The sequence below is a fragment of the Xanthomonas prunicola genome (assembly GCF_002846205.1).
In the GTDB taxonomy this organism is placed as follows: domain Bacteria; phylum Pseudomonadota; class Gammaproteobacteria; order Xanthomonadales; family Xanthomonadaceae; genus Xanthomonas; species Xanthomonas prunicola.
Genome location: NZ_PHKV01000002.1, coordinates 569,347 through 625,084, shown reverse-complemented (window position 1 = coordinate 625,084; position 55,738 = coordinate 569,347). Strand labels below are relative to the sequence as shown.

Here is a 55,738-nt window from a genome sequence, read left to right as displayed (position 1 = left end):
ATTGCCGCTGCAGACCGCATCCGGCCACGCCATCGAGACCTGGTTAGTGCTGGGCGAAGTCGTCGGCGTGCATCTGGCCAAGTCTGCGCTGCACGAGGGCATCTACGACCCGGCCGCGGTGCAGACGATTCTGCGCGCGGGCGGGCCGGCCGATTACTACGAAGTGCAACCCCAGGCGCGTTTTCGCATGCGGCGTCCAGGCCAATGATCATCGTAGTTGCTTCGCCGAGTACCTCGCTTGGCGCCTGCGATGTCCCACACTGACCAAGCGCGCCGCAATCCGCCTGCGAATCTCTCCATTACGTTCTGCCACGGTTGTTTCCATGCCTATCACTCCGCAAGAAGCTCTCCAACGCACCATTGAGCACCGCGAAATCTTCCACGACGAAATGGTCGAGTTGATGCGGCAGATCATGCGCGGCGAGGTCTCCGATATGATGGTCGCGGCCATCCTCACGGGGTTGCGGGTCAAGAAAGAAACCATTGGCGAAATCGCCGGCGCCGCCACGGTGATGCGCGAGTTCTCGCGCCGCGTGGACGTGAGCAATCGCCAGCACATGGTCGACATCGTCGGCACCGGCGGCGATGGCTCGCACACTTTCAACATTTCCACCTGCGCGATGTTCGTGGCTGCAGCTGGCGGCGCCAAGGTGGCCAAGCACGGCAATCGCAGTGTCTCATCTAAATCCGGCAGCGCCGACGCACTGGAAGCATTGGGCGCGGTGATCGAGTTGCAGCCAGAGCAGGTTGCCAATGCATTGGCGCAGACCGGCATCGGCTTCATGTACGCGCCCGTGCATCATCCGGCCATGAAGGTGGTGGCGCCGGTGCGTCGCGAAATGGGCGTGCGCACCATCTTCAACATCCTCGGCCCGCTCACCAACCCGGCCGGCTCGCCGAATATTTTGATGGGCGTGTTTCACCCCGATCTGGTCGGCATCCAGGCCCGCGTACTGCAGGAGCTGGGCGCCGAACGTGCGTTGGTGGTATGGGGGCGCGACGGCATGGACGAACTCTCGCTTGGTGCCGGCACGCTGGTCGGCGAATTGCGCGACGGACAGGTGCGCGAATACGAAGTGCATCCGGAAGATTTCGGTATCGCCATGTCGGCCAGCCGTAACCTCAAGGTGGCCGATGCTGCGCAGTCGCGCGCGATGCTATTGCAGGTCTTGGACAACGTGCCTGGCCCCGCGCTGGACATCGTGGCGCTTAACGCCGGTGCCGCGCTGTACGTGGCCGGCGTGGCCGAGAGCATTGCCGCCGGCGTGCAGCACGCACGCGGGGTCCTCGCCGACGGCTCGGCGCGCGCCAGACTTGATGCGTATGTCGCATGTACGCGAGAGTTGGCGGGTCTGCATGGCGCCGAGCGCGGTTCCGCCTGAATCGGCCAGCGTGGGGTGACCGGCGCGCGTGGCGAGGCCGTCGACTGCGTGGCGCCGCACGGTGCGTCGGGTCAACACGGACACCGTGATACGACGCTCCGCCGCTCGCGTGCCCACTGCCGCCTCTGCGCATGGCCGGCGCATGGAGAGAAAACTAAGCTGCGGTCCACGGCATCTGCCACACACGATGACAAGGAGTTTGCGTGGCCAACCGATCCTATCTCTATAGCCTGAGCAACCGGCCAACCTCGTACGATGATCGACCGGAAATGATCTGCGGTCTGTCGGAGTGGCCGTACGAGGTGCCGTTCGTGTACCGGCTCCTGATGTCGGCCGACCCCCAGCTGTGCGCATCGCTGGTCTCCGATGGCCTGGATGATGACGACGAAGCGCCGGGCGACGCCGATGTGCACGGCGATGGCCCGCATGCGCAGCGTGTTCGGAAAGCGCGTCTTTATGCAATCAGCGGCACGTTCGACCCTGGCATGGAACGGTTCCGTCGCTTTGCCGAGATTGTAAAAATTCTTGTCGCAACCGCTCCACCTGCACTCCCCGTCCCCACTGCCGCCCCCGCATCTGTGTCTTTCATCTGGCGGCGGCTCAAGAGCATCTTCTCGACTGCTTCGTCCCCTGCCGAAGATCCTGCGCAAGCGTCCGGCCCGGCGCCCGCGTCGGCCGAGCACCTGCCTGTCTGGCTCGACGAATCGCTGAGCTTTTTGGAAGAGCGCTGCGATGATTTCTTATTGCTGGAGACCGTCGAGCTTGACCTCATGTCGGAGGGCGGAGAGCAGGGTCTACGCAACTGCGTGCAGGCAGAGATCGACAGATGCCGCGCCGTTGGTGCCGCGTTCGATGCCTTGCCGGCCGACATGCACGACGCTGCGCAGCTCCTGCGTCGCACGGCGGCGCACATGCATGCACCGCCACTTGATGCGTTCTACGGCTTGCGCTTCGATAACGACTGCGACAGTACCCGGACCGGCGCCACCGAGCATCCGCTGGGACTGATGAACTGGTCCGAAGACCTGTACGTCGACCTAATGGACCGCGAGGAATTCGAGAAACGTAGAGCGAACGGTTGAGGTCAGATGCGGTGGCATCGATGCGTGGCCGCAACGCCGCCGCAGGGGTCCCGCAGACGCTGCCTAACGGCTGAATCCATTGCTCAGTGAGTCGACGGCCGACGCGATCGATGCGCATCGGCCGTCATTCATTGCGACACGGCAAGCGGTGGCGTTGGTACATATCTGTAGAGGTGAGTGCGCGCCGTTGTAGGGGACGTGGTCTTTCCCGGCGACAACCGGCTGTTACCGAGTGCGCGAGACCGTGGGCCGTTACCCCGGTCGTCATCGTCTTAGTCGATAATGTCCGATCATCAGGACACAAACCGCATGAGCGACATCCTCAATACCATTCTTGCCCGCAAGGCCGACGAAGTCGCCGAGCGCAGTGCGCGCGTGCCGCTGGCCGAGTTGATCGCGCGCAGCGCTGACCTGCCGCTCACGCGCGGTTTCGCGGCCGCCATGCAGGCCAGCATCGCCGCCGGCGACCCGGCCGTGATTGCCGAAGTGAAGAAGGCCAGCCCGTCCAAGGGCGTGATTCGGCCCGACTTCCACCCGGCCGATATCGCGGTCAGCTATGAATTCGGCGGCGCGACGTGCCTGTCGGTGCTCACCGATGTGGATTTCTTTCAGGGATCCGATGCCTATTTGCGCCAGGCGCGCGATGCCTGCACGCTGCCGGTGCTGCGCAAGGATTTCACCGTCGACCCGTATCAGGTGTACGAAGCGCGCGTGCTCGGTGCCGACTGCATCCTGTTGATCGTCTCCGCATTGGAAGACGCCCAACTGGCCGACCTGTCTGGTTTGGCCATGCAACTGGGCCTGGATGTGCTGGTAGAAGTGCATGATATCGACGAGCTCGAGCGTGCGGTGCAGGTGCCGGTGCCGTTGATCGGCATCAACAACCGCAACCTGCGCACTTTCGAGGTCACGCTGCAGACGACGTTGGACATGCGCGCCGCGGTGCCGCGCGACCGTGTGCTGGTTACCGAGAGCGGCATCGTCACCCAGGCCGATGTGCAACTGATGCGCAGTCACGATGTGAACGCGTTTCTGGTCGGCGAGACCTTCATGCGCGCGGCCGAACCCGGCGAGTCACTGCGTCAGCTATTCTTCGCGCATGACTGAGGCGTATCCCGCACCGCGCGAAGACGCACCGCTGGTGGTGTTCGACTTCGACCACACCTTGTACGCCGGCGATTCCGGTAGCCATCTGTTCGCCTGGCTGATCAAGCGCAATCCGTTGCGCTTGCTGGTCGCACTGTTGGCCTCGCCAATTCTCGGCCCGATGGTGGCGATGCTGCCAACCCGGCGACGCGGCGTGTCCGGCTATGTGTGGATCGCCACCTTCGGCCTGCATCGCGCCCGCGAGTTCAACCGCTTCATCGACGCATACGTGCTCAAGCATGAAGCGCAGATCCGCCAGCGCCTGCTCCCGCATGCGCTCAAGGTCTTTACCGAACACCGCGCTGCCGGCGACCGTGTTGTGGTCGCTACCGGGGCACCGCCGGAGCTGGCACGCGCCATTCTCGGCTTTGTCGCGCATCAGGATGTGCCGGTGATCGGCAGCCTGGTCGGCCCGCGCCTGGGCGCGGTCACCGCACGGCGTCACTGCCATAACGAAGAAAAGATGCGCATGTTGCGCGAGCGCGGCTACGCCGATATCGCCATCGCCTATTCGGACAGCACCGCAGATCTGCCGCTGTTGAAGGCCGCGCGCGCGCCGGTGGTTGTCAATCCCAAGGCCAATCGCGAAGCGTTGTTCCGTCAAGTGCTGCCGGCGGGTACCCCCATCCTCAACTGGGGTTGCCGCGACCGCGGCGGCAAGGCGCTGTAGGCAAGCGCACGCGTCTGGGCAGCAGGTCGTTCGAGCGGCCCGCAGGACCCCATTGATCAGGCACACCGACCTGGGCAAGCCTAGGCGGCTTGATAACGACGAATCGTCGAGACTGTGACGTAGTCGCGGTGCGAACCGTGTGGTTCGACCGTCCGAAGACGCTCTTATAAGAGGTATCGCGCAAACACGTCGCTGCAGGCGCTATGCAAGTGCCAATATCGGCAGCATCGCAGGCGAGTACATCGTTGCCGAACTTGGCACGCAGCCAGTGCGCAAGGCACTGGCTGCGTCGTGCCGTGTCAGCGCGTGCCGTACAGCACGACGGTCTTGCCGCGTGCATGTAGCAGGCCGTCGGCCTGCAGCTTCTTGAGCACGCGTCCTGCCATTTCGCGCGAGCACCCGACCAGGCGTGCCAGCTCCTGGCGCGAGACGCGCAGCTGGGTGCCTTGCGGATGGCTCATCGCTTCCGGTTCCTTGGACAGATCGTGAAGCGTGCGCACGATGCGATCGGTCACGTCCAGGAAGGCCAGGCGGCTGGCTTTCCTTGTGGTATCGAGCAGCCGTTTTGAAAGCTGAACGCCGATCGCGTAGAGAATCTTCGGCGCATCCGGCGACAGGCTGGTCTGGAACAGTTGCTGCAGCCGCTCGTAGCTGATCTCTGCCAACTCGCACTGGGTGCGGGTGCGCAGGATCACTTCGCGCGTATCGGATTCGATGAACAACCCCATCTCGCCGACGAACTCGCCGCTACCGAAGTAGCCCAGCACCAACTCACGATCGTCATCTTCCTCGGCAATGATGCTCACCGAGCCGCTGATCACGTAGTAGAGGGTGCCGGCCGGGTCTCCTGGCCGGAACACGTCGGTCCGGGTCGGATAGCGCCTGCGGTGGCTGTGCGCCAGAAAACGCTCGATGGTGCCCGCGTCCAGCGCCAGGGAAGGGGTAGCGTTACGTACCGTCGTAGTCACAACCGTCGTGTTTCCTGGGCTCATGGTAGTTCCGCGTGTAATTCCTGAAGCTTAACGGCATGAGTCATGCAAGGTAAACCATTCTCAACATCGGCATTTCGTTGCTGGGATCTTTGGCTCATAATTGACTCCTTTCCCGCTTTCCATAAGGACAGACCGACGTGGTCAAGCCGTTGCCTCGTCTGAGGCTACAGGGGTTCAACAACCTCACCAAGGCGTTGAGCTTCAACATCTACGACGTCTGTTACGCGCGTACCGAAGAGGAGCGTCAGCGCTACATCGAGTATATCGATGAGCAGTACGACGCCGATCGTCTGACGCAGATCCTGACCGATGTGGCCGAGATCATTGGCGCCAACATCCTCAATATCGCACGTCAGGACTACGATCCGCAGGGTGCATCGGTGACGATCCTGATCTCCGAAGAGCCGGTGATCGACAAGAAGCAGGCCGGCAAGGAGCTGATCTCCGACGCTGTAGTTGCTCATATGGACAAGAGCCATATCACTGTCCATACATATCCGGAGACGCATCCGCAGGAAGGCATCGCCACCTTCCGCGCCGACATCGACGTCGCGACCTGTGGCGTGATTTCACCGTTGAAGGCGCTCAACTACCTGATCGAGAGTCTGGAATCAGACATCGTGATCATGGATTACCGCGTGCGCGGCTTCACGCGCGATGTGAAGGGCAAGAAGCATTACATCGATCACAAGATCAACTCGATCCAGCACTTCCTCGCCAAGAACGTGAAGTCGCGCTACGAGATGTTCGACGTCAACGTCTATCAGGAAAATATCTTCCACACGAAGATGCATTTGAAGGACTTCGACCTGGATCAGTACCTGTTCGAAGAGCGTGCCAAGAACCTCTCGTTCAAGGAGCGCATGAAGATCGAGACGCTGCTCAAGCGTGAGATCGAAGAGCTGTTTCACGGGCGCAACCTGAGCGAATAAGCGCAGGAACACCCTGTTGCGTGCGTGCGTGCGTGCTCGCAAGCGCGCCAACACGACAAGGCGGGACGGCCCGCCACGCGATGACCTCGCGTTCCACAGCCGACGGCGGCCCAGTGTGCAAACACTGGGTCGCTTTTTTTTTGTCCGTTTTTTTGTGAGGAGTACTGCAATGCCCTGGATCTATCTGCTATTTGCCGGCCTGTTCGAGATCGGCTTTGCCATGGGACTGAAATACAGCGACGGCTTCACCCGCCTGTGGCCGACCGTGCTGACCATCGGCCTGGCCGGCACTAGCCTCTGGTTTCTGACGCAGGCGCTGAAAACCATCCCGGTCGGCACTGGTTACGCGATCTGGACCGGCATCGGCGCCCTGGGCGTGACCATCGCCGGCATCGCGCTGTTCGGCGACAGCGCGTCGTGGTCGCGACTTGCGTGCATTGGTTTGATCGTGGCCGGTGTGATCGGGTTGAAGCTGGTCGGGTAGTCAGTCCCGCTTAGCGGGACTGCCCCCAAAGCTTGCTGCGCAAACCTTGGGCCCCGACGCAGTCGTTCCCTATCCGCGCGCCTTCGACGCGCCCCCTGACAAAGGAGGCGCCGCTCCAGATGGGGTGTTGCGAGGTGTGACGTCGGTTGTGCCGTGGGACAGGCCTGCCGGCAGGGCGGGCGGGGAGTCGCATAGGTTGCACACGACTGTGGGCTGGCCTTGGGTCGCCAGTCGCCGATTCCCGACTAGAGCCGGTAGGCCACCGTCTTCATCAGCTTGGAGGCAAGGGCCATTGCGCTGGGGATCGGGGCGGGGAGCTGGCGGGCGCCGGCTTGTTCGGCTTGGTCTGCGTGGCGGGCCTCATCGATCTTCATCACGCGCAGGATGGCGCGGCTGCGCTGGTCGATCTGGGGCAGGGTTTCCAGGTGCTCATCCAGGTGGGCTTCGACCTGGCGTTCGGTTTCGACCACGAACCCCAGGCTCCAGTCGTCGCCACGCAGCCCGGCCAGTGCACCGAGCGCGTAGCTGCCGGCGTACCAGAGCGGGTTGAACAGGCTGGGGCGGCTGTCCAGCTCGTGCAGGCGGTCGGCGCACCAGGCGAGGTGGTCGGTCTCTTCCTGCGCAGCTTCCAGCAGGTGGTGCTGGGTGTGGGCGTCGCGGGCAACTGCGGCCTGACCGAAATACAAGCCTTGCGCGCATACCTCGCCGACATGGTTGATGCGCATCAGACCGGCGGCGTGGCGACGTTGCTTAGGGTCCAATGCAGCGTCGGGTGTGTCGGCAGCGGGGTTGGGGCGTTCGGCCGGCGGATTGCCGAATACCGTGTCCAGCGCGCGCTGGGCTTCGACCAGCAGCCGGTCGAGCGGGCTATGCAGTCGGGAAGGGGAGGTCTGGGTCATGCGTCGATTTTGGCCCCGCTCCGCCGCGCTGCCAACCGCCCCAGCCCTGCGTTCGCTGCAACTTGCGCTGCCGTCGAGCGTCCCGTACAATCCCGCCTCTTCTGTTTCGCCTTCACAACGCGTGGCAAAGTTCCAGTGGTCATCGGCCGCTGCAATCCGCCCGACCACTCAAGAGTTTTCTCATGACTACGTTCACTGCCAAGTCCGAGACCGTCCAGCGCGACTGGTATCTCGTTGACGCCGCCGGCAAGACGCTCGGCCGTCTGTCCACCGAACTGGCCCGCCGCCTGCGCGGCAAGCACAAGCCGGTTTACACCCCTCACGTCGATACCGGCGATTACCTTGTGGTGATCAACGCCGAAAAGATCGTGGTCACGGGTAACAAGCTGAAAGACAAGAAGTATCACCGCTTCACCGGCTACATCGGTAACCTCAAGACCGAGAGCCTGGAGCAGGCGCTGCAGCGCCACCCGGAGCGCGTGATCGAAATCGCCGTCAAGGGCATGCTGCCGAAGGGCCCCCTGGGCCGCACCATGTACCGCAAGCTCAAGGTGTATTCGGGTGCCGAGCATCCGCACGCCGCCCAGCAGCCGCAAGTTCTGGATATCTAATCATGGCTATCACGCAAAACTACGGCACTGGCCGCCGCAAGTCCTCCACCGCTCGCGTGTTCCTGCGCAAGGGCACTGGCAAGATCACCGTCAACGACCGTCCGCTGGACGAGTTCTTCGGCCGTGAGACGGCGCGCATGATCGTGCGCCAGCCGCTCGAGCTGACCAAGAACACCGAAAGCTTCGACATCCTGGTCACCGCCTCCGGCGGCGGCACCACCGGTCAGGCCGGTGCGATCCGTCTGGGCATCGCCCGTGCGCTGGTCGAGTACGACGAAACCCTGAAGTCCGAGCTGCGCAAGGCTGGCTTCATGACCCGCGACGCCCGCGAAGTCGAGCGTAAGAAGGTCGGTCTGCACAAGGCCCGTCGCGCGACCCAGTTCTCCAAGCGCTGATCCATCGCGTTTGCTGCGTCCCGGCTTGCCGGGGCGCCTGCTTCAAAAGCCCGGCCAGCCGGGCTTTTGTCGTTTCGGGGTTGGTGTTGGCAGGGCGCGGCGACCATCGTCCCGGAGCGCTGAGCGCAATGCGTGCGGCACAGACGCGCGAGGCGTCGTTGGTCATGCGTTCGGCAACAAAAAAGGCCCGATCTTTCGATCGAACCTTTTGTGTTTGGCTGCCCCGGATGGATTCGAACCACCGAATGCCTGAGTCAGAGTCAGGTGCCTTACCGCTTGGCGACGGGGCAATAAAACGTGTTTGGTCCAAGATTATTGCATGCCGGTGAGGGCGTGAATACCTTGGTGGCTATGGGTGGACTCGAACCACCGACCCCAGCATTATGAGTGCTGTGCTCTAACCGGCTGAGCTACATAGCCTAGGGAGCCGGCAATTCTCACCATGCGCTGCACTGTTGTCAAGTATTTCGTTTTCAGCTTGTGAGCCGGGCGTCGCCGTGGCAGAGTCGGTGACAGTAGATTTTCAGGAGTCCGCATCGTGATCGATCCGGACGGTTTCCGGCCAAACGTTGGCATCGTGCTGATGCGGCAGGACGGTCAGGTGTTCTGGGCACGACGTGTGCGCAGGGACGGCTGGCAGTTCCCGCAAGGTGGCATGAACACCGACGAGACACCCGTTGAAGCCATGTACCGCGAGTTGCGCGAAGAAACCGGGTTGTTGCCCGAGCATGTGGAATTGCTCGGCGCCACGCCTGGGTGGCTACGCTATCGCCTGCCCAGCCGTGCGGTGCGCCGCAATGAGCGGCAGGTCTGTATCGGGCAGAAGCAGGTGTGGTTCCTGCTGCGTTTCACCGGCGACGAATCCCACCTCAAGCTCGACCACACCGATACGCCGGAGTTCGACCATTGGCGCTGGGTGGATTTCTGGTATCCGGTCGAGCATGTCGTGATGTTCAAGCGTGGCGTCTATGCCCGCGCGTTACGTCATCTGGCGCCGATCGCGCAGAATTTGGCCGGCCCGGCGGCGGTCGGTGCGATGCCCGAACGTGCGCTGGAGGCTTGGTTGCCGGGCAGTAGCGCGGCTGGGCACGACAGCCCACGCAAGCGGCCGCGCAAGCGTGGCGGGGCGCGGCCGATGCGGGTTAAGAATGATTAACGTATGGAATTGACACCTATTCTCGTTTGCGGTGCAATCAGTCCCGGTCCTTTCCGGATCGCCAACACCTGACCGATACCGTGTACGTCTGCATCTGCAATGGGGTCACCGACCACCAGATCCGCGAAGCGGCCGAGAACGGCTGCGCCAGCCTTGCCGAACTGACCATGCGCACCGGCTGTGGGTCCAATTGCGGCTCGTGTCTTGAGATGGCGGGCGATTTGTTGAACCAGGTACACGCCACCCGCGCGCTGCCGTTGCCACTGTTGGGGCTGGCCAGCGCCGCCTGATGTAGATCGTCCGGGTACGCCGCAGGGCCTGATGGTGGCTTTCGTGCGGTTCTCCAGCGATGCCTGACGTGATGCCCATCTGCCATGCGTGAAGTGCCAGTGGCGTCCCTGCGTCGTTGCGCAGCCACGCATTTGCGAGGCTTTTCGCGGACGACCGGCAATACCGCTCACGTTGGCGCCACAGGTGGCGCTTGCCGGCACGATGACGGCCGTTTCCTCGTCCGATCCGTGGACTGAATCTGGCAGCCTTAAATCATCGGGCGTCCCCGTCTCCGGCGCCAGACGCGTTCCGCAACTGATCACGATTCGCGTTCCTTCATGCCCTGCGCCAACGCGTTAGAGTGCGGCCGGCTCACTGTCCCGGAGACATCGCATGAAGGGCGATACCAAAGTCATCGAGTACCTCAACAAGGTGCTCTACAACGAACTCACTGCGATCAATCAGTACTTCCTGCACGCCAAGATGCTGAAGAACTGGGGCCTGAAAGAACTGGCCGAGCATGAGTACAAGGAATCCATCGACGAAATGAAGCATGCGGACAAGCTGTCTGACCGCATCCTGTTTCTCGAAGGGCTGCCCAATTTTCAGGCACTGGGCAAGCTGCGCATCGGCGAGAATCCGACCGAAATGTTCCGCTGCGATCTGACCCTGGAGCGCGAGGCCGTTGTCGTGCTGCGCGAGGCAGTGGCCTATGCGGAGACCGTCAAGGACTACGTGAGCCGCCAGTTGTTGGTGGACATCCTGGAGTCGGAAGAAGAGCACATCGACTGGCTGGAAACCCAGCTGGATCTGGTGGCGCGCATCGGCGAGCCGAATTACCTGCTGACCAAGCTGGACGACTAAGCGCGTCTGGCGAGGGTCGTCTTTTGGCCGTGAATTTACCGGTGCAAGGTGGTCTGCTGGTTAGCGTTTTCAGCGATTGTTTGCTGACGATGTGCCTTTCCAGCTTTGGCTGCTAGTGAGCGCGCGTGGCTTCGCCGCTACCCTTACCCAACCCCTCTCCCGCAGGAGAGGGGCTCTGGCGTGCTGCCGGCAGTAGAGAGGCTTGAGCGTCCTTCCGCGTGAGGGAGCGTTGAGCATCAGAGCGATTTGGAGCATCGCGTTGACGACTTGCAGATGCTCGGTACATCGCTGTCGGCGCCTGCCGGATGATCTTGCTCGATGACGCTCCAATCATGTGGCGGCCCGCAGGCGCACCACTTGGCGTGGCAGGGCGACAGCGCGCGCCCTATGCGGCGATGATCCTGGGCGCGCTCACCGAGCGGCCAAGGCCGCCATGACCGCGTAGCGTGCGTGGTCATGGCGGCGCTGCCCGAGTGGGTTCGCGGTTCGGATGGCGTCCGCGAGGCGGTTCGATGCAGGTGATGGCGCCAGCTTCTGCCGCTGCGTCGACAGCACTGCTTCGATTACTGATTTGGCGTGCTGGCGGCGGCTTGCAGGCGTGCGACTTGGCCTAACAGCGCCAGGCGAGCGCGGGCGTATTCGGCGATCACCAGGGCAACCATGACCGAGGGGCGTTCGATGGTGCCGGTGCGGGCGGCCAGTTCGATGCGCCGTGCCGCGTTGGACACTGCCTGCGCGCCGACGTTGGCGCTGGAGGATTTGAGGGTGTGGGCGAGGTCGCGCAGCTGCATGCTGTCGCGATTGGCAGCGGCCGCTTCCAGTTGTTCGATGATGAGCGGGGCGTCTTCCAGGAACAACTGCAGGATGGTGACTGTGTCCGCGCCAGCCACGTCGTACAGTTCGTCGATGACGCTGTTGTCCAGGATCGGCAATGCGCGTGCCTGCGTACCGGCGCTGGCGCTTTCGGGATCGTGTGTGGCCTGGCCGGTCGTGCTTGGGCCGGGTAGCAGCGCCTGACGTGGCAGCCAGCGCTGCAGGCAGGCGTCGAGCTGTTCGCGTGCGACCGGCTTGGAGAGATAGTCGTCCATGCCGGCGGCCAGACAGCGTTCGCGGTCACCGGCCATGGCGTTGGCGGTCATCGCCACGATCGGAATCGGGCGGCCGCCGCTTTCGGTTTCCATGGCGCGCCAGCGGCGGGTGGCGGCGTAGCCGTCCAGCACCGGCATCTGGCAATCCATGAACACCATGTCGTAGCGGGTGGATTCCATGCTGGTCAGTGCGGCTTCGCCGTCGGTGGCGGTGTCGGCCTCGAAGCCAAGCACCGCCAGCAGCTTCTGCGCGACCAGCAGGTTCACCGGGTTGTCTTCCACCAGCAGGATGCGCACTTCGCGCGCGTTGGCTATTGGCGGCGGCAACGGCTCGGGAATCATCGCCGAGGCCAGCGTGGCGGTGTGGACGGGCTTGGGATCGGGCGGCAACACCAGGGCGCGCAGGGTTTCGTCCGGGCTCTGGCGCGGCACCAGGGTGGCGTGATCCTGCAGTTCGGTCGGCACCGGCTCTTCGCCGTACAGCCAGATTAGCCGTGCGCCATTGGCATCTTCCGGACGGGCGAGTGCGCGATGCACGGCGCGCGCGCTGTAGCGCAGCGTGTCGTGGTCGGCGATGACGCAGCGGAAGCCTTCTCCATCGCTATGGCGGCGCACGCGTTCCAGCGCTTCCTGGGTCGTTTCCATCAGCACATGCGACACGCCCCAGCTGTCGAGCAGGCGCTTGAGGCGTTGCGACAGGCGCGCATCGGAGCTGATCACCATCACGCGCGCCGCCTCGGCGCCGGTGGCCTGCTGCAGGTCGCCGATGACCTTGAGCAAGGGAATTTCGAACCAGAACGTGGCGCCGCGCCCGGGTTCGGATTCCACGCCGATGCGGCCGCCCATCAGGTCGATGATGCGTTTGCAGATCGCCAGCCCCAGCCCGGTGCCGCCGTACAGTCGCGTGGTGGAGGCGTCTGCTTGTGCAAAGGAGCGGAACAGACGCGCCTGCTGGTCCGGGGCGATGCCGATGCCGGTGTCGCGCACCTGGAAGCGCAGCAGATGCTGGGCGCGGGTTTCGCCCAGGCGACGCAGCTGGATGTCGACGCTCCCGCGTTCGGTGAACTTGATGGCGTTGCCGATCAGGTTACTCAGCACCTGGCGCAGGCGGATCGGGTCGCCGCGCACCAGCAGGCGCACCGATGGTTCGATGTCCAGGCTCAGACGCAGTTGGCGGCCTTCGGCGGTGCGCTGCAGCAGCTGCACGACGCCGTCGAGCAATTCGCGCAGGTTGAAGGTGGTGATTTCCAGTTCGAGCTTGTTGGCCTCGAGCTTGGAGTAATCGAGGATGTCGTCAACGATGCGCAGCAGCTGCAACGAGCTGCCGGTGGCGGTCTGCAGCATATCGCGCTGATCCAGGCTGAGCTGGCCGCTGGAGATCAGTTCCAGCATCGGAATGATGCCGTTGAGCGGGGTCCGGATCTCGTGGCTCATGGTGGCCAGGAATTCGCCCTTGGCCAGCGTGGCGGCTTCGGCCGCCTGTTTGGCGCGCAACAGTTCCTGTTCGAGTTCGCCGTGGCGCTGCAGTTCCTGCTGCAAGCGTTCGCGGGCCAGCTCTGCCTCCTCCAGGCGCTGTGCCAAGGCTTGCTGCGCACGTGCGGCCCGGTAGGCGGCAGCTGCGGCGCAAATGCCGCACACCACTGCCATCACTGCCGCCACCGCGGTGATCGCGCGCCAGGGGCCTTGCAGCGCAGACCACTGCAGGCCTGCACCTAGCGCTGCCGCGAGCGCCGCCAGCGTTGCCGCGATGCTCCAGGCGGGGGTGCCTCCTACCTGCGCTGTCACTCAGAGCACCGCGCTCGTGAAATCGAAGTCCAGTTCCTTGCCGACCGTCTGCACCAGGTTGCCCTGGATGAAATCCACGCCGCTCATCCACATCGCAGCGGCCGCCTGCGGGTCTTCGATGCGCTGGCCGATGATCAACAGGCCGCGCTGATGGGCGATGTCGATGACACCACGCAGTTCGTCGCGCACTGCGGCATTGCCATGCGCATCGGCGAAGCGATTGGCCATGCGCACGAAGCTCAGCGGCAACTGGGTCAGCAGTGCGTTGGCTTCGTCGCCGGGTTCGAACTGGCTGAGGCAGAACTGCACGCCGGCCGGCATCAACTTGGCGCAGAACTGCTGCACGGTGACGGCATGGATCAGCGCATCGTCCAGGCGCAGATCCACGATCAGCGATTGCCCGGCAACGCCGCGTTCGACCAGTGCCTTGAGCAGCCAGTCGGCAAAGGCGTCGCGGGCCAGCGTGCGCGGTGATTGCGACACGAACAGGCGCAGCGGCGGGCTGGCGTGCTGGTACAGATGCAGCAAGCCCAATGCGTGGTCCATGACCTGCTGGTCCAGATCGGCGATGCGCCCGGCCGCTTCGGCGGCAGGGATCACCTGACCAGCTGACAGCAGGGTGCCATCGGCCTGGCGCAGCCGCAGCAGCACCTGGTATTGCGCGGTGTCGCCGCCGGCCACGGCCACGATCGGCTGGTAGGCCAATTCGAGCTGGCCGTCGACCAGGCGCAGTTGTTCCTGTTGCTCGGCCTGGCTGGGTGCCAGATAGGTCTGTACGCCGTCGCTGCGCAGGCGCGCCTGCAGCGCAGTGCGCTCGACCGCTTCCAGCGCGCTGCCGGTGTCGTCGAAGCCCAGGCCCAGCGGTGCCACGCCGATGGCGCAGCGCACGTGCACGGATTCTTCTTCGCGCACCGGGAAGGCGTTGGCGGACAGTCGCTGACGGATCTCCAGCGCCTGCTGTTCCAGGCTGGCTTCGGGCATGTCCACGGCCAGCAACAGGAAGCTGTTGTCGTTCAAGCGCGCCAGCGGGTAAGGCTGGGCGGCATTGGCCAGGCGGTGCCCGGCCTGAGTCATCAGCCGCTCGTAGGCGGCGTAGCCATAGCGTTCGCGCAGGCCGAGCGCACTGGCGATCTCGATGAAGAACAGGCCGCCGGACTGCTTGCGCTCCAGTGCGTCGGTGAGCAGGTCCATCACGTGGCCGCGCGTGGGTAGACCGGTTTCCGGATTGCTGCGCACGCTGATCTGTTCGCCGGCTTGCTGCAGCGCTTGTTGGCGTGCGCGACGGATGCGGTTGGACACCGCGGCAATCAGATGGCGCGGGCGGATCGGTTTGGTGAGAAAGTCGTCGGCACCGCTGTCGAGCACTTCGAACTGGCGCTCCGGGTCCGGGTCGCCGGTGAGGAACACGATCGGCAGCAACTGCTGACCGGGCTGCTGACGGATCAGCGTGGTCAGGCGGATGCCGTCCAACTCGGGCATGTGCAGGTCCATCAGGATCAGATCCGGGTGATAGTCCTGGATCGCCTGCGGCACGCTGGCGGCAGCCATTTCGACCTGCGCGTGCATGCCGGCGCCGTGCAGCACGCTCTGCGCGAACAAGGCCTGCGAGCGATCGTCTTCGACGATGAGCACGCGATATGGTGCATCGGCTGCAACGTTGTCGTCGCCTTCGCGCGATGCGGCTGCGGACGTCGGCGGCGCGGTGGGCGCCGATGCCGATGCGGCACGTGCGCTGCCGACGGCGGCCGCCGGGCGCGGCGCCGCCACGGGGGCCGCCGAACTTGGCGCAGCTGCAACGGCAGGCGCAGGAATGATCGTCGCGCTTACCGGCGCAGCGTCGTCAGACGTCGCGGCAGCCTCATCGGCCCAGCGACGCCAGTGGTCGGCCGGCGGGGTCTCGGCGCGCAGTGGACGATTACGCGTGGCGGTGTCGTCACGTGTGGTGGAAACAACCGGATCTCGGGCGGCCATCGATACTCCCTACAGTCGCTGTGATTATGCGATGAACTTCACGATAGCGGGGAGCTACGTGCAGCCGGCGTGGCGGTGGGGCGCACCGGCGCGACCAGTCGACGCATGCCCCGCCACAACAATCGCCAGACCCACCACACCACCAGCGCAGCCAGCAGGCTGGAACCCACCGCAACACTCAGTGCCAGCCATGGGTGCGCCAGCGCCAGTGCCAACGCCGTGGTGGCGATGGTGTCTTCGGCCAGCGACGCGACCCAGTTGCTGGCCGGTTCGGGTGAGGTGTTGAGCAATGCGCGGGTTCCGGCCTTGAGCGTGTGACTGGTGAGCGCCACGCCGGCACCGGCCGCCAGGGCGCCCGCGCCCAAATTGCCGTCTGGCGAGAGCGTCGCCGCGGCCAGGAAGGCGCCAGCCGGCACGCGTGCCAGGGTCTGCAGCAGGTCCCAGCCCGAATCCACGCCCGGGATCTTGTCGGCGAAGAATTCGGCCACTGCCAGCGCGCCGGAGGTGCCCAGCACCCACCACGACTGCGCCGGATGCAGCGCCGGCGGCAAGTCGATCCAGCCCAGCAGGCCGGCCAGGCCGACGCCGAACACGGTGAGATAGACCCGGATGCCGGCCAGCCAGGCCAGCAGAATGCCGATCACGAACAGATGCGCTTCGCTCATGGCGTGGTTCCCTGCAAACAATTGCAGAACTATCGGATAACCGCCGGTCCAGCGCCAGCGCGACGATTGTCGGGGCTCTGGCACACTACGCCGCCCATGATTGCGCCGGCCCGTCCGGATCCAATGCCCATGAGACCAGCCGCACGCGTGCAGATCGTCCAACGTGACTCCGGCGGTGGCCGTTTCAGTGGCCGCTGGCTGTGGCTGGTGGTCGCCGTCGTATGGCTGGCCTCGCTGGGCGCGGTGTGGTGGATGGCCACGCGCACCGCCGTCCCGCGCCTGGTAGAAGCCGAGGCAGCGCTGCAGCAGGCGCAACGCAGCCAGTCCCAGCAGCGTCGGCAGATCGAGCAGTTGCAGCAGCGTCAAGTCAATCTGGCGATGTCGGACAAGATCAGCCGCGCGGCCAATACCGAAGTGCAGGCCTCGCTGGCCGAGCGCGACGAGCAGATCGCCGCGCTGCGCGCCGACGTGGCCTTCTACGAGCGTTTGGTGGGCTCCACAGCGCAGCGCAAGGGGCTCAATGCGCACTCGGTGCAGTTCACTGCCGAGGCCGGCGGCACCTGGAATTACAGCGTGGTGCTCACCCAGAACCTCAACCGTGGCGCGATCAGCCAGGGCCAGCTGCGGTTTGCGGTGGAGGGCGTGCGCGCTGGCAAGCTGGTGACGGTGAGCTGGAACGAACTTCACCAGAAGCCCGATGCTGCCGGGCAGCCGTATTCCTTCCGCTATTTCCAGCAGTTGGACGGTAGCGTGATCCTGCCGAAGGATTTCACCCCGCAACGTGTCAAAATCTCCCTGAGCGGCGATGGGGCGCCGGTCAATCAGACATTCGATTGGAAAGTCGCCGGCAATGGCGCGGGGGAGTAGCTCATGTTCGGAAACAAGTCCAACCGTGGTGCGCAGACTGTGGTCGATACCTTGATCGGGCCGCAGGTGGTCATCCGCGGCGACCTGATGTTCAGCGGCGGGCTGTATGTGGAAGGCCGCATCCTGGGCAAGGTGATTGCCGAAGAAGGCACCAGCGCCACCTTGACGGTGGCCGAGCAGGGCAGCATCGAAGGTGAAGTACGCGCGCCGGTGGTGATCATCAACGGCCAGCTGACCGGCGATGTGCACGCGGCCGAGCGGGTCGAACTGGCCGCCAATGCGCGCGTGCAGGGCAATGTGCATTACCAGGTGGTGGAAATGAGCGCCGGTGCGCAGCTCACCGGGCGGCTGATCCATGTCGCCACTGCAGGCGCAACCGCGGCGCTGCCGGCGCCAGAAGTCAGCCAAGCCGAGCCGGTGAAGGCGCTGCAGGCCGAAACCGCCGACGCCTGAGTGCAGCGTGCGCGGTGAACGCCACCGCAGCCGTGGGTTGAAGTGGGGCCGTCTGGGCCCCATGCTGACGACATGAGCACGCTCGTTTCGCTTCCTACCGCCGCCCCGGCACCGGACTACCAGTCCATCGACCGGCCACTGAACTTTTCCGTGGCCGCCGCCGCCAAGGTGCGCGAGCTAATCCAGGAAGAAGGCAATGCCGACCTGGCATTGCGTGTGTATATCCAGGGCGGCGGGTGCTCTGGCTTCCAGTACGGTTTCGAGTTCGACGAGAACCGTGCCGAGGACGATCTGGCCGTGGCCACCGATGGCGTGACGTTGCTGGTCGATCCCCTGAGCCTGCAATACCTGATGGGCGCCGAAGTGGATTACACCGAAAGTCTGACCGGCGCGCAGTTCGTGATCCGCAATCCCAATGCGAAGACCACCTGCGGGTGCGGGAGCAGCTTCAGCGTCTGAGGACGCGTGGATGCGTGCTAATTGCCGGCGTGTAGCGCGTCTTTCGGTACGGTGCCTGTTGCGATGGCAGCTTGATTCTTGCGCGTGAGATCGAGCGCGGCAGATATGCGCGCTGCGCCGGTGGGCATCGAAAGCCTGGCAATGCGTTAGGGCTCGCTGCAGGTGACGTGACTGGTCTGCGTTGTGTTCTCATCTCGCTGCGCGAGCGGTGATGATCGCGGTGCATGGCTCCCTTCGCCGCTGCAGCTCGGCGGACGACTGCAGACGACCTTCACGGTGCGGCCACCGATGCGGCCTGCGCATCGCGCGAATGGCCACTACTGCTCAGACATGCGTTTGAGTACTTCAACTGCCGAGCATTTCCGCCGCTATCCTTCACTGCGATAACAGCGATGTGCGCCACGTAACAGCGCGCAAGCAGCGTCCATGCGCGCAGTCGTGCGCTACGCGCAGCGCTCTAGCCATGTTCTGCATGATGGTAGGAACGCAGCGTGTCGCGGCCTATCGATTGCCTGATACGCAGCCGATTGCTTGAATTTCGCGCGCAACGCGCGACCGGCGCGTGCCTTAACGCGCCACTAATATCTGGGCGTTGCAGCTTTCGCCGCGCGCGCGCCGGCTTCGTGCGTGGGCGATGGTGCGTAGATCGAGATGTCCATACTGCGTGCGCGATCACCGCTGGCGTCACGATATGCGCGTTCTATCCAGGCATTGCCGCTTGTCCATGCTGATGCATCTCGGTCGACCGCGCATGCCATGCCTTGGGTCCATTCCAATCGGTGGCGCAGCAACCGCTCCTACTTCTCCCGCACGTCGATCGGGCTGCCGATGTCGCGTTGCGTGAGTATTCCTGCCTATTCCGTCCATTCACCAGAGAGCATCACTCCATGTTGCAGATCAACTCCCGATCGGCGTTTGGCCTGGCGGCCATGTTGGGCATCGCCAGTATAGTGCTCGCACCCAGCGCGCAGGCTGCGCCCGCACGCGGCACCGTGCTCACCAGCAATGTCCTGACCAGCTATACCCGTGATGCGATCGGCGCAATGCTTGCCTCTGGCTCGCAGCCCGAGCAGCCCAAATGCAACGTCCGCGTTGCCGAATTCACCTATGCAACCATCGGTGTCGAGGGCGAACCGGCCACCGCATCTGGCGTGTTGCTGATCCCGGGTGGCGAGCGTTGTAACGGCCCATATCCGTTGCTCGGCTGGGGGCGTCCGACCGAAACGGTTCGCGCTGAGGAGCAGGCCAAGGACATCCGCGATGCCAAGGGCAACGACCCGCTGGTCACGCGGCTTGCCAGCCAGGGATATGTCGTCGTCAGCAGCGATTATCTGGGGCTCGGTAAATCCAATTACGGGTTTCACCCGTACCTGCACAGTGCGTCCGAGGCGAGTGCGACCATCGATGCGATGCGCGCGGCGCGCACTGTATTGCAGCGTTTGAACACGCCGCTTTCGGGCAAGGTCATGCTGTCGGGTTATTCGCAGGGCGGCCACACTGCGATGGCCACCCAGCGTGAGATAGAGGCGCATCTGTCCAAGGAATTCCATCTGGTGGCCAGCGCCCCGATCTCCGGGCCTTATGCGCTGCAGCAGACATTTTTGGACAGCTGGAGCGGCAGCAACGCGGTGGGCGAAAGCAGCTTCGGCATCATTCTGGGCAGCTATGCCATCGTCGCGATGCAGCACACCTACAAGAACATCTATCTGGAACCCGGACAGGTGTTTCAGGAGCCGTGGGCTGCCAAAGTGGAGCCCTTGTTCCCGGGCAAGCAAAGCCTGACCGATCTGTTTCTCGGCGACACCTTGCCAGGCATCGATCAACTCAAAGCGTATTTCCAGCCTGGCTTCTACCGCGACTTTGCCAGCAACCCCGCCAACCCGTTCCGCCAGGATCTGGCACGCAACGATGTGCTGGCGTGGGCGCCGCAAACGCCGACCTTGCTGTGCGGTTCGTCCAACGATGCCACCATTCCGCTCAAGAACGCGCAGACCGCCATCGCCAGCTTCAAGCGGCGTGGCAGCAACCAGGTGGCGTTGGTGGATATCGGCACCGGCAACTCCAGCGACAACTCGGCCTTCGCCCATCTATTGACGAACGAACCGTGCATCGTAGCGGTGCGGCATCAGCTGTTGGACAAGCAGCGCTGATACAGCGGTCCTTGCTTGACCCCGCCGAAGGGTTTGCAGGTGCGGGCGTATCCCGAGCCCGCACCTGCATGGTTCTTCGCTGCAACTGGTGCAGTGCACTGCCATGACTACTGGCTAACGTGCGCGTGCTGACATGGCCGCACCTGCGCGCGGTCCGTGATGGGGGCCGCGCGACCTTGCGTGAACCCTGTTCCAAGCCGGTGGCCAGCGCGGGCGGCGCCCGCGTCTGAACACGCACCGCAAGCGCGCTCGGTAGAGTGCGTACGATGGTTGCAGGCGCTGCCGATAATCGGCAGGCTTGCGCCGATGTCAGCGTCTCTTTTTTCAACTTCCGGTTTTGCCTTCACCCACGCGCCGCTCGATCGCGGCGATGTGCTGCGTGACGATCCCGACGCCCTGGCGCGTCTGTGGCCGCAGGGCCGTGTGCTGTTGCTCGATGCCAAGGGCGCGGCGCTCGCCGACGCCGAGGGCCAGCCGCTGTTGCTGGATGGCGCGGCACTGGCCGACGGGCCGGAGGCGGCGATCTTCCTGGGCCTGCGCGATGCGGTGGGCTGGTTTTGTGTGCCGGCCGACATTGTCGCGGTGCAGGCGCCGCAGCGGATCGATCTGCGCCAGGCGGCGGCCGACTGGCCAGCCGACATTGCCACCGCCTTTGCCTATGCACGGGCGATGCTGCACTGGCAATCGCGCACGCGCTTTTGCGGCGTCTGCGGCGGGGCGATCGCGTTCCGGCGCGCCGGCTTCATCGCGCACTGCACGCAGTGCCAGACCGAGCATTACCCGCGCGTGGATCCGGCCATTATCGTGGCGGTGAGCGATGGCACGCGCTTGCTGCTCGGTCGCCAGGCCAGTTGGGCGCCGGGCCGTTATTCGGTGATTGCCGGGTTTGTCGAACCGGGCGAGTCGCTGGAGCAGACCGTGGCGCGAGAAGTGTTCGAAGAAACCCGCGTGCATGTGCAGGACTGCCGCTACCTGGGCGCCCAGCCGTGGCCGTTCCCGGGCGCGCTGATGCTGGGCTTCACTGCGCGTGCCGCGCAGACCGAGGTGCCGCAGGTCACCGGCGAGCTGGAAGACGCGCGCTGGGTCAGCCATGCGCAGGTCGGTGCCGCGTTGGCCGGCGAGGGTGACATCGGGTTGCCGCCGCGCATCTCGATTGCGCGTGCGTTGATCGAGCACTGGCACCGTACGCATGGTTGAGCCTGGCCAGCGCCGGGGCATTGCAGCGGCGCTTGCGTCCGCTCGGCTAGACTCGGCTGAGGAGGCCCACCCATGTTCACCACCCTGGTAGCCGTTGTCGTCGCACTCACGCTGGGCCATCTGGTGCCGGCGCAGGCGGCCAGACTGCGCAATTTCGCCTGGTTCGGCCAATGGTTGCGCCGGCTGGACAGTGACGCGGCCGGGCGCGGTGCGTGGCAGGGCCGCTATGGCATGCTGCTGGCAGTGCTGCCGGCGTTGCTGCTGGTGCTGCTGGTGCAGTGGCTGCTGGACGATGTCTGGCATGGCTTTCTGGATTTGCTGTTCGGCGTGGCCGTGCTGGCCTGGACCTGGGGCCCGCGCGATCTGGATCGCGATGTGGAAGCGGTGATCGACGCCGACGAGCCGCACACGCGGCGCGACGCGATTTCGCACCTGCAGGCTGCAGGCGGCAGCGTGCATGAAGACGCGCCGTCGCTGGTGGAAGCGGTGGTGGTCAATGGCCTGCGGCGCTGGTTTGCGGTGCTGTGGTGGTTTCTGCTGCTGGGGCCGTTCGGCGCGGTGTTGTACCGGCTCACTGCATTGGCGGTGGAAAGCCCGCTGGCGGTCCTGCTGCCGCCACGCAATCTGGCCGGCGCGCGTTGGTTGCTGGCGGTGCTGGAATGGCCGGTGGCGCAGTTGATGACGGTGTCGATGGCACTGGTGGGTAACTTCGACACCGTGTTCCGTGCCTGGCGCGAAGCCGATGGCAACCGTTGGTCGCTGGAACCGCATTTTCTCGGCGCCGTTGCACGTGCCAGCGTCAGCGCAGAGCTGCGCGAAGAAGCGCACGACTACACCGATTCGGGCCTGGTGCCGGTCTGGCGCCGCCTGCCGGAAGTGCGCGATGCGATGAGCCTGGTCTGGCGCGTGCTGCTGCTGTGGTTGGTGGTGCTGGCGTTGTTGGTGATTGCCGGATGGGTGCGATAACACCGCGTCGATGACAAGCAGTGAATCACCCGTGCAACCGGTGATGGAAAGCTCAAACGCATCGCCATTGACGTCGACGACAAGCCGGCTGCCATCTTCGAACTGGATGACGACTTCGCTTGGTCGGTGATGTCGAACAGTCTTAACTGCCTTCCCGGTTAAGAGCTCAGTCGCGCGCTGGGATGCTTGTCCCAAGTTCACAGCGTTGATGCTTGCGGTCTAACCCGGCGCCAGCAGCGTAAACGGGTACCACGGCAGGTTCCTTGCGACCCAATATGTGGGCAGCGCCCACAACCAGAATTTTGGTTCGGACATCACTGCGACGACCGGGGCAAACCAGCGCGCGCGCCAGCCGGCTTTCCACGCGATCAGGCCGGGCAGGGCAAACAGGCCAAGCACGGCGGCCGGATTCATGGCGAAGGCGCCGGGCAGGTCGAAATGCACCAGCGCATGCAGCGCGCGGGTCATGCCGCAGCCGGGGCAGTAGCAGCCAGTGACAGCACGAAAGATGCAGGGCGGAAACGGGCTATTGCTCGCATTCGGATCGAAGCGATACAGCAACGACACGCCAAAGGCGGCCACGCTGGTGGCCGCCCCCAGTCCAAGCCAATGGCGTGGACGCAGTTCCATTACTGCATGTGCTGCAACTGCTGCATGTAATCCATGTAGCCCTGCATGCCGCCGGTGGCCACCATGCCGATGTTGATCAGCAGGCCGATGGCAGCCAGCACGCTGGTGACGATGCACCAGGTCTTGGCGGTGTTGGAGGCGCGACGTGCGCCATCGATGTCGCCCTGGTTGAGCAGGCCGTTGACCTTGCTGGAAAACACGATCGCCACGATGCCGGAGATCAGGGCCGGGCAGCACAGGCAAAAGCCGAGCACGGTGGAAACGATCGCCCAGATCAGGTGATTCGGCACCGGGCCGGGCGCGGCGCTGGACGAGGGTTGGATCGGCGGTGGCATGGCACTCATGGTGAAGCTCCTTGGGTGGTAAACGACAACAAACGGATCGGGTGCGAGGGGAGGGAGATGGTGGCCGCAGCGCGACGGACGGCAGCGTGCGACGTGCCTGCAGGGCGGTACAGCGCTGCAACCGCGCACTGCCGACAGGCGCGCCGGCTGCCGGTTGCAGCAGATGCCTCAGACACCAGATTGAGCACGACGACATCCCCCGGTACGACCGGCCGCGTCCGTTTGGCGGGCGCGGCGGCAAAGCGTGCAATGGCGCACAGGCTACTCGCGGTGCGTGACGGACGCAAAGCCCGCACCTGCCGGGCTCAGGGCTGATCCTGACGCAGTGCGCGCACCTGGCGTTCCAAGAGCTCGGCGCTGGCTTGATCGCCGGCAATCGCTGCACCTGCCACCACTTCGATCTGCGCGCGCATCCGCCGCGGCACCCGCATGCGGCCCAGGCGCGTGTCGCGCCGGCTCCACATGCTCGACCACATGCCGCGCAGCGCCATCGGAATCACCGGCACGCTGCGGCGCTGCAGAATCTTCTCAACCCCCGATTTGAATGGCGCGATCTCGCCATCCTTGGTCAACGCACCCTCGGGGAAGATGCACACCAGCTCGCCATCGGCCAGCGCGGCATCGATGCGGTCGAAGGCTTGCTGCATCAGCGCAGGGTCTTCGCGCGCGCCGGCGATCGGGATGGCCTTGGCGGTACGGAAGATCCAGCGCATCACCGGGATGCGGAAGATCTTGTAGTACATGACGAAGCGCACGGGGCGCGGAATCACCGCCGACAAAATCAGCGCGTCCATGTAGCTGACGTGGTTGCACACCAGCAGGGCTGCGCCCTCGTCGGGCACGTGTGCGGCGATGTCGCGCGCGCGCAGTCGGTACAGCACGCTCACCAGCACCCAGCTGAGGAAGCGCATCAGGAACTCGGGCACCAGGGTGAAGATCCACAGCGCCACCAGCGTATTGGCGATGGCCAGCGCCAGAAACACCTGCGGAATGCTCAGCCCCGGCAGCGGAATGCGCTGCCCGAACAGCACCACCTGCGGCAGCTGCAGCGCGATGCCGATGATGGCGGCGGCCACGATGAACAACGCGTTCTGAATGTTGAGCCCGGCGATCACGCGCGACAGCTCGGCCTTGGGCGTGCGGCTCTGGATCAGGGCGAACAGCGGCACCACGAACAGGCCGGTGAACAGGCCGATGCCGACCAGATCGATGATCAACCGCACGCTGCCGGGCTGCTGCACGAACTGGCCGATCGACAGGTCGCTCGCCGGCGCGGCACCAGGACGGGCGAAATACAGATCCAGCAGGAAGGCGCTGATGCCGAACGCACCCAGCGGCACCAGGCCGATTTCCACGGTGCGCCCGGACAGCCGTTCGCACAGCAGCGAGCCCACACCGGTGCCGATCGAAAACAATGCCAGCGCGAACACGTACAGGTCCTGCTGTCCGCCCAGGTTGAGCTGCGCATAGGTGGGCAACTGCGCGGTCAGCATGGTGCCGATGAACCAGAACCACGACACACCTAACACCGAGTTGCGCACCGCCAGCGTGCGCCGGGTCAGGCGCATGATGGCGCGCGATTCGGGGATGGGATTCCAGTTGATCTTCAGCTCGGGCGCGCCGGCGTCGACGCGCGGTACCAGCCGCGCCACCAGGTTGCCGGTGACGGCGATGACGATCACCGCAGTGGCCGCAGCTTCCGGACCATGGCTGCCGGCGATCTGGAAGATCAACCCGCCGAAGATCATGCCGCACAGGATCGAGATGGAGGTGCCCATCTCGACCAGGCCGTTACCGCCGGTGAGTTCTTCCGGCTTCAGCACCGAGGGCAGGATCGAATATTTCACCGGCCCGAACAGCGTGGACTGCAGGCCGGTGCAGAACAGCGCAATCAGCAGGATCACCATGTTCTCGGTGATGAAGCCCACCGCAGCCAGCGACATGATCGCAATCTCCATCGTGGTGGTGATCACGATGAGCTTCTGCTTTTCCAGCTTCTCGGCGATCTGCCCGGCCAGCGCGGAGAACAGGAAGTACGGCAGGATGAACAATGCCGGCGCCAGGTTCGTATACAGCGTGCGCTGCGCGGCATCGATACCGAGATAGAACAACAGGCCGATGATGGCCTGCCGATAGACATTGTCGTTGAACGCGCCCAGCGCCTGGACGGCGAAGAACGGCAAGAAGCGGCGCTGCCTGAGCAAGGCGAACTGACTGTGACCGGACATGCAATTTCCTTTGCGAACGCGCGCAGCCTAGCAGGCTTCCACCGCGTGCTGGTGGATGGCCACTGCGTTCAGCGGGTGATACGTGCCGGCCGCTTGGGTTGCGTGAGCTGGGCACCCAGCAAGGCCACAAAGGCGCGCGCGGCCGGGCTGGGGTCGGGCCGCCACACCGCGTAGGTCAGAAAGCGGTAGTGCTCCTTCAAGGCGACCGTGACCACCCCGCGCATGGCCCCGGCCATGGTCTGCGGAACGATGCCCACGCCCAGATCGGCGGCGACCAATTCGCGCACCAGATCGGCATGGGTCACTTCGTATTGCTGGCGCTGCCGCAGGCCGGCCTGCGCAAAGGCGGCATCGATGATGCCGCGGACGCCGGCACCGGGAATCAGCCCGGCCATTGGTTCGTCGTCCAGCTCGGCCAGTGCGACCCGCTTGCGTGCGGCAAAGCGGTGGCCGGGGGCGACGATCAAGGCCAGCGCCTCTTCATGCAGCAGCAGGCGCTGCGCCGGCACCGCGACCTGCGGGCCGACGCCGACCAGGGCGACATCCAGGCGGCCTTCGCCCAGATCGTGCAGCAAGGCCTCGCTCATGGCGGTGCGCAGGTGCACGTCCACCCGCGCATGTGCGCTGCGGAACGCATGCAGTAATGCCGGCAGCTGCACGGTGGTGAGCGAGGAGATCTGCCCCAATGCGAGCCGCCCGCGCACGGTGCCCAGGGCCTGGGCCATTTCCTCGTGCAGGCGCTCGGCCGCGCGCAGGGTCTGGCGGGCGTTGTGCAGGAACACCTCGCCAGCGGCAGTGGGCCGCACCTGGCGGGTGCCACGTTCGAACAGGCGCGCGCCGAAGGTCTCTTCAATCTTGGCAACCTGGTGGCTGAGTGCCGATTGCACGGTGTTGCAGCGACGTGCGGCCGCGGTGAAACCCCCTTCTTCGGCCACGGCCACGGCAAATTCCAGTTGGCGCAAGGTCAGCATGCAATCTCGCAATACGATGGCTGTGGTGAAAACAATACATTGGAAAGATGCCAGCCGGCTGGCCACACTGCGCACATCCCTTGACCAGGCAGTTGCCATGCGTACCGCGCCCACCTCCCTCCCGCCTTTGCCACGCCGCCTGGTGCTGCTGATGGCCGCCGCCACCGGGCTGGCGGTGGCGAGCAACTATTACGCCCAGCCGCTGCTGGAAACACTCGCGCAGGCATTCGGTATCCAGGTGCGCAGCGCCGGTGCGGTGGTCACGGCGGCACAGCTGGCTTACGCGGCGGGATTGCTATTGCTGGTGCCACTGGGCGACCGGCTGGAGCGGCGCGGACTGATCGTGGGCCTGTTCGTGCTCAGCGCGCTTGGCCTGCTGGTCAGCGCCGGTTCGCACAGTTTTACGATGTTGCTGGTCGGCACGATTGTGACCGGCGCCAGTTCGGTGGCGGCGCAGATCCTGGTGCCGTTCGCCGCCACGCTGGCCGCCCCGCACGAACGCGGTCGGGTGATCGGCACGGTGATGAGCGGATTGCTGCTGGGCATCCTGCTGGCGCGCACCGCCGCCGGCGTGCTGGCCGGTGTGGGCGGTTGGCACACGGTGTACTGGATTGCCTCGGTCGCGCTATTGCTCACCGCCGGGTTGTTGTGGCGCGGGCTGCCGCGCCATCCGGGCAATGCGCAACTGTCGTACCCGCAGTTGGTGGGCTCGGTGCTGACGCTGCTGCGCGACGACGCGGTGCTGCGTTCGCGCTCGGTACTGGGGGGGCTGATCTTTGCCGGCTTCAGCATGTTCTGGACCACACTGGCGTTTCTGTTGTCCGGGCCGAACTATGGCTATAGCACTGCGGTGATCGGCTTGTTCGGCCTGATCGGTGCGGCCGGTGCACTGGCCGCCAATCGCTCCGGGCACTGGTCCGATCACGGCCATGGCGACCGCGTGAGCTGGGGCGGGCTGGTGATGTTGCTGCTGTCGTGGGGCATGCTGGCGTTTGCGCCGCACTCGATCGTGCTGCTGATCGTCGGTGTGCTGCTGCTGGATATCGCGGTGCAGGGTGTGCATATCGCCAACCAGAGCGTGATCTATCAGCGCAACCCGCATGCGCGAAATCGCATCACCTCCGCTTACATCACTTGCTACTTTATCGGTGGTGCGGTGGGCTCGACGCTGGGCACAGCGGCGTATGCGCAGGCCGGCTGGATGGGCGTGGTGATCGGTGGCGCGGTGCTTGCGGCGGCGGCGCTGGGTTGGGTGGGGCTGAGCGTGGCGCGCAAGCAGTGGAAGTGAGCGTGGCCGGTGGAAGCGACGACGCGATTTAGCCGATGTGGCGCTTGCCCGGCATTGCAGTGTTCGGCGCCGCCTTGTCCACGGATGCTGCGTCGGTGGCGCGGCGTCAACGCCTGGCGATCAACGCTGCGCTAGGCCTTGTTGATCGCCAGACGCGGCGGATTCTCTGCCGGTGCCGTCGTCACCGCCAATGCTGCAGCACGCAGCTTGGGAAGCAGGCGCAGCGTCAATGCCAGCTGGTCGCGTACCAGGCGTTGTTTGGGTGGCAACTGCACGGCGTGGTGTTCCAGCGCTTCGGCGGTGGCGAGTTCTTCGCTTTCGTCGTGTACCGGCAGCGGTTGGCGCTGGCCGAGTGCGCTGGCGATTTCGCTCAGCGCGCGCTGCAGGTACTCGCCGGCCTTGGCGATGGTGGCGTCGTGTTCGCCCTCGAGCGCGGCGCGATGCGCGCCCAGTGCAGACAGATAGCCGAGCAAGGTGTTGGACAACGCCAGAAAGCGAAAGCCCGCATCCAGATTGCGCCGGTAGCGGCCGGGTTCGCGCAGCATGTTGGATAACGCCACGGACAACGCGGCATCGGCGTTATGCATGTCGCGGCGTGCGATGCGGTAGGGCAGGTCGTCGCGCATGCCGCTGGCGTATTGCTCCAGTACCTGGGTGAGATAACGCGCGCAGCTGGCCAGCACCGTGGCCATCACCTGGTTGAGGCGACGGCCCTGCCAGTCCGGCAGGATCAGGAACGACGCGGCGGCCGCAATGGCGCAGCCGATCAGCGTGTCGATCAGGCGCGGCCAGATCAGCACGAAGCCATTGCCGAGCAGGTTGAAGCAGAACAGCGCCATCACCGTGATGCCGGCGGTGGCCAGCATGTAGCGATCGGTGCGGGTGATGAAGAACACCAGCGCCGCAACCAGCGCCAGCAGCAACTGCACTTCGGTCCCGGGGAACAGCTGCATCAGCGCCCAGGTGGCGACCAGGCCGATCAGGGTGCCGGCGATGCGTTGCACCAGTCGCAAGCGCGTGGCGCCGTAATTGGGCCGGCACACGAACGCAGTGGTAAGCAGGATCCAGTACCCGTTGTCGGCATGGATGGACTGCATGATGGCGTAGCCGACCAGCAGCGCGATGGCCATGCGCAGGCCGTGGCGGAACAGCACCGAGCCGGGCGTGAGTTGCTGCACCAGCCGTGCGCCCATTTCGCGCAAGGTATGTGGCGAGGAATCGCGCAGCCGGGTATCGAGGTTGTCGCTGGTGGAATCGGATTGCGCTGCTTCCGACAACCTGCGTTCGATGCTCTGCAGATTGGTCACCAGCAGTTCCAGTGCGCCGAGCAGGCGTGCCAGTGCGGGGTCGGCGCGCGCGTGCAGATAATCCAGCGACTGGCGCAGGTCTTCGGTGGCCAGGCGGCTTTTGTCGCCGTAATCGAACGGATGCCGTAGGCGGATCGCCTCGCCCAACGCCGCGCACGCCTTGCCTTGCAAGGCGAGCAGGCGCTGGCAGCGATACAGCACGTCGCTATGGAAGAATGCGTCGGTCAGCGCTTCGTACGGGTAATGCGACGAGCTGGCCCGCTCATGAAATTCCTGCGCCATGTAATACAGCCGGAAATACAGGCCAGATTGCACGCCCGGTCGCCCCGAGCGACCGAAGCGGCTCATGATCGCGGTCTTGGCCGCGTTGAGCGCGCCGACCACCTTGGCGTTCTGTTCGGCCAATGCCAGCCGGCGTGCATGCAGATCGCTCTGGCGCACTGGTTCGAACAGATCGGCCTTGAGCTTGAGATAGCGGCCCAATTCGAAAAACAACCGCGACAGCCGCTCGCGCACCGGGCGATTGGCGAACAGCAGGGTCCACAGGATCGACAGCACGCCGTACCAGGTCGCCCCGATCAGCAGCAGCGCCGCGCCGTGCCAGGCGATCGACGGATGGTGGCTGCCATGTTGGTCCATGCCGATCATGGCGTAGATCGACAAGGCGACCGTCGCCTGCGCGATCGAGGCATAGCGCTCGCCCAGCGCACCGAGCAGCGTCAACGAGAACGTGGCCAGCGCCATGCCGATCACGAACGGCAGCGGATACGGAAACAGCAGTACCACCGACGCGGCAGCGGCGGCGAAGCACAGCAGCGACAGCAGCACCGACTTGATGCGGCCCAGCCAGTTGTCGTCTGTCTCGGCGATGGCGCTGGCGATCGCGCCGAGGAACAGCGCCGGTACCGCGGTGAGTTGCTGCCAGTGCCAGCACACGCCCATCGCCACCGCCAGCGCGATGAACACACGCAGGCCATAGCTGGCCTTTTCATGGGCCCACAGGCGGCTGAGGCGGGTTTCGAAGGAAGTGGTGGCCACGGTCTGTCGATGGGCAAGCGTGCCCGGCATTATTGCCGCAGGCGCGCGCCGCCGGTGTGGACAGGGGCTAGTCCTTTGTCAGTAGCCGGCATGTGTGCGGACTGGAGCGGAGTACGCGATTGCCCCGCAGCCCCGCTGCACGCAGCCGTGCGAACTGCGCGTCAGGCCAGCTGCACGGCCGTCTATCGCGCTTGGCGACCTTGCAACCTGTGGTCGCGAGCTTGAATACCGCCTTGTCGGCGACCACCAGCGATCTGTTGCTCTGTTCGGCCGACAACCAGCGGATGTCCGTGCTTGCCCCCCATCCGCCCTTCGGGCACCTTCCCCCGCCGGCGGGGGAAGGACGCGGTTCAGGCCTGCGCCTGCTGCTCGCGGGCGATGGCACGCCAGCCGATATCGCTGCGCTGGAAGGCGCTGGGCCAGTGGATCGGCTGCAGGCCGGCGTAGGCGGTGCGCTGGGCGTCCTGCACGCTGTCGCCCAGGGCGGCCACGCACAGCACGCGGCCACCGGCGCTGATCACCTGCCCGTCGGCATTCAGCGCGGTGCCGGCATGGAAGACCTTGGCGCTGGCCGGCACCTGGTCCAGGCCGGTGATGATCTCGCCGGTGACCGGGCTTTCCGGATAGGGACTGGCGGCGATCACCACGCCCAGCGACGGACGCGGGTCCCACTGCGCTTGCGTGCGGTCGAGCTTGCCGTCGATGGCCGCGTTGAGCAGATCGACCAGGTCCGACTGCAGGCGCAGCATCACCGGCTGGGTTTCCGGGTCGCCGAAGCGCACGTTGAATTCGATCACCTTGGGCGCGCCATGCGCATCGATCATCAGCCCAGCGTAGAGAAAGCCGGTGAACGGCACACCGTCGGCGATCATGCCCTGCACGGTCGGCTCGACCACCTCGCGCATGACGCGCGCATGCACCTCGGGCGTGACCACCGGGGCCGGCGAATACGCACCCATGCCGCCGGTATTGGGGCCGGTGTCGCCATCGCCGACACGTTTGTGGTCCTGGCTGGTGGCCATCGGCAAGGCGTGGGTGCCGTCGACCATCGAGATGAAGCTGGCTTCTTCGCCATCGAGAAATTCTTCGATGACCACGCGTGCGCCGGCGTCGCCGAAGGCATTGCCGGAAAGCATGTCGCGCACCGCGTCTTCGGCTTCTGCCAAGGTCATCGCCACGATCACGCCCTTGCCGGCGGCCAGGCCATCGGCCTTGACCACGATCGGCGCGCCTTTTTCGCGCACATACGCAAGCGCCGCATCCACGTCCGTATGCACCGCGTAATACGCCGTGGGGATGCCGTGGCGTGCGAGGAAATCCTTGGCGAAGGCCTTGCTGCCCTCCAACTGCGCGGCTTTGGCGGTGGGTCCGAAGATGCGCAGGCCGGCGGCGTGGAAGCGGTCGACCACGCCCAGCACCAGCGGCACTTCCGGGCCGACCACGGTGAGCGCGACGGCTTCGCGCTGCGCCAGTGCCAGTAGGCCGTCGAGGTCATCGACCTTGATCGCGACATTGCGGCATTTGGCTTCGGTGGCAGTGCCGGCATTGCCCGGTGCCACCAGCACCTCGCTCACGTGCGCGGACTGCGCGATCTTCCAGGCCAGGGCATGTTCACGGCCGCCGGAGCCGATGACAAGGATTTTCAAGGGAGCTGCTCGCTAGTACGGGGGAAAGGGGGGGGCTACCTGCAGCCTTCGCGCTGCAGTGCGTTGGGAAATGGGTAAGTCCAGGTCTTGGGGTCGAGTGCGAACACGTGCGTCTTGTCGAGGGCAACCCCGCAATCGCTGCCGTGCTCGTGAACACGCAGCGGCCAGGTACGCGCCTGCGGCCTGCTGTTGTCCACGTCCAGCGCGAAATCCACATCGAAGGCCCCGGCAAGGCACTGCGCCTGCGTCTGGTCCGGCTCGCGCGCAGCGTCGTCGCAGGCCAGTGCACCGCTGTTGTCGATATGCGCACGCAGCGAGCCGGCATTGACCAGCCCCTTGGGGCCCGGCACGACCAGATCCTGCGATTGCAGCATCAGGCCCTGGCCCATCCAGAAACTGTGCACGGCAAAGCCGTAGAAGTCGCTGCCTAGCCGCAGCACGTCCACGCTGCCGGGATTGCCATCGCTGCCGAAGGTGTCGGACAGCTTTTCGGCCACCACCTTGAAGCCGTCGCCGTCGCCACGCAGCACGAAGAAATCGATCAGACCAGGGTTGCCGTGGCCGCCATCGCTGAGGTTGTGGCAGACCGCCAGCAGTTGCTGCACCTGTTCGCCCACCACGACCGGTTGTTCGGCGCAGACCTGGCTATCGGCCTTGAAACCGTCGGCTTCACCGCTCCATTGCGTGGCCAGGCCGGCCTTGGCACCGTAGCGCGTGCGCAAGAACCCATCTAGCCGCTCGGTGCGGCTCAGATGGGCGCTGTTGGCGGGCGCTGCAGGGGCCGCGGCAACCGGCGCCGCAGCCGGCGCAGGACTTTGCTTGCACGCGCTCAACAGTACGGCGGTCGCAATGAACGCGGCAAAACAACCCAAACGCTGCATCGACCTAGCCCTGTGTCGGTGACATCAATGCCGGAAGTGGCGCACGCCGGTGAACACCATCGCAATGCCGTGTTCGTCGGCGGCAGCGATCACTTCGCCATCGCGCATCGAGCCGCCCGGCTGGATCACCGCCTTGATGCCGGCCGCGGCCGCAGCGTCGATGCCGTCGCGGAACGGGAAGAACGCATCCGATGCCATCACCGAGCCGGCCACCGTGAGCTTGGCTTCTTCGGCCTTGAGCGCGGCGATCTTGGCGCTGACCACGCGGCTCATCTGCCCGGCGCCCACGCCAATGGTGCGGTTGTCCTTGGCATAGACAATGGCGTTGGATTTGACGTACTTGGCCACGCGCCAGGCGAACAGCAGATCGCCCAGTTCCGCCTCATTGGGTGCGCGCTGGGTGACCACGCTCAGTTCGCCCAGCGACATGCCGCGGTTGTCGGCCGATTGCATCAACAGGCCCGAGCCGATCCGCTTGGTGTCGTAGTTGTTGAGGCCATTGCCGTGCGGAATCTTGAGCACGCGCACGTTGGCCTTCTTGGTGGCGTATTCCAGCGCGCCGGCCTCGTAATCCGGCGCGATCAGCACTTCGACGAACTGGCGATCGAGGATGGCTTTGGCCGTTGCTGCATCGAGCGTCTTGTTGAAGGCCAGGATGCCGCCGAATGCGCTGGTCGGGTCGGTCGCGTAGGCCAGTTCGTAGGCATCGCCGCAGGCTGCGCCCACTGCCACACCGCAGGGATTGGCGTGCTTGACGATCACGCAGGCCGGCGCATCGAACTGGCGCACGCATTCCCACGCTGCATCGGCATCGGCCAGGTTGTTGTAGCTGAGCTCCTTGCCCTGCAGTTGCTGGAAGGTGGCCAGCGTGCCCGGCACCGGATACAGGTCGCGGTAGAACGCGCCGGACTGGTGCGGGTTCTCGCCGTAGCGCAGGTCCATCACCTTGATGAAGTTGGAATTGATCTGCGCCGGGAACGGGCTGCGCGTTGGCACGTTTTCGGTGCTGTCGGCCACTGCCGAGAGATAGTTGCTGATCGCCGCGTCGTACTGCGCCACGCGGTTGAATGCGGCCACGGAGAGCGCAAAGCGCTTGGCCGCCGACAGCTGGCCGTCGTTTGCTTCCAGTTCGGCCAGCAGGTCGGCGTACTGGGCCGGGTCGGTGGCCACTGCCACGCGGGCGAAGTTCTTGGCCGCGCTGCGCAGCATCGCGGGGCCGCCGATGTCGATGTTTTCCACCGCGTCGGCCAGCGTGCAATCGGCTTGGACCGTCACCGATTCGAACGGATACAGGTTCAGCACCAGCAGGTCGATCGGCACGATGCCGTGTTCGGCCATCACCGCTTCATCGACACCGGCGCGTCCCAGCAGGCCACCGTGCACCAGCGGGTGCAGGGTCTTGACGCGACCGTCCATCATTTCCGGGAAGCCAGTAAGGTCGGCGACGTCTTTCACTGGCAGGCCCGCCTCGCGGATCGCCTTGGCTGTGCCGCCGGTGGACAGCAGCTCGACGTTGCGCGCGACCAGCGCGCGGGCCAGGTCGATCAGGCCGGTCTTGTCGGAAACGGAGAGCAGGGCCCGGCGCACGGGTAGGAAATCAGAGGCCATCGGTGGGGGATGTCGTTGCGGAGCAGCCGATATTGTAGGCTGCGCCAGCGCTCGAATGGACTCAACACCCCGTATGGCTTCGATCTACGCATTGAAGGGACGCTTCCAGGCGCTGCTGCGGCCGATGGTGGGCGCGCTGTATCGCGGCGGCATCACCGCCAATCAGGTAACGCTTATCGCAGCGGCGGTGTCGCTGATGGCGGCGGCGGTCGTGTTGCGCGGCGGCCCCAGCTGGCCGCTGCTGTATCTGTTGCTGCCGGTGTGGATGCTGCTGCGCATGGCGCTCAATGCGGTGGACGGCATGCTGGCGCGCGAGTTCGGCCAGCAATCGCGGCTGGGCGCCTACCTCAACGAATTATGCGATGTGGTGGCCGACGCCGCGTTGTACTTGAGCCTGCTTGGCGTGCCCGGTGTGAGCGTGCACTGGCTATGGATCTTCGCGCTGTTGGCGGCGCTGACCGAATACGCCGGCGTGCTCGGCCTGATGGTCGGTGCCAGCCGCCGTTACGACGGGCCGATGGGCAAGAGCGACCGCGCCTTCGTCATCGGCGTGCTGGGTGTGGGCCTGGCCAGCGGGCTGCTGGGTGCGCGCGGGGTCACCTGGGCGGCCATTGCGCTGAGTCTGGCCTGCGTGGTCACGGTGTGGCGGCGGGTGCGGTCTGGCCTGGCCGAGGCGCCCGCAGGCGCCTAGTGGCACATCCTGCAGCAGCACCGCCGGGCGCGCTGCCTGCGGGGTGATCTTTGCGATTCAACCTCTTCGATTTTTTCAGGATGCTTCGATGCGCACAGTGCTAGAGCGCGAGTTCGTCAGTTTCGATGGTGCGCCGCTGTTTTACCGGCATTGGCCGCTGCACGATGCCGCTGCCACCGGCACGCCCAAGGCGGTGGTGTTGCTGCATCGCGGCCACGAGCACTCCGGCCGGGTGATGCATCTGGCCGAAGAGCTCGACATGCCCGACACGCAGTTCTTCGCCTGGGACGCACGCGGCAACGGTCGCTCGCCCGGCGTGCGCGGCGATGCGCCTGGCTTCGAGGCGTTGGTGCGCGATCTGGACAGTTTCATCGCGCATCTTCGCGCCACCCATGGCATCGCGGTGCAAGACATCGTGGTGATTGCGCAGAGTGTGGGCGCGGTGGTGGCCGCCACCTGGGTGCACGATTACGCCCCGCCGCTGCGCGCCCTGGTGCTGGCATCGCCGGCGTTCAGGGTGAAGTTGTACGTGCCTTTTGCGCGCGCCGGGCTGGCACTGCTGCATGCGCTGCGCGGTAACTTTTTCGTCAACAGTTACGTCAAGCCGCAATGGTTGACGCATGATCCGGCGCGCGTGGAAAGCTATCGCGCCGATCCGTTGATCACCCGCCCCATTTCGGTACGTGTGTTGCTTGGCCTGTCTGCAGCGGCCGATCGCGTGGTGGACGATGCGCAGGCGATCACCGTGCCGACCCAGTTGCTGGTCTCCGGCGCGGATTTTGTCGTGCATCGCGGTCCGCAGGACCGCTTCTATGAAAACCTGCGGTCGCCGATCAAACAGCGCCACTGGTTGCCTGGGTTCTTCCACGACACCCTGGGCGAGCGCGATCGTGCGATTGCGATCGCGCATATCCGCCAGTTCGTTCAAGCGCGTTTTGCACAGCCGCCGGTGCGTGCCGAGTTGCGCGATGCGCACCGCGCCGGGCCCAGTTTCGAAGAGGCCGAACGGCTGGCCTGGCCGCCGCAGCGCAACAGCCTGCAAGACCTGCGCTGGCGTGGCGTGCGTGCCGGCCTGCGCCTGGGCGGAAAGCTCTCCGAGGGCATCGCGCTTGGGCTGCAGACCGGCTTCGATTCGGGCAGTACGCTGGATTACATCTATCGCAATCAGGCGCGTGGCCGCGGGCCGCTGGGCCGCATGATCGACCGCACGTATCTCAATGCGATCGGCTGGCGCGGCATCCGCATCCGCGGCAACCATCTGGGCGAGTTGCTGCGCGATGCGACGTCACGCCTGCGTGGCGCCGGCAAGCCGGTGCGTGTGCTGGATGTCGCCGCCGGGCACGGGCGGTATGTCCTTGAAGCGTTGGGCAGCGGCGCGCAGCGTGCCGATGCGATCGTGCTACGTGATTTCAGCCCGCTCAACGTCACCCAGGGCACTGTCCTGATCCAGACGTTGGGCGCAGGGGACATCGCACGTTTCGAGCAGGGCGACGCGTTCGACCCGGCGGCGTTGGCGGCGGTGCAGCCGGCACCGACGTTGGCGGTGGTGTCCGGCCTGTACGAACTGTTTGCCGACAACGACCAGGTCGCGCGTTCGCTGGCCGGTCTTGCTGCAGCGGTGCAGCCGGGTGGCTACCTGCTCTACACCGGGCAGCCCTGGCATCCGCAGCTGGAATTCATTGCGCGCGCGCTGACCAGCCACCGCGAGGGCGTGGCCTGGGTGATGCGCCGGCGTAGCCAGCAGGAGATGGATGCGTTGGTTGAGGCGGCGGGTTTCCGCAAGGTGGCGCAACGCATCGATGCGTTCGGCATCTTCACCGTGTCGATGGCGCAACGGATCGACGCATGAGCCAAGCTGCGCGCCCGTTCGGCCGTGCCGCGCTCTGGCTGGCGTTGCTGGGGCCGTTTTTCTTCCTCAGCTACGGCTTGGCCAATACGCTGGCCGGGCGGGCAACGCAGGTGTCGTCGGTGGTGTTTGGCTGGGAACACGGCATGCCGTTCTGGCCGTGGACCATCGTGCCGTATTGGTCGATCGATCTGTTTTACGCAGTGTCGTTTTTTGTCTGCCGCAATCGCCGCGAGCTGGACACGCATGCATTGCGCCTGCTGAGTGCGCAGGTGATCTGTGTGGCGTGTTTCTTGCTGTGGCCGCTGCGCTACAGCTTCGTGCGGCCAGAGACCGATGGCGTGTTCGGCTGGTTGTTCGCGGTTCTGCTGGGTTTCGACAAACCCTTCAATCAGGCACCGTCGCTGCACATCGTGCTGTTGGTGGTGTTGTGGGTGCGCTATGCCCAGCATCTTTCCGGTGTCTGGCGCTGGCTGCTGCATGGTTGGTTCGCATTGATCGGCGTGTCGGTGCTGACCACGTATCAGCATCACTTTGTGGATATTCCCACCGGGCTCGCGGCGGGCTGGTTGTGCGTGTGGCTGTGGCCGGAGCGTATCGCTGCACCCTTCGCGCAGGCGCGGCTTGCCCACGACCCGCAGCGTTGGCGGTTGGCTGCGATGTATCTGGCCGGCGCGCTGGTCAGCGGCGCGCTTGCGCTGTGGAGCGGCGGCGCAGCGCTATGGTTGCTGTGGGTCACCCTGGCCGTCGTGCTGGTGAGTTTGAATTACGCGTTGCTGGGGCCGGGCGGGTTCCAGAAGCGCGGCGATGGGCGGTTGAGTCTTGCCGCGCGCTGGTTGTATGCGCCGTATCTGTTGGCGGCATGGTGCAACTCTCGGTTATGGACGCGCCGCGCCCCATCGCCGCGTGCGGTCTGCGATGACGTATGGTTGGGGCGGATTCCGTTACCCGGCCAACGCGATGAGATTGCCGCAGTCGTCGACGTCTCTGCAGAGTTGTCGTTGTACGCCGCACGTGCGCACGACCATGTGGTGCCGATGCTCGACCTGGTCGCAGCGTCGCCAGCGCAATTGCGCACCGCAGCGCAGGCGATTGAACAGGCGCGTGCGCACGGTCCGGCGCTGGTGTGTTGCGCACTGGGCTATTCGCGCAGTGCTGCCAGCGTTGTCGCCTGGCTGGTGCGCAGCGGCCGCGCTCAGGACGTGGATGCCGCCATTGCACAGCTACGTGCCGTGCAGCCGTCGATCGTGCTTCGGCATGCCCAGCGTGCGGCCATCATCGCGGCGTGCAGTGGTCACGATGACTGCACCGCTGTGCCCGAACGGAGAGCGCAATGAACACCTCCTCACTGACGCTTGCGACCATGCGCGCGGTATTGCGCCAAGGCGCACCGCTGGACCGCTTTTCACTCCTGCTGCTGGCAGCGGCGATTGCGTTGCTCGGTGTTGCCGAGGCGCCGCCATTGATTCAAGTGAGCTATGCCGCCAGCGCCATGGCAGGAGTCGTGCAACGCTATTGGGCATTCCGAGTGGGCCTGGATGCCGACTTGCTAGCGGCCACCATTGCGCATGTCGAGCGCCGGGGGAGCAGCGAGCAAGACGCCGCGCAACAGCTCGATGTGGCCATGCATGCCATTGCACTGGTGCCAGCGCTGCAACCCACGCGTGACTGGTCATCGCGCTGGACCGGCATGCGCCGGCTGCTGCGTTGGCAACTGGCAAGCGTGGTGGTGCAGCTGCTGCTGTTTGCTGCGGCGCTGGCACTCAGGATCTTCAGATGAGCAACGAACCCGGATCCGCTTCGCGCGACCCCCTGCAAGCCACGCCACCACAGCGGGCGCTGTGGCAACGGCTGCAGAGCTACCGCTTTGGCCAGAACGAAGCAGCGTTTGCGGCCTTCCTTCGGCGCGTGGCCAAGCAGGTACAGTGCAGCACCGCACAAGCGCAGGAACTGGTGGAGGAGTACCGGCGGTTTTGCTTTCTTGCCTGCACCGACACCCACGATGTCACGCCCAGCCCCTTGGTCGATCAGGTCTGGCATGTGCATCTGACCGACACGCGCGAGTACTGGCAGCAGTTCTGCCCGCAGGTGCTGCAAACCACCTTGCATCACCAACCCGGGCGTGGGGATGCTGGCGAACAGGCGCAGTTCCAGGCGCAATACCGGCAGACCTTGGAGCGTTATCGCATGCAGTTTGGCGAGCCGCCGGCGCAGTGGTGGCCTGCGGCGCGGCCGCAGCGGTCGACGGTGGATCTGCCGCAAGACGACACTGCCGAAGCCACGTTGCAGGCGTTGCGCGGCACGCCACAGCCGCAGCGTGGGGTGCCGCTTGCCGTCATCGGCTGGGCAATCGCCGCGCTGGCAGTGGGCATGGTCTGTCGCTCGGCCAATGGCGGGGCGCTGTCGCCGCTGCATTGGCGCGGTGACTATTTCCTGCCGCTGTTTATCGCGCTGATCGGTCTGGCCTGGTCGATTGCGGCATGGCTGCGACGGGTGCTGCGACGCGGTCGCAGCGCAGGATCATTGGATGCCAGCGAGCTTGCCTATCTGGGCGGCGGTGCCGATCGCGTGGCCGATCTGTGGTTTACCGAGCTGCTGGTGTGCAATGCCGTTTACCTGGAGCCTGACGCAACGGAGCCGGCACGCCGGTGGGTACGCTGTCATCAGCACAGTGCAGTTCCGCCCGCGCTGGAGCCGGCATTGCAGATGATGCGCACCACCGAAGATCCGGTGCTGGCCGTGCACGCGTTGCGCGCGCTGGCCGCATCGCTGGAGCAGCGCTTGATCGACAAGGGCGTGTGGCTGAGCCAGGCGCAGGCGTGGAAGGTGCGTCTGGCGTGTGCCATGCCCCTGGCGCTGGTGTGGGTGCTTGGCCTGTGCAAGCTGATGATCGGCGTGCAGGGCGACCACCCGGTCGGATATCTGCTGTGCCTGATGGTGCTGACAACGCTGTTGGTGCTGGGCTTTGCGCTGGCGCGCGCGCGGCGCACGCTCAGCGGCCAGACGCGCCTGGACGCGCTGCGTCAGACACAGCGGCGCGGTGCCGCGCGTCCTGGCGAGCTGGTGGCGCTGTATGGCACCGCGGCGCTGATCGGAACGGCCTGGGCGGACTATCACAGCCTGCGTGCACCCCATGGTCATGCCGGTGGCAGTGGCAGCAGCTGCGGCGGCGGGGGAGGCGGCGACAGCGGTTGCGGCGGTGGCGGTGATGGCGGCGGCAGCGATGGTGGTGGTGGCTGCGGCGGATGTGGCGGAGGAGGCGACTGATGCACCACCGACAGCAACAGCCACGGCTGCATTGGACGCGCGTCTTGCGCGGGCGTGGCGCCACGCCGAATGGGGTGTCGTGGGTGAGCGGTGCGTTTGCGGCCCTGGCGGGGCTGATGTTCTACATCGGGCTGAGCGCGCCTGCGCGCGAAGGAGGCATGCCACTGCTGCTGGCCGTGCTCGGGCTGCAGGGGCGGCGGCGGTGCAACCGCGTGGATGGCGTGCTGGCGCCTCAGGCGCGCATGGTCGCGCGCGTGGGTGAGGTCTCTCACCGTGCGCCCGATGGCCTGTCCGATGTGCTGGTCTGCGCGGGCCTGGGCTATGGACTGCAGGCGGGCCTGCCGTGGGCTGCGCAATTGGGGTGGGCCGCAGCGCTGTGCTGTGTGGCCAGCGCGTATACGCGCATGCTGGGCCTGGCCTGCGGTCCACCAGAGCCGCGCCAGGGGCCGATGCGGCGCGTGCAACGCATGCAATGGTTATCGCTGGCAGGCGCGCTGGCCTTGCCGCTGCAATGGATGGGCCAGTCGCGTCTGGCGGCCTGGCGGCTGATCGAAGCACTCGCGGTGCTGATCGCCGATGCGTTGCTGACGGTAGCGGTACGACCGCGCACGATCGTGCGCACCTTGGAGCAGAGATGATTGCCCGTTTGATCGCGCGTGCCTGCAGCGGCGCTATCCGTACCTTGACCGGCGCACGCGCGTTGTGGCGCGGCTGTGCGCCGTCCAACGAGCGCCGCGTGTACTACGGCAACCACGCCAGCCACGGCGATTTCGTGCTGATCTGGTCGTCGTTGCCGGCCAGCCTGCGACACGAAGTGCGCCCGGTGGCCGCGGCCGACTACTGGCAGCGCTCCGCACTGCGGCGCTACCTTATCCACGCCGTCTTCAATGGCGTGCTGATCGAACGCGACCCCGCCCAGCGCACGCGTGACCCGATCCAATGCTTGTGCGATGCGGTGGATGCGGGCGATTCGTTGATCCTGTTTCCCGAAGGCACGCGCAATCCGGACGAGGGCGTTTTGCCGTTCAAGAGCGGGCTGTATCACCTGGCGCGGCAACGCCCGGAACTGGAGTTCGTGCCGGTGTGGATCGATAACCTCAAGCGCGTGATGCCCAAGGGCAAGTGGTTACCGTTGCCGCTGCTGTGCACCACTACCTTCGGTGCGCCGTTGCGGTTGGATGCCGACGAAACCAAAGACGCATTTCTGGCGCGTGCGCGCGAGGCACTGCTTGCGTTGTCGCCGGATCAGCTGGAGGCGCGCGCATGAGCCTATATCTCTACAGCGGGCAGCTGCAGCAGTCGTCGATGCATCAGCAGACGCTGTGGTTGTTCAGCGGTATTGCGCTGGTGCTCATCATCGCCACCGCCATCGCCGAAACACTGCGCTGGCGCGCGCGCGAACGGCCGAGCGCGGTGCTGGACAACCTGGTCGCACGCATCCGCGCGTGGTGGGTGATGGCCGCAGTGGTCGGCATTGCCTTCGTGTTCGGGCGTGCCGGCGTCATTGGCTTGTTCGCGCTGGTGTCGTTGTTCGCGTTGCGCGAGTTCATCACCTTGACCCCAACGCGGCGCGGCGATTACTACGCGCTGCTGGCCGCGTTTTACATTGTGTTGCCGTGGCAGTACGGCTTGGTGTGGACCGGTTGGTACGGCATGTACACGTTGCTGATTCCGGTCTACGCGTTCTTGGTGCTGCCCATCCTGGCCACCATCGGCGGCGACACCACGCGTTATCTGGAACGCACCGCCAAAGTGCAGTGGGGCCTGATGATCTGCGTGTTCTGCATCTCGCATGTGCCGGCCTTGTTGAATCTGGAAATTCCCGGCTACGCCGGGCGCAACCTGCTGTTGATCGCGTTCCTGGTGATCGTGGTGCAGTCGTCGGACGTGCTGCAGTACGTGTGGGGCAAGTTGGCCGGCCGCCATCTGATCGCGCCGAAACTGTCGCCATCCAAAACGGTGGAAGGCTTCATCGGTGGCGTGTTGTCGGCCAGCCTGCTCGGCATGGCGCTGTGGTGGATCACCCCGTTCGCGCCGTGGCATGCCTTCGGCCTGGCGTTGGTGGCCAATCTGATGGGCTTTTTCGGCGGGCTGGTGATGTCGGCGATCAAGCGCGATCGCGGCATCAAGGACTGGGGCCACATGATCGAAGGCCATGGCGGCGTGCTGGATCGGCTGGACTCGGTCTGCTTCGCCGCCCCGGTGTTCTTCCATCTGATCCGCTATGGCTGGGCGTAAGCGTGTGACCTAGTGCGACGTAAGGCTGGCAACGGCACCGCGCATCGGGCCGATATGCGGCCGGAGCTGCCGTCAGGCCCTGGATCGTCGCGCCAGCCATCGAAGCGATCGACCCGTTCGACTCTGCGTTTGGCCCTCCGACCCTCCGAACGTCCGATCAGGCAGCAGGTTGCAGAGGATTTTCTAATGCTCGCAGCGTGCTGTCCGTCCGCTGCGCTGCTTGCGTCGTGCTACACGCGTTGCCGAACGTCGGTCTTCGCGCCGCGCCATCCTCGGCATGATGAGAAGTGCGAACGGTGCACTGTCTGAAGACGTCGATGGATCACAGGCCGTCACCAACGCGCTTCTCATTCAATGGTTCACACGTTGCAACGGCGCGTTGTCATGGCGTTGCATTTTCAGTACGCGGCGATGTCGCTGCCAGATATGATCTGCGCGCGAAACGGTTCGACCCTCGGAAGCTGCGTTGACGAAAATAATCCGGAACCGATCGCAGATTGATTAAAAAAGCCGATATTCGCAGGTATAGCCCGTCCCGGATCTTCGGGAATGCGCACCTGTCTTCTGCTGTGGCGACGGTTGCCGAGCACGGCTGATCGACGATCTGGACTCGCCGATCCGTTTACTCAACCTGTTCAACGGTAACGACGCTTTCGGCGAGGCGTCCATTCGCTGTTTGTTGCAACGGCTGTCGCGCAGGAGCCAGCCTTGCCATCACTCCCCGCTGCGTCTTGCCGTCACGGCCGTCCATGACCCTGCGATTCAAGCAAGACACCGCAGCGCGCGTGCGCCTTGTGGCGTTCGTCGATGACCAACCGTCGCAGTGCCGGTACTGCCCTTGCCAATGGGCCGATCCGTCTCGCCCTCACGGCGGGACGATCCGCACCCGTTCGTCGGCCAGGGCATGCATGCCGGTTTGCGCAGCTGCTTGGAACATTCCTATGAGATCACCCTTATGAATCGCGAAAAAGTCTTGGCATTGCGCACCTGCACGAACAACATGTCCGATCATTGCGGACTGATCTGGCCACAATCAGGCATCGTCGAATGTCGGCACTGGCAACCCAGCATCAAACAGGAAAACGGTTTGACCGGCCTGTTGTGGGGTCAGGGCACTAATGCGCATCTAAACATGCATGCCGACGCGCATTGGGTCGTCTGCATGGTGGACACCGCCGACATCATCTGGCTGGGCGAAGAGGGAATGATCAAGTTTCCCAGGGCCGAGGTGGTCTATGCAGGTACCCGTGCCGGCGCCTTGCAGTGCATCGCTGCCGGCATCGCGCAGCATGCGCCGTCCCAACCGGAGTTGCCGGTAACGACGGTCATCGCTGCGGATTTCATTCCCAGGGCAGCGCAGGCGCAATTCACTGCACCGGTGGTTGATAGCGGCGCGCATTCCACCGCGCCACTACCGGCAGCGACCAACAGCACCGACCCACAGGCCGCACAAGCTTCAACTGCGATCTTGCGCACACGCGAAATCGCCACCTATGGCAGCACGCTCACTGGCGCCGATCAGAGCCAGCTGATTGCAGGCTATGGAAGCACTGAAACCGCAGGGAACGGCAGCGAGTTGATCGCCGGCTATGGCAGCACCGGCGTGGCCGGATCCGACAGCACCATCGTGGCCGGCTACGGCAGTTCCCAGACCGCAGGAGGGGGCAGCACACTGACGGCCGGCTATGGCAGCACCCAGACCGCGCGCCATGGCAGCGATCTGACCGCAGGTTACGGCAGCACGGAAACTGCGGGTGCAGACAGCTCGCTGATTGCCGGCTACGGCAGCACGCAAACCTCCGGTGGCGACAGCTCGTTGACTGCCGGTTACGGCAGCACCCAGACCGCGCAGAACGGCAGCGACCTCACCGCAGGCTACGGCAGCACCAGCACGGCGGGCACCGACAGCTCGCTGATCGCCGGCTACGGCAGCACCCAGACTTCGGGCGGAGAAAGCTCGTTGACAGCCGGCTATGGCAGCACGCAGACCGCGCAGGACGGCAGTGACCTGACCGCCGGCTACGGCAGCACCGGCACCGCAGGTGCCGACAGCTCCCTGATTGCCGGTTATGGCAGTACGCAGACCTCGGGCAACGACAGCTCGCTCACGGCAGGCTACGGCAGCACGCAAACCGCCCGCACCGGCAGCGACCTCACGGCCGGCTACGGCAGTACCTCCACGGCCGGCGCGGACAGCACGCTGATCGCCGGTTATGGCAGCACCCAGACCTCCGGCGGCGACAGTTCGCTCACCGCCGGCTACGGCAGCACGCAGACCGCGCGCAAGGGCAGCGATCTGACCGCCGGCTATGGCAGTACTTCGACGGCGGGTGGCGACAGCACCTTGATCGCTGGCTATGGCAGCACACAGACTTCCGGTGGTGCAAGTTCGCTCACCGCCGGCTATGGCAGCACGCAAACGGCGCGCAGTGGCAGCGACCTGACTACCGGGTATGGCAGCACCTCCACTGCCGGTGCCGACAGCACGCTGATTGCCGGCTACGGCAGTACGCAGACTTCAGGTGGCGACAGCTCACTCACCGCCGGTTATGGGAGTACGCAAACCGCGCGCAAGGGCAGCGACCTCACCACCGGGTATGGCAGTACCTCGACGGCGGGTGCCGACAGCACCTTGATTGCCGGTTATGGGAGTACGCAGACCTCCGGGGGCGACAGTTCCCTGACCGCCGGCTATGGCAGCACCCAGACCGCGCGCAAGGGTAGCGACCTCACTGCGGGTTACGGCAGCACCTCGACCGCCGGTTCGGACAGTTCCCTGATCGCCGGCTATGGCAGTACGCAGACGGCTGGCTTCAAAAGCATCCTGACCACCGGCTACGGCAGCACCCAGACCGCGCAGGAGGGCAGCCTGCTCACCGCCGGCTATGGCAGTTCGTCCACCGCCGGTTCCGACAGCTCGCTGATCGCCGGCTACGGCAGCACGCAGACGGCCGGCTTCAAGAGCATCCTCACCGCCGGCTACGGCAGCACGCAAACCGCGCAGGAGCGCAGCACGCTCACCACCGGTTACGGCAGCACCTCGACGGCAGGGCATGACAGTACGCTGATTGCCGGCTACGGCAGTACGCAGACGGCCGGTTACAAGAGCATTCTCACCACCGGCTATGGCAGTACCCAGACCGCGCAGGAAGGCAGTTCGCTGATCGCCGGCTACGGCAGTTCCTCCATGGCCGGCCCGGACAGTTCGCTGATCGCAGGGTATGGCAGTACCCAGACCGCCGGCTACGACAGCTCGTTGACCGCCGGTTACGGCAGCACCCAGACCGCGCAGAGCAGCAGCTGGTTGATCACCGGTTACGGCAGTACCTCCACCGCCAGCTTCCAGAGCTCGTTGATTGCCGGCTATGGCAGCACGCAGACGGCCGGTTATGAGAGCACCCTGACCGCCGGATACGGCAGCACCCAGACGGCGCAGGAAATCAGCTGGCTCACCACCGGCTACGGCAGTACGCAAACCGCCGGCCATGGCAGCATCCTGACCGCTGGTTACGGCAGCAATTCCACCGCCGGTTACGAAAGTACCCTGATCGCCGGCTATGGCAGCACCCAGACCGCCGGTTACGAAAGCACCCTGACGGCCGGTTACGGCAGCACGCTGACCGCGCTGGAAAACAGCTCGCTCACCGCCGGCTATGGCAGCACCGAAATTGCCGGATTCTCCAGCACGCTGATTGCCGGCTACGGCAGCAGCCAGACCGCCGGTGGCGACAGCACGCTGACGGCGGGCTATGGCAGCACCCTGACCGCGCAGGACAACAGCTCGCTGACCGCCGGTTACGGCAGCACCGAGACCGCCGGGCAGGACAGCTCGTTGATTGCCGGCTATGGCAGCAGCTTGACCAGTGGCGTGCGCAGCTATCTGACGGCCGGCTATGGCAGCAATCAGATCGCCAGCTATGGCAGCTCGTTGATCGCAGGACACGAAAGTACCCAGATTGCGGGGCATCGCAGCATGCTGATTGCCGGCAAGCTGAGTTCGCAGACGGCCGGCTCGCGCAGCACGCTGATCGCCGGCATGGGCAGTGTCCAGACCGCAGGCGACCGCAGCAAGCTGATCGCTGGCGCCGACAGTACCCAGATCGCTGGCGATCGCAGTAAGTTGCTCGCCGGCAGCAACAGCTTCCTCACCGCCGGGGACCGTAGCAGACTCACCGCAGGCGACGACTGCACGCTGATGGCAGGCGACCGCAGCAAGTTGACCGCCGGAAAGAACAGCATCCTGACTGCGGGCGCCAACAGCCGGTTGATCGGTAGTCTGGGGTCAACCCTGACCGGTGGCGAAGACTCGGTGCTGATCTTCCGATGCTGGGATGGCAAGCGCTATACCAACATCATTGCCAAGACCGGAGAGGAGGGCGTCGAGGCCGACACCGCGTATCAGGTCGACGAGGACAGGAACTTGGTCGAAAAATTCGACGATCCGTTCGACACGATCGCCACCATCGTGCTGGAGCCTGGCAGCGTGCCGGCTTCCGTTGCCGATCACGCAGCGGTCACGCAATTACCAAACTGAGCAATGCAGGTTGCGCAGGCGATCGGCGTTGCCGTTCCAGAGTTGCGGCCAACCGCCAGACATACGGCGGTTGGCCCAGGTCAGATGAGGTCGGGCACCCGATTCGGGCACGAAGGATGCTGCGCAGATCCTGCCGACAGGCGTGGCATCAAGCGGGAGCGCCTCGTGCAGCGCTACCGGGCATCAGCACGCAGAACATTCCACAGGACGGTAGGAGGATCGGCGATCGGCCGCTTCACCTGGCTAAACGTGCCAGCCCAGCGCGTTGCCAGCCTGCACGCAATAACACGATCACCAATCCCCGATCCCGATTCCCGGGCTTAGGTCAGTCCGTACTCTTTGAGCTTCTTGCGCAAGGTCGCCCGGTGGATGCCCAGCATCGCCGCGGCGCGGCTCTGGTTACCTTCGCAGTGGTTGAGCACTTCGACGAACAACGGGATTTCCATCTCGCGCAGCACGATTTCGTAAACGTCGTCCGCGTCGCTGCCGTCCAGGTCGCGCAGATAACGGCGAACGGACTGGGCCACGTGCTCGCGCAGAGGCGACTTCGGGGCGCCACGACTGGAGTCAGGACGAGAGGGGGCTGCGTTCAAAGGAGGTTCCCAGTGTCTCGAAGCCGGGACGCGTGGCCGGCGAGGGGGAGTGAGTCTAGCGCGTGACCTCATTGCTCGCCACGCCCATGTGGCGGTTGCGTCTGCTCAGCGGAAATCGAAACTGAAGGCAGCCGTGCTCGCGGCAGGTTCGCGCACGCGAAATGCCACCTGCACCGCCTGGCCCGGCGCCAGCGTGTCCTGCGCAGCCGGCGACTGGCCCAGATAGTCCTGTGGCGACAAGATGCGGGTGCCGATCACCCGGCCGTCGGCATCGGACAGCGACAGCTGCAGCCACGGCCAGGCCTGCGCCCAACGTGCGTCGTTGCGGAAGCTGGCCTGGATCTGCAACACCCCGGCCACGCCCGGCATCGGGCGCACGTCGCGATTGAGCAGGGTCAGCGCTTCCGGCTCGCGCCAGTCCGGCAATGTGCAGCGCGCCAGCGTGCAGGCCGCGCCGACCAGCGGCCGCCAGCGCGGGTTGGCGGCCAAGTGCGCGCGGTCGGCGATGACGATCTGCAACCCGAGCAATGCCACCAGCCCGGCCAACAGCGCCCACTGGCGCCCACTGGCACGCAGCCGCGGCCTGGCGACGCCGCGCCGCGCAAAGGTTGGTGCGGCCAAGGAAGGAACGGGCAGAGGCTGGAAGTACGGAGTGGAGACGTCGTCGGCAGCGAGGCGGGCATCGGCCTGCGCATCGTCGTCTGCCGCTGTGCTGCTTGCGGCGCGCTCGGCGGCTGCCAGCTCGGGATGGCTGGATGGACGATCTGCGTGCGACGGGGTGTCGGTCGTGCCAGCCGTGGCTGGCGCACGTAGCGCACGTTGCTGTGCTGCGTTCCCGATGTCCCGCGCCGGCGGCGGATGTCGGTCCGAGAATTCCGCAACCGATGCCTCGGTGGCGGCGTCGGCTGGGGCCGCGCCGTGATCTACAGGCATCGCGTCCGCGGCGGCCGGCGCTGAGCGCTGCGTCTCGACCATCGGCGCGGCTGCTGGTGCGATCCCCGTGGCAGCTGTGACCGCGGTGTCGGCCGCGGGCAATCGCGTCTCGCCCGATCCTGCCGTCTGCACGCCCTGGTGACCGGGCGTGCCCGCTGCGCTCTGCGGCGACGCCGCCACAGCTGCGGGAGGCGATGGCACGCGCGGCCCTGGCGACGCGTCCATCTCTGGCGCTGGTGCTGCCGGCAACGCCGAGCCCGGGGCCGGTGGCACCTGCTCCGACGACTCCGCGGGCGGAACCGCGGGCGTCGGAATCAGCGGCGAAGCGGCCGGCGTCGCGCGCAAGAACGTGGCCAGGGGGCGGCGTGGTGGCGGAGTCTCGGACATCGGCAGGCGTGCAGCGGGAAGACCCCTATTCAACCACGCGCACGTCGAAGGGCGAACCCATGCCAACGGCGATGTGGTCGACCCGCAGGGCGCACGCAATCAGGTGTTCGCACCCGATCCCAGCGGTAATGGCGTCATCTGCGTCAGCGCTGACGCCGAGCGCATCGCAGCGTGCATGTCATCGCCAAGACAGCGCATAACCCGTCCCAGGCAAGCGAATACGCCCGGCTCGGCCAAAGAGCAGCGAGCCGCGACGGGTGCAACCCCGCCTTGGAAAATCAGCGCCAGTCGCGTCAGTCGCGTCAGCGCGTCGAATCTCGAATCCCGACTCACCGCCTGCGCCGTGTCTTTCCCTCAGCCAGCAACAGATCCAGCAGGCCGCTGCGCTGGCGCGGTGCCAGGGTGTCGAAGCGCATCAGCAGCACGCGTTGCTGGTCATCCAGGCGGCGGTATTGCGCTGGTTCTTCGGCAATGACCGAGACCGGCGGGCCGAACACGCGGTCGCCGCGGCCGGTGGCCAGGTATTCGAACGCCATGCCGCTGCGCTTGGCCAGGCCGATCAGGTTCTCCACCGATGGGGCGGTGCCTTCGGCCATCTCCCACTGCGCCACGGCACTACGGGTGACCCCCAGCTCGCCGGCGAGGGCTTCCTGGGTCAGCTTGGTGAGGCTGCGGGCTTCGCGTACTCGTTCGTACAGCTTGCTCACACGGCACCGTTGGAAAGCAGGAAGGGCCGGGAGATATAGCCCTAGCAGTGCTTTGAGATAGTTCGTATGTCTTTCATATCGCACTATGTTTGCGATACTGTCGTGCAGCCAATGATGACCAGATCACAGCGAACTCAAGGAGGATGTTCATGGTCGAACCTGCCGGTCCGCAATCGGACCCACGCGCGCGCAGCGCGCGCCCACCCACCGCGCCGGCCCATGCGCCGTGGCCTGCGCATTCGCCAGTGGACCCTGCGGCGAATCGCTTTCGGGGTGCGGCCAGGTATCAGATCTGGCGGCGCGGCGCCGAGTGGACCGCCGTTGCCGATGGTCCGCAGTGGTCAGCCGCACTGGCGCCACGCATCTGGGCGTTGCGAGAGCGGTACTGGTGGCTGCTGGCGGTGAGTGCGCCGATGGTTGCCGTCGCCGGCGCAGTGGCGCTTGCCGGTGCACAGGCATGGTCGCCGGTGGCCTGGGCGCTGCTGCTGGTGGCTGAGGTGGTGCTGCGGGTTTGCGTGGCCTGGCGGGCCGGGCAGTGGCGCACGGCGGCGCTGCAGCGCACCGGCTGGCAGCCGGTAACCCGGCTGCGGGCGATCAGTCGTGCCGATGCGGTGACCACTGCACAGATCCGCGCCAGCCAGCCGCCGCGTTAGCCACACAGGCTAACGCGGCGGCTGGCTGGCGCGGCCGCTGCTTGGAATCGGCATGCACCACGCGTAACACTGCGGGCCTGAGCGCACCGTCCGCGCCCACCTAACGGCTGCTCGCTCTGTGTTATTAGCCCGCTACACGCCGGATGCCGCGCGGCGCACGCCTTCGATGCGCATCCATTCGTCGTCGCGTTCGCAGCGCAGTTGCTCGAACCAGGGGGCGTAACGTTCCAGCAATTCGTCTTCCTGGCCGTGCAAGATGCCCGACAGCGCAATCCGTCCGCCAGGGACCACGCGCGCGGCCAGGGTATCGGCCAGGGTGTCCAGTGCCGATGCCAGGATGTTGGCCACCACCACCTGGTAGGTCTGCACCGGTTCGTCCTGCGGCATGTATACCGCCAACTGCGCTTCCAGATGGTTACGTTGCGCGTTGTCGGCGGTGGCCAACAGCGCCTGCGGGTCGTAGTCCACGCCGACCGCGCGGATGGCGCCCAGCTTAAGCGCGGCGATCGCAAGAATACCCGAACCACAGCCGAAATCGAGCACGCTGCGGCCTTGCAGCTCACCGCTGACGGCCAGGCTGTCCAGCCAGCGCAGGCACAGCGCCGTGGTCTGATGCGTGCCCGACCCATAGGCCAGACCCGGATCCAGCCGCACCACGGCAGCGTCCGGGGCGTTGGCAGCCTCAGGCAGATCTTGATTCCACGGCACGATAAAGGTGCGCGCGCCGAACTGCATCGGTTTGAACAGGTCTATCCAGGCGCGGATCCAGTCGCTGTCTTCGACCATGCGAAATCCCACCTGGCTCCAGTCCAGGCCCGGATCGAAGGCTTCCAGTGCCGCCAGCACCACCAATGCATCGCTGGCGCCATCGAACAGCGCGGTCATGGTCAGTCGGTCCCACAGCGGCATTTCGCCCACGCCGGGTTCGAGCAGCGCGCGCTCGTTGCTGGTATCGGCATCGGCATCGAGCATGGTCACCGCCAGTGCGCCGACGTCGTCCAGTGCATTCTGGAAACGGGGCAGGGTGACCTCGGAGCAGGAAAGGGTCAGTTCAAGAAACGGCATCGTGTCGGTCGGGCAATTCGAAAGCACGCATCGTAGACCATTCGTGCCGGCATGCCTGCCGCTGTGCGGGTCACCGTGGTCGCTGGCGCCATCGGCTCCGGCGGGTTCGTCATCCATGCGTGCGGCGGACGGCACGACTTTTCCTGATGAAGAGCGATTCGCTGCTCGGCAGCTTGCGCGTTGCTGGCGATTGGATGATTGCCCGTTGTGACGCTCTGCCTACGACGCACAATGCCGTTGAAGTGCATGCCCTGCGGATAACGGTGGGTGCAATGCTGCCGCGCCTGAGATTGAAGCCGGTGAGCTGCTGCGCAATCGAACGAGGGCTTGCTTGCCTTCAGTGGTGAAGCAGGGCAGCTGCACCTTTCGCGAATGCGCGCAAACGCCTCGGTAGGCAGCTGCATCGCAGCCAGCTGTGCTGGCTCGATGCATGCGGTCCGATGCTCTCGCCCACACCGCGACTGCGCTGCAATCCCGCAACGCAACGTCGGGCACGTGATGTCGCCAAACGGCGGACTCGGCCCACCAGACATCGCTTCGGAATGTGCTGCCGCCGGATGCCGAACCCGCGAAGGTCAACCCGACAACGCGCAACCGATCCACCAGCGCATCCAACCACAAGAGCGGCTACCAAAATGTCGCGAGCAGTCGTCAGGTGGGCGTGGACGGCGCGCTCGGAACCGCAATGTACGGGTGGTACATGCACGATTCCGAGCACCGGCCGCGCCTGCCTGACGGTGAGCGCAGTCGGTGTGTTAGCTGCTCTACGCCATCAAGCAACCGACCGACCAATCAAGACCAGCGCCACCAGCGGCGCAGCCCACAGCGCAACCAAATCGTTGCAGCGCGCCACTCACCTGCATTCTGCGCGGCTCATCTACATGTCTGGCCCTTTCTTCCATAACCTGCGCTGGCAGCGTCCGCTTGGCGGCGGCTGTGGGTGTGGGCGGGTGCTAGACTCCGCGCCATCGCTGCGGGTGTTTCCGCAGCAGGGTCGTCGCTCTTCATGCCGCTTGCTCGTGCCCGCCATCTCTGGCTGCTGCTCGCTCCCGCTGCGCTTGCGGCGGCCGCGTGGTGGCATGTGCGCGCACACCCTGCCGAGCATGCTGCTGGCCGGGCGGCGCCGGTTGCCGCGCACGTGACGCAGGTCGGCGCCACCGCACCGCAGCCGCGCGCGGTGAAAGAGCACGGTACGGCGCTACGGCTGTCGTACCGCGATGCGGTGGAAGCGCAACCGGATTTGTATCGCTACGCGCAGCAATTGCAGCAGCAGGTGCGCGCCGGCGATGCACAGGCCGGATGGCGGTTGAGCCGTGTCTACGATTACTGCGCGCCCTATGCAGCCAGCCCGTCCGGCTATGCCGCCGATAGTGCATGGATCGCCGCGCAACACACCCCAGGTGTCGTGGCGATGCATGCTGCGCGCGAGCGCGTGGCGCAGCGCTGCGCCGGCTTTGCTCCCACCGACGGGCTGAGCCCGCGCGTGGTCGCGCAGCAACGCCAGGCCGCGGCGCGCGCCGGCAGCCTGGCCGCCGAGGCCGCCATGCTGGCGCTAGGCGAACCGTTGCACGCATCGCCCGGCTACAAGCGCACGCTGGTGCAACGTGTGCTGGCCTCGCGCGATCCCGAGGCCTATCTGGCCCTGGCCCCGGCGATGGGCGCGCGCGCCAGCGGCGACGATAGCCTGCAAGGCTACGTGGCCGGCGATCAATTCGCCGAGCTGGCTTGGCAAGTGGCCGCATGCCGGCTGGGGCTGGATTGCAGCGCCGACAGCACCTTGGTCACCAGTTATTGCGCCAACGCGGGCATTTGCTCGCGCGATAGCGCACAGGATTTTGTGTCGTTCGTATTCGATGCCGCGGTGCCGCGGCAAGGAGCAGACAGGGTGGATGAGATGGTCGATACATTGGTCTCCGATCCGGGAGCGCAGTCATGAATTACCGTCGATTGGTGCATGGCGCCAAGTTCTGGCTATGGGTTGCGCTGTTCGTGGCGTATTCGGCGGCGGCAGTGAGCATCGTCATGATCGATACTGCCGATCACCGCTACCAACCGCTGTCGGTGAAGTCCACCAGCGTCACCGCCGACGAGCAGCAGCGACGACATGGCGCAAGCCAGGTCGCTGCGGTGTACCGCGCCAGCAGCGCCATGCCGTTTTCCACCTTGCCTGCCGGCTCGACCTTCCAGGTGGTGTGGCCGGATGGCTCCACCGAAACCATGACGGTGGTCGACCCGTCGTCGGCCAGCGGCATCGTGCCGGTGCCGGGCAGCCAGCAGGCGCCTGCGCCGCGGCGGTGAGTGGTGCAGTCGGTTCCGCGCCGACACGACTGTCGGCGCTGTATCTGCGTTTGCTTGCCACCCGAGCCGAGCACCGCAACATAACGAAAAAGCCCGGTTTCCCGGGCTTTTTCTGCGTTGGTGCAATGGCAAGCGCGATCAGGTCAACGCAATCGACTTGTTCTTGCGCTCGGCCAGGCGCTTTTCCAGATAGTGGATGTTTTGCCCACCGGCCTGGAAGCCCTTGTCGCGCATGATGCGCTGCTGCAGCGGGATGTTGGTCTTGATGCCGTCCACCACCATTTCGCTCAGCGCCACGCGCATGCGCGCGATTGCGGTTTCGCGATCCGGCCCATGCACGATCAGCTTGCCGATCATCGAGTCGTAGTTCGGCGGCACCTTGTAGCCGGCGTAGATGTGCGTATCCACACGCACGCCCGGGCCGCCCGGCGGATGGAAGGCAGTGATCAAGCCGGGATTGGGCATGAAGGTTTCCGGGTCCTCGGCGTTGATGCGGCATTCGATCGCATGCCCGCGCAGCACGATGTCGCTTTGCTTGATGCTGAGCTTGTGGCCGGCTGCGATGCGCAGCTGTTCGCACACCAGGTCGATACCGGTGATGCGCTCGGTCACCGGGTGCTCCACCTGGATGCGCGTGTTCATTTCGATGAAGTAGAAACTCCCGTTCTCGAACAGGAATTCGAAGGTGCCGGCACCGCGGTAGCCGATGCGGATGCAGGCATCCACGCAGACCTTGCCGATCTGGTTGCGCAGCTCTTCGGTAATGCCCGGTGCCGGCGCTTCTTCCACCACTTTCTGATGGCGACGCTGCATCGAACAATCGCGTTCGCCCAGATGGATCGCACTGCCCTGGCCGTCGGCAAGGACCTGGATTTCCACGTGGCGCGGATTTTCCAGGAACTTCTCCATGTAGACCTGATCGTTGCTGAAAGCGGCCTTGGCTTCGGACTTGGTGGTTTCGATCGCAGCCTTCAATGCCGCTTCCGAATGCACCACGCGCATGCCGCGTCCGCCGCCGCCGCCGGCGGCCTTGATGATCACCGGGTAGCCGATCTCGCGGGCGATCTTGGTGTTGGCGACGATGTCATCGCCCAGCGGGCCGCCCGAGCCGGGCACGCACGGCACGCCGGCGGCCTTCATCGCGCGAATCGCTTCGACCTTGTCGCCCATCAGGCGGATGGTGTCGGCCTTGGGGCCGATGAAGATGAAGCCGGATTGCTCCACGCGCTCGGCAAAATCGGCGTTTTCCGACAGGAAGCCGTAGCCCGGGTGGATGGCCTGCGCATCGGTGACCTCGGCTGCGGCGATCAACGCCGGGATGTTGAGGTAACTATCGCTGGAGGCCGCTGGGCCGATACAGACCGACTCATCGGCCATGGCCACGTGCTTGAGGTTACGGTCGACCGTGGAATGCACCGCGACCGTGCGGATGCCGAGCGTGTGGCACGCGCGCAGGATGCGCAGCGCGATTTCACCTCGGTTGGCGATGACGACTTTATCGAGCATGGGAATAGGGAGTCGAGAATGGGGAATGGGGAGAAGCGGGCGTCATGGTGCGGCTCCACGTCTGCGTAAGGCATGCATCAATGCGGTGAGCTTGGCGAAGACCTGGTCGACCTGCTGGCTGACGATGTCTTCGTCTTCGGTGTTGCTATAGCCAAGTCGTACGGCGATCTTGACCTGCGTATCCAGTTCGGAGAGCGGGCCGCGCGCAATCGAAAGAAACCGCGCGTCATCGGGAGTTGAGCGCCGCGCCGCACCCTCGGCGCTATTCGACGGGACGCTGACGGCCGCACGGCGCAGTTGCGCCGTCAGGCCGTAGCGTTCCTGCTCGGGAAAAACCTCGGTGAACCGGTAGATCATTTCCACAAGCTCCATAGAATCGCGCCAGGCCTCCAGGCGTTCATGAGGCCGCTTTGCCGATTCCCGATTCTCCACTCCCGATCCCCGCCGCTCAGCCAATCACAAACAGCGGCTGATCGAATTCCACCGGCTGGCCGGTTTCGCCGAGGATGGCGACGATGGTGCCGGCAGCGTCGGCTTCGATGGGGTTGAACATCTTCATCGCTTCGATGATCGCCAGGGTGTCGCCGACCTTGAC

The 55,738-nt window shown here is 65.3% G+C and carries 52 protein-coding genes, 2 tRNA genes and 2 other RNA genes (2 of these 56 running past the window's edge); 32 read left to right on the top strand and 24 right to left on the bottom strand.

The window, feature by feature from the left end:
* From XpruCFBP8353_RS09210 to XpruCFBP8353_RS09190, 5 genes are all read left to right on the top strand, one after another.
* Nucleotides 1–208: the end of a flavin reductase family protein gene (locus XpruCFBP8353_RS09210; RefSeq protein ID WP_101362934.1), read on the top strand. 425 nt of this gene lie to the left of the window's left edge; the window shows 208 of its 633 coding nt (coding positions 426–633); its start codon lies off the left edge, out of view; the stop codon is at nucleotides 206–208.
* Nucleotides 209–323: 115 nt separating this feature from the next.
* Nucleotides 324–1,382: an anthranilate phosphoribosyltransferase gene (trpD, locus tag XpruCFBP8353_RS09205; RefSeq protein WP_101362933.1), complete on the top strand. Its 1,059-nt coding sequence runs from the start codon at nucleotides 324–326 to the stop codon at nucleotides 1,380–1,382.
* Between the two features lie 203 nt (nucleotides 1,383–1,585).
* Nucleotides 1,586–2,464, top strand: a complete 879-nt coding sequence (locus tag XpruCFBP8353_RS09200; RefSeq protein ID WP_101362932.1) for a DUF7822 domain-containing protein — start codon at nucleotides 1,586–1,588, stop codon at nucleotides 2,462–2,464.
* Nucleotides 2,465–2,773: 309 nt separating this feature from the next.
* Nucleotides 2,774–3,571, top strand: a complete 798-nt coding sequence (gene trpC / locus XpruCFBP8353_RS09195; protein ID WP_101363101.1) for an indole-3-glycerol phosphate synthase TrpC — start codon at nucleotides 2,774–2,776, stop codon at nucleotides 3,569–3,571.
* Entirely contained in the window at nucleotides 3,564–4,280 is a 717-nt protein-coding gene (locus tag XpruCFBP8353_RS09190; RefSeq protein ID WP_101362931.1) for a haloacid dehalogenase-like hydrolase, read from the top strand. Before trpC ends, XpruCFBP8353_RS09190 begins: the two co-directional genes overlap by 8 nt.
* A gap of 299 nt (nucleotides 4,281–4,579) precedes the next feature.
* Here XpruCFBP8353_RS09190 and crp read toward each other — a convergent pair whose 3' ends face one another.
* Nucleotides 4,580–5,272 (bottom strand): cAMP-activated global transcriptional regulator CRP, encoded by a 693-nt coding sequence (gene crp / locus XpruCFBP8353_RS09180; protein WP_010368067.1) that lies wholly within the window; start codon nucleotides 5,270–5,272, stop codon nucleotides 4,580–4,582.
* Nucleotides 5,273–5,409: 137 nt separating this feature from the next.
* On the opposite strand from crp, the gene speD reads away from it, so the two are divergent.
* Both speD and XpruCFBP8353_RS09170 read left to right on the top strand, forming a co-directional pair.
* Entirely contained in the window at nucleotides 5,410–6,204 is a 795-nt protein-coding gene (gene speD, locus XpruCFBP8353_RS09175; protein ID WP_005990692.1) for an adenosylmethionine decarboxylase, read from the top strand.
* Between the two features lie 169 nt (nucleotides 6,205–6,373).
* Nucleotides 6,374–6,688, top strand: a complete 315-nt coding sequence (locus XpruCFBP8353_RS09170; protein ID WP_101362929.1) for a DMT family transporter — start codon at nucleotides 6,374–6,376, stop codon at nucleotides 6,686–6,688.
* A 245-nt stretch (nucleotides 6,689–6,933) separates the two neighbouring features.
* Here XpruCFBP8353_RS09170 and coq7 read toward each other — a convergent pair whose 3' ends face one another.
* Entirely contained in the window at nucleotides 6,934–7,587 is a 654-nt protein-coding gene (gene coq7 / locus XpruCFBP8353_RS09165; RefSeq protein WP_101362928.1) for a 2-polyprenyl-3-methyl-6-methoxy-1,4-benzoquinone monooxygenase, read from the bottom strand.
* A gap of 182 nt (nucleotides 7,588–7,769) precedes the next feature.
* Between coq7 and rplM the strand changes: the two genes are divergently transcribed.
* Together rplM and rpsI are read left to right on the top strand one after the other, a co-directional pair.
* Nucleotides 7,770–8,198, top strand: coding sequence for a 50S ribosomal protein L13 (rplM, locus tag XpruCFBP8353_RS09160; RefSeq protein WP_003483082.1), 429 nt, complete (start codon nucleotides 7,770–7,772; stop codon nucleotides 8,196–8,198).
* 2 nt (nucleotides 8,199–8,200) lie between these two features.
* Nucleotides 8,201–8,593, top strand: coding sequence for a 30S ribosomal protein S9 (rpsI, locus tag XpruCFBP8353_RS09155; protein ID WP_005990700.1), 393 nt, complete (start codon nucleotides 8,201–8,203; stop codon nucleotides 8,591–8,593).
* A gap of 215 nt (nucleotides 8,594–8,808) precedes the next feature.
* Here rpsI and XpruCFBP8353_RS09150 read toward each other — a convergent pair.
* A tRNA-Gln gene (locus XpruCFBP8353_RS09150) sits at nucleotides 8,809–8,883 on the bottom strand.
* A 53-nt stretch (nucleotides 8,884–8,936) separates the two neighbouring features.
* Nucleotides 8,937–9,013 (bottom strand) — tRNA-Met (locus XpruCFBP8353_RS09145).
* Nucleotides 9,014–9,131: 118 nt separating this feature from the next.
* On the opposite strand from XpruCFBP8353_RS09145, the gene XpruCFBP8353_RS09140 reads away from it, so the two are divergent.
* The 3 genes from XpruCFBP8353_RS09140 to bfr all read left to right on the top strand — a co-directional run bounded on the left by XpruCFBP8353_RS09140 (nucleotide 9,132) and on the right by bfr (nucleotide 10,883).
* Entirely contained in the window at nucleotides 9,132–9,749 is a 618-nt protein-coding gene (locus XpruCFBP8353_RS09140) for an RNA pyrophosphohydrolase (protein ID WP_101362927.1), read from the top strand.
* An 80-nt stretch (nucleotides 9,750–9,829) separates the two neighbouring features.
* Complete coding sequence (locus XpruCFBP8353_RS09135) at nucleotides 9,830–10,039, top strand: (2Fe-2S)-binding protein (protein ID WP_010368085.1); 210 nt, start codon at nucleotides 9,830–9,832, stop codon at nucleotides 10,037–10,039.
* Nucleotides 10,040–10,412: 373 nt separating this feature from the next.
* Nucleotides 10,413–10,883, top strand: coding sequence for a bacterioferritin (bfr, locus tag XpruCFBP8353_RS09125; protein ID WP_003483093.1), 471 nt, complete (start codon nucleotides 10,413–10,415; stop codon nucleotides 10,881–10,883).
* A gap of 563 nt (nucleotides 10,884–11,446) precedes the next feature.
* Here the strand turns inward: bfr and XpruCFBP8353_RS09120 are convergent.
* From XpruCFBP8353_RS09120 to XpruCFBP8353_RS09110, 3 genes are read right to left on the bottom strand one after another with little or no spacing between them, the layout of a single operon-like run.
* Nucleotides 11,447–13,756 (bottom strand): ATP-binding protein, encoded by a 2,310-nt coding sequence (locus tag XpruCFBP8353_RS09120; protein ID WP_101362925.1) that lies wholly within the window; start codon nucleotides 13,754–13,756, stop codon nucleotides 11,447–11,449.
* The gene (locus XpruCFBP8353_RS09115) at nucleotides 13,757–15,727 is read right to left on the bottom strand and encodes an EAL domain-containing protein (RefSeq protein ID WP_162300994.1); all 1,971 of its coding nucleotides are present in this window, start codon (nucleotides 15,725–15,727) and stop codon (nucleotides 13,757–13,759) included.
* Between the two features lie 38 nt (nucleotides 15,728–15,765).
* On the bottom strand, nucleotides 15,766–16,392 hold the full coding sequence (locus XpruCFBP8353_RS09110) for a DUF4126 domain-containing protein (protein ID WP_101362924.1): 627 nt from the start codon (nucleotides 16,390–16,392) through the stop codon (nucleotides 15,766–15,768).
* Between the two features lie 129 nt (nucleotides 16,393–16,521).
* On the opposite strand from XpruCFBP8353_RS09110, the gene XpruCFBP8353_RS09105 reads away from it, so the two are divergent.
* From XpruCFBP8353_RS09105 to XpruCFBP8353_RS09080, 6 genes are all read left to right on the top strand, one after another.
* Complete coding sequence (locus XpruCFBP8353_RS09105; RefSeq protein WP_101362923.1) at nucleotides 16,522–17,259, top strand: DUF6776 family protein; 738 nt, start codon at nucleotides 16,522–16,524, stop codon at nucleotides 17,257–17,259.
* Nucleotides 17,260–17,262: 3 nt separating this feature from the next.
* Nucleotides 17,263–17,712 (top strand): bactofilin family protein, encoded by a 450-nt coding sequence (locus tag XpruCFBP8353_RS09100; protein ID WP_101362922.1) that lies wholly within the window; start codon nucleotides 17,263–17,265, stop codon nucleotides 17,710–17,712.
* Nucleotides 17,713–17,784: 72 nt separating this feature from the next.
* Nucleotides 17,785–18,171: an iron-sulfur cluster insertion protein ErpA gene (gene erpA / locus XpruCFBP8353_RS09095; RefSeq protein WP_002808218.1), complete on the top strand. Its 387-nt coding sequence runs from the start codon at nucleotides 17,785–17,787 to the stop codon at nucleotides 18,169–18,171.
* Nucleotides 18,172–19,058: 887 nt separating this feature from the next.
* The gene (locus tag XpruCFBP8353_RS09090) at nucleotides 19,059–20,321 is read left to right on the top strand and encodes a lipase family protein (protein ID WP_101362921.1); all 1,263 of its coding nucleotides are present in this window, start codon (nucleotides 19,059–19,061) and stop codon (nucleotides 20,319–20,321) included.
* 306 nt (nucleotides 20,322–20,627) lie between these two features.
* Nucleotides 20,628–21,518 carry an NAD(+) diphosphatase gene (nudC, locus tag XpruCFBP8353_RS09085; protein ID WP_101362920.1) on the top strand — a complete coding sequence of 297 codons (891 nt, stop codon included), beginning with the start codon at nucleotides 20,628–20,630 and terminating at the stop codon, nucleotides 21,516–21,518.
* A 72-nt stretch (nucleotides 21,519–21,590) separates the two neighbouring features.
* Entirely contained in the window at nucleotides 21,591–22,484 is an 894-nt protein-coding gene (locus tag XpruCFBP8353_RS09080) for a cobalamin biosynthesis protein (RefSeq protein ID WP_101362919.1), read from the top strand.
* A 219-nt stretch (nucleotides 22,485–22,703) separates the two neighbouring features.
* Here the strand turns inward: XpruCFBP8353_RS09080 and XpruCFBP8353_RS09075 are convergent, their stop codons facing one another.
* From XpruCFBP8353_RS09075 to XpruCFBP8353_RS09060, 4 genes are all read right to left on the bottom strand, one after another.
* Nucleotides 22,704–23,114, bottom strand: coding sequence for a DUF2752 domain-containing protein (locus tag XpruCFBP8353_RS09075; protein ID WP_101362918.1), 411 nt, complete (start codon nucleotides 23,112–23,114; stop codon nucleotides 22,704–22,706).
* Nucleotides 23,114–23,458 carry a CD225/dispanin family protein gene (locus XpruCFBP8353_RS09070; protein ID WP_101362917.1) on the bottom strand — a complete coding sequence of 115 codons (345 nt, stop codon included), beginning with the start codon at nucleotides 23,456–23,458 and terminating at the stop codon, nucleotides 23,114–23,116. The genes XpruCFBP8353_RS09075 and XpruCFBP8353_RS09070 overlap by 1 nt, the downstream gene beginning before the upstream one ends.
* Before the next feature lie 305 nt (nucleotides 23,459–23,763).
* Nucleotides 23,764–25,686: an MFS transporter gene (locus XpruCFBP8353_RS09065; RefSeq protein ID WP_101362916.1), complete on the bottom strand. Its 1,923-nt coding sequence runs from the start codon at nucleotides 25,684–25,686 to the stop codon at nucleotides 23,764–23,766.
* Between the two features lie 68 nt (nucleotides 25,687–25,754).
* A complete protein-coding gene (locus XpruCFBP8353_RS09060; RefSeq protein ID WP_101362915.1) occupies nucleotides 25,755–26,657 on the bottom strand; it encodes a LysR family transcriptional regulator in 903 nt (300 codons plus the stop codon).
* Between the two features lie 97 nt (nucleotides 26,658–26,754).
* On the opposite strand from XpruCFBP8353_RS09060, the gene XpruCFBP8353_RS09055 reads away from it, so the two are divergent.
* Entirely contained in the window at nucleotides 26,755–27,945 is a 1,191-nt protein-coding gene (locus tag XpruCFBP8353_RS09055; RefSeq protein WP_101362914.1) for an MFS transporter, read from the top strand.
* A 131-nt stretch (nucleotides 27,946–28,076) separates the two neighbouring features.
* Here XpruCFBP8353_RS09055 and yccS read toward each other — a convergent pair whose 3' ends face one another.
* From yccS to purH, 5 genes are all read right to left on the bottom strand, one after another.
* Entirely contained in the window at nucleotides 28,077–30,290 is a 2,214-nt protein-coding gene (yccS, locus tag XpruCFBP8353_RS09050; RefSeq protein ID WP_162300992.1) for a YccS family putative transporter, read from the bottom strand.
* A 67-nt stretch (nucleotides 30,291–30,357) separates the two neighbouring features.
* The gene (locus XpruCFBP8353_RS09045) at nucleotides 30,358–30,567 is read right to left on the bottom strand and encodes a hypothetical protein (RefSeq protein ID WP_407071308.1); all 210 of its coding nucleotides are present in this window, start codon (nucleotides 30,565–30,567) and stop codon (nucleotides 30,358–30,360) included.
* Between the two features lie 73 nt (nucleotides 30,568–30,640).
* Nucleotides 30,641–31,936 (bottom strand): phosphoribosylamine--glycine ligase, encoded by a 1,296-nt coding sequence (gene purD, locus XpruCFBP8353_RS09040; RefSeq protein WP_101362912.1) that lies wholly within the window; start codon nucleotides 31,934–31,936, stop codon nucleotides 30,641–30,643.
* Between the two features lie 35 nt (nucleotides 31,937–31,971).
* Entirely contained in the window at nucleotides 31,972–32,817 is an 846-nt protein-coding gene (locus tag XpruCFBP8353_RS09035; RefSeq protein ID WP_101362911.1) for a hypothetical protein, read from the bottom strand.
* Nucleotides 32,818–32,841: 24 nt separating this feature from the next.
* On the bottom strand, nucleotides 32,842–34,425 hold the full coding sequence (gene purH, locus XpruCFBP8353_RS09030; RefSeq protein WP_101362910.1) for a bifunctional phosphoribosylaminoimidazolecarboxamide formyltransferase/IMP cyclohydrolase: 1,584 nt from the start codon (nucleotides 34,423–34,425) through the stop codon (nucleotides 32,842–32,844).
* Between the two features lie 73 nt (nucleotides 34,426–34,498).
* On the opposite strand from purH, the gene XpruCFBP8353_RS09025 reads away from it, so the two are divergent.
* The 9 genes from XpruCFBP8353_RS09025 to XpruCFBP8353_RS08985 all read left to right on the top strand — a co-directional run bounded on the left by XpruCFBP8353_RS09025 (nucleotide 34,499) and on the right by XpruCFBP8353_RS08985 (nucleotide 47,001).
* Nucleotides 34,499–35,116, top strand: a complete 618-nt coding sequence (locus XpruCFBP8353_RS09025) for a CDP-alcohol phosphatidyltransferase family protein (protein ID WP_101362909.1) — start codon at nucleotides 34,499–34,501, stop codon at nucleotides 35,114–35,116.
* 88 nt (nucleotides 35,117–35,204) lie between these two features.
* Complete coding sequence (locus tag XpruCFBP8353_RS09020; protein ID WP_101362908.1) at nucleotides 35,205–36,965, top strand: bifunctional alpha/beta hydrolase/class I SAM-dependent methyltransferase; 1,761 nt, start codon at nucleotides 35,205–35,207, stop codon at nucleotides 36,963–36,965.
* On the top strand, nucleotides 36,962–38,299 hold the full coding sequence (locus tag XpruCFBP8353_RS09015; protein ID WP_101362907.1) for a phosphatase PAP2/dual specificity phosphatase family protein: 1,338 nt from the start codon (nucleotides 36,962–36,964) through the stop codon (nucleotides 38,297–38,299). The genes XpruCFBP8353_RS09020 and XpruCFBP8353_RS09015 overlap by 4 nt, the downstream gene beginning before the upstream one ends.
* Nucleotides 38,296–38,742, top strand: coding sequence for a hypothetical protein (locus XpruCFBP8353_RS09010; protein ID WP_101362906.1), 447 nt, complete (start codon nucleotides 38,296–38,298; stop codon nucleotides 38,740–38,742). The genes XpruCFBP8353_RS09015 and XpruCFBP8353_RS09010 overlap by 4 nt, the downstream gene beginning before the upstream one ends.
* Nucleotides 38,739–40,229: a TIGR04222 domain-containing membrane protein gene (locus XpruCFBP8353_RS09005; protein WP_101362905.1), complete on the top strand. Its 1,491-nt coding sequence runs from the start codon at nucleotides 38,739–38,741 to the stop codon at nucleotides 40,227–40,229. Before XpruCFBP8353_RS09010 ends, XpruCFBP8353_RS09005 begins: the two co-directional genes overlap by 4 nt.
* A complete protein-coding gene (locus tag XpruCFBP8353_RS09000; protein ID WP_162300991.1) occupies nucleotides 40,229–40,867 on the top strand; it encodes a CDP-alcohol phosphatidyltransferase family protein in 639 nt (212 codons plus the stop codon). The genes XpruCFBP8353_RS09005 and XpruCFBP8353_RS09000 overlap by 1 nt, the downstream gene beginning before the upstream one ends.
* Nucleotides 40,864–41,496 (top strand): lysophospholipid acyltransferase family protein, encoded by a 633-nt coding sequence (locus XpruCFBP8353_RS08995; RefSeq protein ID WP_101362903.1) that lies wholly within the window; start codon nucleotides 40,864–40,866, stop codon nucleotides 41,494–41,496. Before XpruCFBP8353_RS09000 ends, XpruCFBP8353_RS08995 begins: the two co-directional genes overlap by 4 nt.
* Nucleotides 41,493–42,467, top strand: coding sequence for a phosphatidate cytidylyltransferase (locus XpruCFBP8353_RS08990; protein ID WP_162300990.1), 975 nt, complete (start codon nucleotides 41,493–41,495; stop codon nucleotides 42,465–42,467). The genes XpruCFBP8353_RS08995 and XpruCFBP8353_RS08990 overlap by 4 nt, the downstream gene beginning before the upstream one ends.
* A gap of 955 nt (nucleotides 42,468–43,422) precedes the next feature.
* Nucleotides 43,423–47,001: a beta strand repeat-containing protein gene (locus XpruCFBP8353_RS08985; RefSeq protein WP_101362902.1), complete on the top strand. Its 3,579-nt coding sequence runs from the start codon at nucleotides 43,423–43,425 to the stop codon at nucleotides 46,999–47,001.
* 320 nt (nucleotides 47,002–47,321) lie between these two features.
* Here XpruCFBP8353_RS08985 and fis read toward each other — a convergent pair whose 3' ends face one another.
* From fis to XpruCFBP8353_RS08970, 3 genes are all read right to left on the bottom strand, one after another.
* A complete protein-coding gene (gene fis, locus XpruCFBP8353_RS08980; protein ID WP_011035757.1) occupies nucleotides 47,322–47,594 on the bottom strand; it encodes a DNA-binding transcriptional regulator Fis in 273 nt (90 codons plus the stop codon).
* A gap of 105 nt (nucleotides 47,595–47,699) precedes the next feature.
* Entirely contained in the window at nucleotides 47,700–48,914 is a 1,215-nt protein-coding gene (locus XpruCFBP8353_RS08975) for a DUF3426 domain-containing protein (protein WP_207759607.1), read from the bottom strand.
* A gap of 329 nt (nucleotides 48,915–49,243) precedes the next feature.
* Nucleotides 49,244–49,621: a helix-turn-helix domain-containing protein gene (locus XpruCFBP8353_RS08970; RefSeq protein WP_101362901.1), complete on the bottom strand. Its 378-nt coding sequence runs from the start codon at nucleotides 49,619–49,621 to the stop codon at nucleotides 49,244–49,246.
* 143 nt (nucleotides 49,622–49,764) lie between these two features.
* On the opposite strand from XpruCFBP8353_RS08970, the gene XpruCFBP8353_RS08965 reads away from it, so the two are divergent.
* Both XpruCFBP8353_RS08965 and XpruCFBP8353_RS08960 read left to right on the top strand, forming a co-directional pair.
* A complete protein-coding gene (locus tag XpruCFBP8353_RS08965) occupies nucleotides 49,765–50,274 on the top strand; it encodes a hypothetical protein (RefSeq protein WP_101362900.1) in 510 nt (169 codons plus the stop codon).
* A gap of 52 nt (nucleotides 50,275–50,326) precedes the next feature.
* Nucleotides 50,327–50,404: non-coding RNA, sX9 sRNA (locus XpruCFBP8353_RS08960), on the top strand.
* Between the two features lie 2 nt (nucleotides 50,405–50,406).
* On the opposite strand, the gene prmA is transcribed toward XpruCFBP8353_RS08960, so the two are convergent.
* On the bottom strand, nucleotides 50,407–51,339 hold the full coding sequence (gene prmA, locus XpruCFBP8353_RS08955; protein WP_101363096.1) for a 50S ribosomal protein L11 methyltransferase: 933 nt from the start codon (nucleotides 51,337–51,339) through the stop codon (nucleotides 50,407–50,409).
* Nucleotides 51,340–51,964: 625 nt separating this feature from the next.
* Nucleotides 51,965–52,041, bottom strand: a non-coding RNA gene (locus XpruCFBP8353_RS08950) — sX9 sRNA.
* 304 nt (nucleotides 52,042–52,345) lie between these two features.
* Between XpruCFBP8353_RS08950 and XpruCFBP8353_RS08945 the strand changes: the two genes are divergently transcribed.
* Together XpruCFBP8353_RS08945 and XpruCFBP8353_RS08940 are read left to right on the top strand one after the other, a co-directional pair.
* Nucleotides 52,346–53,275, top strand: coding sequence for a hypothetical protein (locus tag XpruCFBP8353_RS08945; protein WP_101362899.1), 930 nt, complete (start codon nucleotides 52,346–52,348; stop codon nucleotides 53,273–53,275).
* On the top strand, nucleotides 53,272–53,637 hold the full coding sequence (locus tag XpruCFBP8353_RS08940; RefSeq protein ID WP_007967928.1) for a hypothetical protein: 366 nt from the start codon (nucleotides 53,272–53,274) through the stop codon (nucleotides 53,635–53,637). Before XpruCFBP8353_RS08945 ends, XpruCFBP8353_RS08940 begins: the two co-directional genes overlap by 4 nt.
* 138 nt (nucleotides 53,638–53,775) lie before the next feature.
* On the opposite strand, the gene accC is transcribed toward XpruCFBP8353_RS08940, so the two are convergent.
* The 3 genes from accC to accB form a co-directional block, all read right to left on the bottom strand.
* Entirely contained in the window at nucleotides 53,776–55,143 is a 1,368-nt protein-coding gene (gene accC, locus XpruCFBP8353_RS08935; RefSeq protein WP_101362898.1) for an acetyl-CoA carboxylase biotin carboxylase subunit, read from the bottom strand.
* 42 nt (nucleotides 55,144–55,185) lie between these two features.
* Nucleotides 55,186–55,515, bottom strand: coding sequence for a four helix bundle protein (locus tag XpruCFBP8353_RS08930; RefSeq protein WP_243391093.1), 330 nt, complete (start codon nucleotides 55,513–55,515; stop codon nucleotides 55,186–55,188).
* Between the two features lie 76 nt (nucleotides 55,516–55,591).
* A protein-coding gene (accB, locus tag XpruCFBP8353_RS08925) for an acetyl-CoA carboxylase biotin carboxyl carrier protein (RefSeq protein ID WP_101362896.1) crosses the window boundary here: on the bottom strand, nucleotides 55,592–55,738 show its final stretch. 339 nt of this gene lie beyond the right edge of the window; only the last 147 of its 486 coding nucleotides appear in the window; the start codon falls outside the window, past its right edge; it ends in the stop codon at nucleotides 55,592–55,594.

Coding starts and splice junctions, on each gene's coding strand:
- trpD (WP_101362933.1), top strand. CDS start 324: ATGCCTATCACTCCGCAAGAAGCTCTCCAACGCACCATTGAGCACCGC.
- trpC (WP_101363101.1), top strand. CDS start 2,774: ATGAGCGACATCCTCAATACCATTCTTGCCCGCAAGGCCGACGAAGTC.
- XpruCFBP8353_RS09190 (WP_101362931.1), top strand. CDS start 3,564: ATGACTGAGGCGTATCCCGCACCGCGCGAAGACGCACCGCTGGTGGTG.
- crp (WP_010368067.1), bottom strand. CDS start 5,272: ATGAGCCCAGGAAACACGACGGTTGTGACTACGACGGTACGTAACGCT.
- XpruCFBP8353_RS09170 (WP_101362929.1), top strand. CDS start 6,374: ATGCCCTGGATCTATCTGCTATTTGCCGGCCTGTTCGAGATCGGCTTT.
- coq7 (WP_101362928.1), bottom strand. CDS start 7,587: ATGACCCAGACCTCCCCTTCCCGACTGCATAGCCCGCTCGACCGGCTG.
- rplM (WP_003483082.1), top strand. CDS start 7,770: ATGACTACGTTCACTGCCAAGTCCGAGACCGTCCAGCGCGACTGGTAT.
- rpsI (WP_005990700.1), top strand. CDS start 8,201: ATGGCTATCACGCAAAACTACGGCACTGGCCGCCGCAAGTCCTCCACC.
- bfr (WP_003483093.1), top strand. CDS start 10,413: ATGAAGGGCGATACCAAAGTCATCGAGTACCTCAACAAGGTGCTCTAC.
- XpruCFBP8353_RS09115 (WP_162300994.1), bottom strand. CDS start 15,727: ATGGCCGCCCGAGATCCGGTTGTTTCCACCACACGTGACGACACCGCC.
- XpruCFBP8353_RS09110 (WP_101362924.1), bottom strand. CDS start 16,392: ATGAGCGAAGCGCATCTGTTCGTGATCGGCATTCTGCTGGCCTGGCTG.
- XpruCFBP8353_RS09105 (WP_101362923.1), top strand. CDS start 16,522: ATGAGACCAGCCGCACGCGTGCAGATCGTCCAACGTGACTCCGGCGGT.
- XpruCFBP8353_RS09100 (WP_101362922.1), top strand. CDS start 17,263: ATGTTCGGAAACAAGTCCAACCGTGGTGCGCAGACTGTGGTCGATACC.
- erpA (WP_002808218.1), top strand. CDS start 17,785: ATGAGCACGCTCGTTTCGCTTCCTACCGCCGCCCCGGCACCGGACTAC.
- XpruCFBP8353_RS09090 (WP_101362921.1), top strand. CDS start 19,059: ATGTTGCAGATCAACTCCCGATCGGCGTTTGGCCTGGCGGCCATGTTG.
- nudC (WP_101362920.1), top strand. CDS start 20,628: ATGTCAGCGTCTCTTTTTTCAACTTCCGGTTTTGCCTTCACCCACGCG.
- XpruCFBP8353_RS09080 (WP_101362919.1), top strand. CDS start 21,591: ATGTTCACCACCCTGGTAGCCGTTGTCGTCGCACTCACGCTGGGCCAT.
- XpruCFBP8353_RS09075 (WP_101362918.1), bottom strand. CDS start 23,114: ATGGAACTGCGTCCACGCCATTGGCTTGGACTGGGGGCGGCCACCAGC.
- XpruCFBP8353_RS09070 (WP_101362917.1), bottom strand. CDS start 23,458: ATGAGTGCCATGCCACCGCCGATCCAACCCTCGTCCAGCGCCGCGCCC.
- XpruCFBP8353_RS09065 (WP_101362916.1), bottom strand. CDS start 25,686: ATGTCCGGTCACAGTCAGTTCGCCTTGCTCAGGCAGCGCCGCTTCTTG.
- XpruCFBP8353_RS09060 (WP_101362915.1), bottom strand. CDS start 26,657: ATGCTGACCTTGCGCCAACTGGAATTTGCCGTGGCCGTGGCCGAAGAA.
- XpruCFBP8353_RS09055 (WP_101362914.1), top strand. CDS start 26,755: ATGCGTACCGCGCCCACCTCCCTCCCGCCTTTGCCACGCCGCCTGGTG.
- XpruCFBP8353_RS09035 (WP_101362911.1), bottom strand. CDS start 32,817: ATGCAGCGTTTGGGTTGTTTTGCCGCGTTCATTGCGACCGCCGTACTG.
- purH (WP_101362910.1), bottom strand. CDS start 34,425: ATGGCCTCTGATTTCCTACCCGTGCGCCGGGCCCTGCTCTCCGTTTCC.
- XpruCFBP8353_RS09025 (WP_101362909.1), top strand. CDS start 34,499: ATGGCTTCGATCTACGCATTGAAGGGACGCTTCCAGGCGCTGCTGCGG.
- XpruCFBP8353_RS09020 (WP_101362908.1), top strand. CDS start 35,205: ATGCGCACAGTGCTAGAGCGCGAGTTCGTCAGTTTCGATGGTGCGCCG.
- XpruCFBP8353_RS09015 (WP_101362907.1), top strand. CDS start 36,962: ATGAGCCAAGCTGCGCGCCCGTTCGGCCGTGCCGCGCTCTGGCTGGCG.
- XpruCFBP8353_RS09010 (WP_101362906.1), top strand. CDS start 38,296: ATGAACACCTCCTCACTGACGCTTGCGACCATGCGCGCGGTATTGCGC.
- XpruCFBP8353_RS09005 (WP_101362905.1), top strand. CDS start 38,739: ATGAGCAACGAACCCGGATCCGCTTCGCGCGACCCCCTGCAAGCCACG.
- XpruCFBP8353_RS09000 (WP_162300991.1), top strand. CDS start 40,229: ATGCACCACCGACAGCAACAGCCACGGCTGCATTGGACGCGCGTCTTG.
- XpruCFBP8353_RS08995 (WP_101362903.1), top strand. CDS start 40,864: ATGATTGCCCGTTTGATCGCGCGTGCCTGCAGCGGCGCTATCCGTACC.
- XpruCFBP8353_RS08990 (WP_162300990.1), top strand. CDS start 41,493: ATGAGCCTATATCTCTACAGCGGGCAGCTGCAGCAGTCGTCGATGCAT.
- XpruCFBP8353_RS08985 (WP_101362902.1), top strand. CDS start 43,423: ATGAATCGCGAAAAAGTCTTGGCATTGCGCACCTGCACGAACAACATG.
- XpruCFBP8353_RS08975 (WP_207759607.1), bottom strand. CDS start 48,914: ATGTCCGAGACTCCGCCACCACGCCGCCCCCTGGCCACGTTCTTGCGC.
- XpruCFBP8353_RS08965 (WP_101362900.1), top strand. CDS start 49,765: ATGTTCATGGTCGAACCTGCCGGTCCGCAATCGGACCCACGCGCGCGC.
- prmA (WP_101363096.1), bottom strand. CDS start 51,339: ATGCCGTTTCTTGAACTGACCCTTTCCTGCTCCGAGGTCACCCTGCCC.
- XpruCFBP8353_RS08945 (WP_101362899.1), top strand. CDS start 52,346: ATGCCGCTTGCTCGTGCCCGCCATCTCTGGCTGCTGCTCGCTCCCGCT.
- XpruCFBP8353_RS08940 (WP_007967928.1), top strand. CDS start 53,272: ATGAATTACCGTCGATTGGTGCATGGCGCCAAGTTCTGGCTATGGGTT.
- accC (WP_101362898.1), bottom strand. CDS start 55,143: ATGCTCGATAAAGTCGTCATCGCCAACCGAGGTGAAATCGCGCTGCGC.
- XpruCFBP8353_RS08930 (WP_243391093.1), bottom strand. CDS start 55,515: ATGGAGCTTGTGGAAATGATCTACCGGTTCACCGAGGTTTTTCCCGAG.